The following is a 57,671-nucleotide window of genomic DNA, read 5'->3' as shown; positions in this document are numbered from 1 at the left end:
CCTTAGCGTTATGCTGTAGGACGTTCGTTCCAGGCGTCACTGTGCATGATGTTGCCGTCGACAATGCGCCAGGTGATTTTTTCGTACTGCAGACTTACGCTTTCCACATGGTTTATTTTATCGTTAGAAGCGATCTTCACGTTCGGCACGCTGCAGTTAACACCAGTAACCTTTACGTTCTCCATCAACACGGTGTAATAACAGACTTCCTGTCCGGCATCATTAATATGATAGAACTTGATTTCAGCGCTTTTAAGCGCCTGACCGGTAGATGCTGCTTTATAGAGATAGGGCGTGGAACTATCAACCTCCTTTTCAATCCGCATGGATGAGTGTTGTCGCGTGCCGGTGATCTTGCCGTTAGCGCTGTCTACCGGTAGGTTAAGGCCATGACTCAGCCCTATGATCTCAATGCTACCTTCACGGTCCTGAACATCAACGGAACCTTTAATATCTGCTCCACCATCGTCTTTTAACCACATGTAGGGAGGAATTGGCATTCTTTATTTCCTTGTTTTATTGAGTAACAGTGTTGTTAAGCGATAAATAATAGTGGCGAGGGTCAGTGCAATTAAAATATCGATATTGGTATATGTGTCATATATTGTTTCAGCATTCACGTCTCCATAAATAAAATTACATATAGATGAGGCCACGTCATGATCAAGATAGCGTTCAGCGGGACCCAATATGCGGCCTACTATAATGCTGATGCATAGAAACCAGACTGTTTTGAATAGCCTGATGCCCCATTTACGGACAAGTGTTGGTGTAGCCACTTTCAATCACCTCAACCCAGCCGCGTGCCTTCAGTGAACGCATACAGGGAACCTGAATAAGTTCCGTACTCATCAGAGCATTGCGAATCAATGCGTAATCAGAATCATGGGCAATCGTGATACATCCCTCAGATAGCGTACCCGGATGCAGCCGAAACAAACCCCGATAGACGTTATCAATCCAGGTGCCATCATCGATTCCCCAGTCATCCTTGTATAAAGCAAACCACTCATCGCGGCCAAATTCCGCCCCGGATCTAACCTTGTTCCACCGATCCTGAACCTTCGCTTTTAACCCTGAAAAGAAACCTCCAGTCCCTCTGTCAACAATCCAGTATTTCCCTGGGGGAATTGGGCTTGAGCCTTTAACAGCACCACATAATCCATTGTTTCTGTAAATTCCCTGCCCGGAATGCGCCATAAACACGCCAACGCCGTGCAGGTTAAAAGGCGCATAGTCAGCACCGTTAAGCAGCATTGTTCCTTTTAAGGCCATATTTTCTCCTTAGTCTTTTAATAAGAGAAAGGCAGCCTACGCCTGATGTGGGTACAGATATTCAACTCACATCATATTTCTGCGCTGCTAATTTTTTTAAGAAAATGACCTGACAATTTTTAATCACTCTTGCGGCTGAAGCGTTAGTAAGCGCTGAATAAATAATAAATAAGGCTCAGGCAACAAAACGCCATGCCTACTTCTCTGGCACACGCTCCGCAATTCCCGCTATAATCCCCAAAATTTCCAACCGGTTTAGAAACAATCATGACAAAACTCACCTTACAAGAGCAGATGCTGAAAGCGGGCCTGGTCAGCAGCAAGAAAGCGGCGAAAGTGCAGCGTACGGCAAAGAAATCACGCGTTCAGGCGCGTGAGGCTCGGGAAGCGGTAGAAGAAAACAAGAAGGCGCAGATCGAGCGTGACAAGCTGCTGAGCGAGCAGCAGAAGCAGGCCGTGCTGGCGAAAGAGTTTAAGGCGCAGGTGAAGCAGCTGATTGAGATGAACCGCATCACCGTGGCGAAAGGTAACATCACCTTTAACTTCACCGACGGTAATCTGATCAAAAAAATCGAAGTCGACAAGCAAACCCAGGCTCAGCTTATCAATGGCCGTCTGGCGATTGCCCGTCTGGTGATTAACGCCAGCGGCGACTGCGAATACGCGATTATCCCGGCTGTAGTGGCCGACAAAATTGCCCAGCGCGATGCCGACAGCATCGTATTGAACAGCGCGCTCAGCCAGGAAGAGCAGGACGAAGACGATCCGTACGCAGACTTCAAAATTCCTGACGATCTGATGTGGTAAACCGCGTTCAGAACGGGGCGGCGTGACGGGCGTTAACCGGCTCGCCGCTCGCGGGATGAATAAAATTCAACTCGCTGGCATGCAGCATCAGGCGGGGCGTTCCCTCAGCCCCCGGCGCTTCAAGACCACCATACAGATCGCAGCCCAGAATCGGGTGCCCCAGCTGCCGGCAGTGAATGCGCAGCTGGTGGGTTCGTCCGGTCTCCGGAGTCAGTTCCACCCGCGTTAACGGCAGTCCCGTCACCTGATAAAACCGTTCCACCACCCGATAGCGGGAGCGGGCGGGTTTCCCGTTGATGGCGCAGATCGACATCAGCGGGAACAGCGCCGGGTCTTTGGCAATCGGCGCATCGATTACACCTTCGTCATTTTCCACATGTCCGCAAAGCAGGGCGCTGTAGACTTTCTCCACGCTGCGCTGGCTGAACTGCTGGCACAGCGCCGCGTTGATGGCCTTATTGCGCGCAACCACCATCAGCCCGGACGTACCGAAGTCCAGGCGGTGTACCAGCGTGCAGCCGGGGAACGTCTGGACCAAACGATAGTGGACGGAATCAAGGTTTTGCGGATTTTTGCCCGAGAGGCTCAGCAGGCCGGAAGGCTTATCGATCAGCAGCAGATGTTCATCCTGCCAGAGGATCTCAATGTCGTCGTGACACGGTGGGGCAATAAAAGAATCAATAATCGCAGACATCAGGCCGCCCGGCTGGAGAGTGGGAGCGGATGATAACGAAATGCGGGGGAAAAGAAAAACCCTCCCACCGGGCGGTGAGAGGGTGAAGTCTTACGCTGCAACCAGGCTGTCGATTGCGGCTTTCGCGTCGGTCTGCGCTTTAGTTGCCACTTCAGGACCGTAAGCGATACCTTCCGCGAACACGAAGTTCACGTCAGTGATGCCGATGAAGCCCAGGAACAGGCTCAGGTACGGCGCAACCAGGTCGGTTGGGGTGTCTTTATGGATACCGCCACGGCTGGTCAGGACGATCGCACGTTTACCTTTCACCAGACCTTCCGGGCCGTTCTCGGTGTAACGGAAGGTTACGCCAGCGCGCGCCACCAGGTCGAAGTAGTTCTTCAGCTGGGTTGGGATGTTGAAGTTGTACATTGGGGCGTTGATGACGATTACGTCATGCGCCTGCAGCTCGGCAATCAGCTCGTCGGACAGGGCCAGGGCTTCCTGCTGACGTGGGCTCAGCGGTGCGTCGCTTGGGCGCAGCGCGCCAACCAGTTCGCCATCCAGCACGGGAATTGGGTTTGCAGCCAGGTCACGCACGGTGATTTCGTCAGCAGAATGCTGTTCACGCCACTGTTCAACGAAGTAATCAGACAGCTGACCAGACTGAGAGTACCCTGCCAGAATGCTGGATTTCAAAACTAATACTTTGCTCATGGGTGATTCCTGTTGTTGCATTTGATTGAAGGGGGTTGCCCCGTTGCTTGTTGACACTCTATTCACAATCCTGCCACAGAGATAGCGCAATATATCGAAGCCTATGTTCGAATTTTTTGAATAAGGCGCGAAAGACGTCAATGTGGTACTCTATAGCAATCATTAAAAAGAGAGTTTATCAGGGCGTGTACTGCCCTTTAACGCTATGACAGAACAACAAAAATTAACCTTCCCGATGCTCCTGCAACAGCTTGATTCCCTGACGCTGCGCGACAAACAGCGCTTCGCCCGCCGTCTGCACGGCGTCAAGAAGGTTAAAAATCCTGATGCACAACAGGCCATTTACCAGGAGATGGCGAAAGAGATTGAACAGGCGGCAGGGAAAGTTGTGCTGCGCGAAGCCGCACGTCCGGCGATTACCTACCCGGAAAACCTCCCCGTTAGCCAGAAAAAACAGGACATCCTTGAGGCCGTCCGCGACCACCAGGTGGTGATTGTCGCGGGGGAAACCGGCTCGGGGAAAACCACCCAGCTGCCGAAAATCTGCATGGAGCTTGGGCGCGGCCTGAAAGGGCTGATTGGCCACACCCAGCCGCGCCGTCTGGCGGCGCGCACCGTGGCGAACCGTATTGCCGAAGAGCTGCAGACGGAGCCGGGCGGCTGCATCGGTTACAAGGTGCGATTCAGCGACCACGTTAGCGATAACACCATGGTCAAGCTGATGACCGACGGTATTCTGCTGGCGGAAATCCAGCAGGATCGCCTGCTGATGCAGTACGACACCATCATCATTGACGAAGCGCACGAGCGCAGCCTGAACATCGACTTCCTGCTCGGCTACCTGAAAGAGCTGCTGCCGCGTCGCCCGGATCTGAAAGTTATCATCACCTCCGCGACCATCGACCCGGAGCGCTTCTCAAAGCACTTCAACAATGCGCCGATTATCGAGGTGTCAGGCCGCACGTATCCCGTGGAAGTGCGCTATCGCCCGATTGTTGAGGAAGCGGATGATACCGAGCGCGACCAGCTGCAGGCCATTTTTGATGCCGTTGACGAGCTGGGCAACGAAAGCGCGGGCGACATTCTGATCTTTATGAGCGGCGAGCGCGAAATCCGCGATACCGCCGATGCGCTCAGCAAGCGCGACCTGCGCCACACGGAGATCCTCCCGCTTTACGCGCGCCTGTCGAACAGCGAGCAGAACCGCGTATTCCAGCCGCACGGCGGACGCCGCATCGTTCTGGCGACCAACGTGGCGGAAACCTCGCTGACCGTGCCGGGCATTAAATACGTTATCGACCCGGGCACGGCGCGCATCAGCCGCTACAGCTACCGCACCAAGGTTCAGCGTCTGCCGATTGAGCCGGTCTCCCAGGCGTCCGCTAACCAGCGTAAGGGCCGCTGCGGCCGAGTGTCGGAAGGGATCTGTATTCGCCTCTATTCCGAAGATGATTTCCTGTCGCGCCCGGAATTTACCGACCCGGAAATTCTGCGTACCAACCTGGCGTCCGTTATCCTGCAGATGACCGCCCTGGGGCTGGGCGACATCGCGGCGTTTCCGTTCGTCGAAGCGCCGGATAAACGCAACATCCAGGACGGCGTGCGTCTGCTGGAAGAGCTCGGGGCGATCACCACCGACGAGCAGGCGACGGTCTACAAGCTGACGCCGCTGGGCCGCCAGCTCAGCCAGCTGCCGGTCGACCCGCGTCTGGCACGCATGGTGCTGGAAGCGCAAAAGCACGGCTGCGTGCGCGAGGCGATGATCATTACCTCGGCGCTCTCCATTCAGGATCCGCGCGAGCGTCCGATGGACAAACAGCAGGCGTCAGACGAAAAGCACCGCCGCTTCCACGACAAAGAGTCCGATTTCCTCGCCTTTGTGAACCTGTGGAACTACCTCGGCGAGCAGCAGAAGGCGCTCTCCTCGAATCAGTTCCGCCGCCAGTGCCGCGTGGATTTCCTCAACTACCTGCGCGTGCGCGAGTGGCAGGATATCTACACCCAGCTTCGCCAGGTGGTGAAAGAGCTGGGCATTCCGGTCAACAGCGAACCGGCGGAGTACCGCGAAATCCATATCGCGCTGCTGACCGGCCTGCTGTCCCACATCGGCATGAAGGACGCGGAGAAGCAGGAATATACCGGCGCACGTAATGCGCGTTTCTCTATCTTCCCCGGTTCCGGCCTGTTCAAGAAGCCGCCAAAGTGGACCATGGTTGCCGAGCTGGTGGAAACCAGCCGCCTGTGGGGACGCATTGCCGCGCGTATCGATCCGGAATGGGTGGAGCCGGTGGCGCAGCATCTGCTTAAGCGCTCGTACAGTGAACCGCACTGGGAGCGCGCGCAGGGCGCGGTGATGGCGACCGAAAAAGTGACCGTTTACGGCCTGCCGGTCGTCGCCGCGCGTAAGGTCAACTACAGTCAGATCGATCCGGCCCTGTGCCGCGAGCTGTTTATCCGCCACGCGCTGGTGGAGGGCGACTGGCAGACGCGCCACGCCTTCTTCCGTGAAAACCTGAAGCTGCGCGCAGAAGTTGAGGAGCTGGAGCATAAATCGCGCCGCCGCGACATTCTGGTGGACGATGAAGCGCTGTTCGAGTTTTACGACCAGCGCATCAGCCACGACGTCATCTCCGCTCGCCATTTTGACAGCTGGTGGAAGAAGGCCAGCAAAGAGACGCCGGATCTGCTCAACTTTGAAAAGAGCATGCTGATTAAAGAGGGCGCGGAGTCGGTCAGCAAGCTCGACTACCCGAACTTCTGGCATCAGGGCAACCTCAAGCTGCGTCTGACCTATCAGTTTGAGCCGGGGGCAGACGCGGACGGCGTGACCGTCCACATTCCGCTGCCGCTGTTAAACCAGGTTGACGAGAGCGGGTTCGAGTGGCAAATCCCCGGCCTGCGCCGCGAGCTGGTGATTGCGCTGATCAAATCCCTGCCGAAACCGGTGCGCCGCAACTTCGTGCCTGCGCCAAATTACGCGGAAGCGTTTTTAGGCCGCGTCACGCCGCTGGAGCTGCCGCTGCTGGACGCGCTGGAGCGTGAGTTCCGCCGCATGACCGGCACCACCATCGACCGCGATGACTGGAACTGGGATCAGGTGCCCGATCACCTGAAAATCAGCTTCCGCGTGGTGGACGATAAAAACAAAAAGCTGCTGGAAGGGCGTTCCCTGAGCGAGCTGAAAGAGGCGCTGAAAGGCAAAGTCCAGGAGACGCTGTCTGCGGTGGCCGACGACGGCATCGAGCAGAGCGGGCTGCATATCTGGAGCTTTGGTCAGCTTCCGGAAAGCTACGAGCAGAAGCGCGGTAACTATAAGGTCAAAGCCTGGCCTGCGCTGGTGGACGAGCGCGACAGCGTGGCGATCAAGCTGTTTGATAACCCGCAGGAACAGCAGCAGATGATGTGGCGCGGGCTGCGTCGCCTGCTGCTGCTGAACATCCCGTCGCCGATCAAGTATTTGCACGAGAGGCTGCCTAACAAGGCCAAGCTGGGGCTCTACTTTAACCCGTACGGCAAGGTGCTGGATCTGATTGACGACTGCATCTCCTGCGGCGTGGACAAACTCATCCACGAGGCTGGCGGTCCGGTCTGGACGGAAGAAGGCTTTGCCCAGCTTCACGAAAAGGTGCGCGCGGAACTGAACGACACCGTGGTGGAGATTGCCAAACAAGTCGAGCAGATCCTCACCGCCGTGTTCAACATCAACAAGCGCCTGAAGGGGCGCGTGGATATGACCATGGCGCTGGGGCTGTCTGACGTGAAGGCGCAGATGGCGGGACTGGTTTACCGCGGCTTTGTTACCGGCAACGGCTTTAACCGTCTTGGCGATACGCTGCGCTATCTGCAGGCGATTGAAAAACGCCTGGAGAAAATGGCTATCGACCCGCACCGCGACCGTGCGCAGATGCTGAAAGTGGAGAGCGTGCAGCAGGCGTGGCAGCAGTGGCTAAACAAGCTGCCGCCGGCGCGCCGCGACGATGAAGACGTGCAGGCGATCCGCTGGATGATCGAGGAGCTGCGCGTCAGCTTCTTTGCCCAGCAGCTCGGTACGCCGTATCCGATTTCGGATAAGCGTATTCTGCAGGCGATGGAGCAGATTTCCGCTTAAAACCCGGCTTTCTCCCTCTCCCTGTGGGAGAGGGTCGGGGTGAAGGCATCAGCCCGCACATTTATTCACCTGTTCACAATCGCCAGCGTAAACCCATCCCATCCCTTAATCCCCACCGTTTGCAGCGCGGTGGCGGTTAAGCGCGGGTTATCCCCCATCATTTCAATAAAACGCCGCACGCCCAGCACGCGCGCGTCGTCGCTTTCCCCGTTGATCACTTCGCCATCGCGTACAACGTTATCGCCGATAATCACCGTACCGGGGCGGGAGTAGTGCAGCGCCCATTCCAGATAGCCGGGATTGTTTGGCTTATCGGCATCAATAAAGATCAGGTCGAACGGCGGAACCTCACCGAAATTTTCCAGCGAGCTCAGGGCCGGGCCTTCAATTAATTCAATACGTTCGTCTAGCCCCGCGAGGTGAATATTCTGGCGGGCAACCCCGGCATGCGTCGGATCGGCTTCAAGCGTGATCAGCTTCCCGTCCGGCGGCAGGGCGCGCGCCATCCAGATTGAGCTGTAGGCACCCAGCGTGCCGATCTCCAGAATGCGTCTTGCCTGCGTCATGCGCACGAACAGCGCCAGCAGCTGCCCCTGATTGGCCGCGACATCGTGTTCGGGCAGCCCGGCGCGCTTGTTGTTTTCCAGTACCTGACTCAGTACGTCATCTTCAGGAATAAGCGAAGAAATCATGTAATTATCTACTGCAGACCACTGTTGTTGCATAGATTGACTCCTTGTGGGGATTGCCGGGTGGCGGCTACGCCTTACCCGGCCTACGGGGTGAAATGTAGGCCCGGCGCTACCGGGCGGGTCTTCAGGCACTGACCCAGCCGCCGCCCAGCGCTCTGTACAAATCAATCTGCGCCAGCAGCAGGTTATTTTTCACCTGCACCACGCTGGTCTGAACCGAGTACAGCGTGCGCTGCGCGTCCAGCACGTCCAGATAGGAGGAGTAGCCGTTTCGATTGCGGTTCTGCGCAATGCGCAGCGTCTCCTGGGCAACGTCCTGCTGGGCAAGCAGCTCCGTCAGCTGTTCCTGATAGCGCGTAATCGCATCAAGGCTGTTATTCACCTCGGCAAACGCGTTACGCACGGTCTTTTCATAGGCGTACAGCGCCTGGTTTCGCTGGGACTGGGAAATGTCCACCTGCGCATTCAGCGCCTGACGGTTCAGGAGCGGGGCAAGGATACTGCCTCCGACGCTCCAGAGCTGAAGCGGGTTGTCCAGCAGGCCGGAAAGGGTGCGATCCTGAACCGATCCGGTGGCGGTCAGGTTGATCGACGGCAGCAGGCTGGCGCGTGACGCGGCAAGCGAGGCGTCAGCCGCCACCAGCTGGCGTTCAGCCTGAACGATATCCGGGCGGCGGTTCAGGAGCGTAGAAGGCAGCTGCGACGGCAGCGTCAGCGGCGTCAGTGCCGCGAAGCTTGCGCTGCGCGCCACGTCGCCGGGGTTGCTTCCCAGCAGCAGGCTCAGGGCATTCTCCTGCTGTGCAATCTGGTGCTGCAGCACGGGCACCTGCGCCCGCGTTGAGCGAAGCTCGGAATCCGACTGCATCAGCTCCAGGCGCGAGCTGTAGCCCGTCTCAAACTGACGTTTCGCGAGGTTAAATGCCTCCTCGCGCGATTTCAGCGTGGATTCGGTCACGCGCAGCTGTTCGTCAAGCGAGAGCAGGGTGACGTAGCCGGATGCAACGGACGAGGCAACGGTCAAATCCGCAGCCGCGGCGGCGGCTTTTTGCGCCGCCAGCGAGGCTTCGGCCGCTCTTGCCGTGCTGCGGTTGACGCCCCAGATATCAACGTCATAGCTCGCCGTCAGGCTCCCTCTGTACAGCGTGCCGTAAACCGGCAGCCCGGTCGCGGCGGATTGTGAACGGGCGCGCGTGCCCGTTACCCCCGCATCAAGCGAGGGAAACAGGCTACCGTCGGCCGCATAGACCCGCGCCTGATACTCGTTTATCCGTTCGCGGGCGATCAGCACGTCGCTGTTATGCTCTAGCGCCTGGTCCACATAGCGGTTGAGATGGTTGTCATGGAAATTTCGCCACCAGAGCTGCTCCGTCGGGCTGGCAGGCCCGGCGTCAGCTCGCCACTGGGTGGGGATATGCAGCGTCGTCTGCGCCGGTTTGACGTCAACGGACTGGCATCCTGCCAGCATGACCGCCGCCACCAGCGCGGCTATCGGGCGAAGGATCATTACTTCGCCTCCCGCGTATCAATGGTCACCTGTACCGACATACCCGGACGCAGCAGCGCGGAATCTTCTGGCTTACCGAGCACCTCAATGCGCACCGGAATACGCTGGGCAATTTTGACAAAGTTGCCGGTGGCGTTGTCCGGCGTGATGGCGCTGAACTCCACGCCGGTTGCCGGGGAGATGCTCTCCACGCGGCCCTGATACGCTTTATTGTTCAGGGCATCAACCGTGAATTTCACCGGCTGACCGACGCGCAGCTCCGCGAGCTGGGTCTCTTTAATATTGGCGATGACCCAGTGCTGAGGCGGCACAAGGGTGGTGAGATGGGTTCCGGCGGTTACGTATGCCCCGAGGCGCACGGCGATCTGGCCGAGCTGGCCGTCGCGCGGTGCCACAATGCGGGTGTTCTGCAGATCAATCTGCGCCAGCTCCAGCGCCGCTTTGGCGTTTTCGACATCCGCCTCCAGCGCACCGCGATTGACAATCACCGTCTGCAGATCCTGACGCGACATCTCAAGGGCGGCTTTCGCCTGATCGATGTCGGCGCTGCCCTGGGCGGCACTGGCCAGCGCCGCGTCGCGCTCGCGAATGGAAAGCGAGCCGTCCGACGTCAGCTCTTTCACCCGCTTTAAATCCGCCTGGCTTTTCAGGCTCTGGGCGCGGGCATTTTTCAGCGCAGCGTCGTTTTTGGCGATCGTCGCTTCGGCGCTTTTACGCTGCTGCAGGTTGTTGTTCAGGGCGGCAATTTTCATCGCCAGCTGCGCCTCGGCCTGATGCACGCGCTGACGATAGATACGGTCATCAATCTGCATCAGCAGGTCGCCTTTTTTGACCTGCACAAAGTCCTGAACCTTCACCTCGGTGATATAGCCGTTCACCTGCGGGCTGATAAACGTCGTCTGGCCGCGCACGTAGGCGTTGTCGGTAAACTGCGCGTGGCGGGTGAACGGCGGCAGCTGCCACGCATAAAGGATCACCAGCACGCCGACGATACCGATGGCGGCGGCGGTGAAAACGGAAACAATGCGCACATTTTTGCGGGTGTTGGCCTGCTCTTTAGCGGCATCCTGCTGACTCATAAACTCTCCAGAAATATTTCAATTATTTGTTGCCGGTGGCGTTCTTAAGCGCCATACGGGCAGTGATGCGCAGGCGCAGCAAGCGCCATAAAATCCAGACCAGCGTGGCGGCAGCGATGCTCGCCGTCAGCAGATAAGTATCGTTGTAGGCCAGAATATTCGCCTCCAGCGCGGTCACCGTTTGCAGCTGCGTTATCGCCTGGGTGCTCAGCAGCGCGCTGTCGCCAATCAGGCTTTTATACATCTGGGTATAAAGCTGGATTCGCTCGTTGACCAGCGGGTTTAGCGTGGTGAGCTGGTCCGCCAGCAGGCTGGAGTGGTACTTCTCGCGCCAGGTCTGGAAGGTGCCGAGGATCGCGGAGCCCAGCAGGCCGCCGAGATTCTGACTCATGCCAAACATTACCGAGAAGCTGACCAGGTTGCGCGGGTCGGCGATCACCCCGCCAATGGCGGCCAGCATGGCGGGCGCCAGGAAGAAGGCGCTGCCGAAGCCGAGCAGGAACTGGCTGAGCATCAGCTGATCCGGTCGGGTCAGGTTGTTGGACTGGCTGTCCAGCAGCGAGGCAACAATCATCAGCGCCAGGGAGGTAATAATCGGCCACGCCAGTTTGGTCGGCTTAATCGTGAGACAGCTGGTGACAATCCCGCATACGATACCTGCGAAAATGGACCACGCCAGGTGGGTCATCTGCTCATTCTGTAACCCCACGTACTGCAGCCAGCCGATGACGCCGGTGTTTTGCTCTGCCAGCACGATACGGATTAGCAGCATGATGAGTCCCAGACGGACGATACTGCCGCTCGACAGCCAGCGGGTGTTCAGGAGCGGGTTGGCGCGGTTATGTTCAAAGACGATGGCAGCCACAATCAGCACCAGCGATAGCGCCAGCGACCAGCCGATCCACGGCGCTTCGAACCACCAGTCAAGGCGGCCCAGCGAGAGCACGGCGCAGAGCAGGGCCATCCCGGGGGCCATTAAAAAGAAGGTGATAAAGTCTTTCTTCTCGAAGACCTTGCGCCTGTCGCCCGGCGGCAGTTTTAAGGCTATCACGCAGGCCAGGGAGATGAGAGCCAGCCCCAGCTCGAAGAAATAGAGCCCGCGCCACTCGTCCAGCTGCAGCAGCTCTGTCGAAAACAGGCGGGCCAGCGGGATGGCGAGTGACGATCCGGTGATGCCGATGGTGAGCGCCTTCAGGCGGTGCTTCGCAGGCCAGGCCTGGATTTGATAGTAAATCCCCAGCGAGCTGAGCGCGGCGGCCACCATGCCGTGCGCGGCGCGAACCATCAGCGCCGAGCTGAGGTCGTTTACGAACAGATGGAAGAAGGTGACCAGCACGTACAGCACCAGGAAACCTTCAGTGAAGGCGCGCAGACCGTACTGCTGGCGGAACTTGACCAGCAGCAGGTTGATGGAGATGTTGGTCATCACATAGACCGCGGGCAGCCAGGCGATTTCGGTGGACCAGGCCCCGAAAGTCCCCTGCAAATTTTGCAGGTTGGCGGTCACCACCGCATTCCCCAGCGCACCCGTCAGGCAGACCAGCAGGCCCACGACGCCGTAGGCAATGCGTTTTGGCGTACTGTGTTCGGGCGTGGAGGGTGAACCCAGCAGGGCGGGTTTCTCATGTGGCTGCCACTCGCGAGGAGCATAAGGGTCGCGTTCGGGCAGGCGCATAACGTCGTTTACCTTAGAAATGATTGAATAATTAGCGGGCTAGCGATTCTACGTCTGCCGCAAATGATAATTCAAGTGAATATGATTTACGCATGTTAATCAAATGGTGAAGGGAAATTTAAGGAAAAAGAGCGGCCCGAAAGTCGGGCCGACAGCAATCAGAGATGTTCCGGTTGCGCCTGCAGAGGGGAGGCTCGCTTAACGCGGCTGGCGCAGAAAATCGCGATTAAGGAGATGGCTACCGTGACGGCAAGATACCAGGCCACCGGAACCCAGTCGCCGTCATATTTTGCCAGCAGTCCGGTGGCAATCAGCGGCGCGGTACCGCCTGCCAGCGCGGCACCCAGCTGATAGCCGAGCGTAATGCCGGTGTAGCGCACGTTTGCACTAAAAATTTCAGAGCACAGCGTGCCGAGTACCGCCGTTACCGGTGCCCACAACACGCCAAAGGCGATCACCGTCGCGAGCACAATGCCCCAGGTGGTACCGGTGTTGAGCAGCATAAACCACGGTACGATAAACAAACCCAGGATGAAGACGCTCACGGCATACATGCGTTGACGGCCAATTTTATCCGAAAGTAACCCCATTAACGGGATCATAACCGTGGCCACCAGGGCTCCCAGCGTCACGGCTTCCAGCGCCTGAGATTTTTGATACGTCAGCGTAGTGGTGGCATAGCTCACCACGAAGGTAGAGAAGATGTAGAACGGCGCGGTTTCGACAACCTTCAGACCGGCGGCAATCAACACTTCGCGCCAGTGATATTTCAGGGTATCGCGCAGAGGCGCTTTCGCCACCTGGCCCGATTGTTTTACCTTCTTGAAATCAGGCGTCTCGTCGATGTCCTTACGGATCCACAGGCCGAGCAACACCAGAACCGAACTCAGCAGGAACGGGATGCGCCAGCCCCATGAGAGGAAATCCTCCTCGCTGAACAGCGTCATCAGCGAGACGATAAAGGTCGCCATCAGCATGCCGATGGTCACGCCCGCCTGCGGAATGCTGCCGAAAAAGCCTTTACGTTTTTCGGGCGCGTATTCGTAGGCCAGCAGCAGCGCGCCGCCCCATTCACCGCCGATGCCCATCCCCTGAATGATGCGCATCAGGATCAGCAGAGCGGGAGCCCACAGGCCGATCGTCTCATACGTGGGCAGCAGGCCAATCATAACGGTTGCACCTCCCATCAAAGAGAGGGTCAGCACGAGGGTTTTTTTACGTCCGATGCGGTCGCCAATGTGGGCGAAAAGTACCCCGCCAATGGGGCGAATAAAAAAGGTTAATGAGAAAGAGAGATACGAGAGAATGAGCCCGATCACCGGATCGACCATCGGGAAAAAGATCTTATTGAAGACCAGCGCGGCCGCCGTACCGTAGAGAAAATAGTCAAACCATTCAATGGCGCTCCCGGTAAGGCTGGCGATTAACACCTTTTTATTTTTTCGTAATACCGTCGTCGTACTTTCATGTTCTGTCATGACCTGAAACCCCGCCAGTTTGATGATGTGAGAGGTGTCACCTGGCGCGCTTCAGGTGCAACCTGCGATGATGAAAAAGGTTGTGAAATTGTTAAGCAACTTAGGGTTGGATGTTGTGTTTGGCAAGCGCAGGGGGGATAAAACTGGTCAGATCACGGTGAAATAAGCAGCGCCGGGTGCTTTTTCATGACCCCTGCACAATACAATGTTTTGTAAGGCAGGAAATCAAAAGCATAATAGGCAGGTGCAACCCGATGATTTTTGGATGTTTCTGGTTATTTCAGAAAAATGATAAATTCGGCGCTTCAACAACGTGAGGAGTTCACCATGGTTCAGCCCCATTTTCCCGTTCTGGCGGATGCCACGCTGGCGGCTATTAATACTGTCGGTGAATGGCTGGCGCAGGACGACCTGAGCGCGACCCGTCCGATCCCGGAAGTCGATGCGGTGATTCTGGCAGGAAACGCGGTGATCCCAACCATTGACGCGGCCTGCCGGATTGCCTCTCAGAAAGACGTGCCGCTTCTGATTAGCGGCGGCATCGGGCATTCAACCATCTTTTTATATGACGCCATCTGCAGTCATCCGCGTTATCACACCGTACCGGCTGCAGGGCGGGCCGAAGCGAGCATTCTTGCCGACATTGCGCGGGCGTTCTGGCAGATCCCCGAGGCGCATCTGTGGGTTGAGGATCAATCCACCAACTGCGGTGAAAACGCGCGCTTTAGCTGGGACATGCTGAAACAGCACCATCGAACGACGGGGCGGGTGCTGGTGGTGCAGGATCCGACGATGCAGCGCCGCACGATGGCGACGTTTGCCCGGGTTTGTCGGGATGAGCCCGTTTCACCGCAGTGGGTCAGCCATCCAGGGTTTACGCCGACGCTGCAAAACGGTACAGAGGGCGTGGAATTCAGTGAGGGCGACACCGGACTGTGGCCCGTTGACCGTTATCTTTCACTGGTTATGGGGGAACTGCCGCGCCTGTATGATGACGCCAGCGGCTATGGCCCGGCCGGGCGGGATTATATTGCTCACGTTCAATTCCCCGAGGCCGTCATGGCCGCATGGAAACAGCTGCAGCAGGACCCGGTCCTGAAGGTGACGCGAAAAATCATCTGAGCACGGAACAATTCCCTCGCCCCATTGGGGAGAGGGTTGGTGTGAGGGGAAAATCACAGCGCCGCAAACTTATCCAGCGTCCGCACCAGCTGGGTCACAAACCCATACTCGTTGTCATACCAGGCAACGGCTTTCACCAGCTGTAGTTCTCCCGCTTCTGATACCTCCGTCTGCGTGGCGTCAAACACCGAACCATAGTGCGAGCCAATCACATCGGACGACACAATCTCTTCGTCGGTATACCCGAACGATTTATTGCCCTGCGTCGCCTTTTTCAGCGCGGCGTTGATCTCCTCAACGGTTACTTTCTTGCCCAGAATCGCCACCAGCTCGGTTACCGAACCCGTTTTTACCGGCACGCGCTGCGCGTGGCCCTTCAGTTTGCCGCTGAGCGCAGGGATCACCAGACCGATGGCTTTGGCGGCGCCGGTGGTATGCGGAATAATATTCTCTGCCGCCGCCCGCGAGGCGCGTAGGTCTTTCCCGCGCGGGCCATCTACCAGCGCCTGGGTACCGGTATAGGCGTGAATGGTGGTCATGGTGCCCACTTTGATTTCAAACGCATCGTTCAGGGCTTTCGCCAGCGGAGCCAGGCAGTTGGTGGTGCAGGATGCCACGGAAATAATGGTGTCACTGGCGTCAATGGTGTCGTCATTCACGCTGTAGACGATCGTTTTCATGTCACCCGCAGGCGCAGAGATCAGCACTTTCTTCGCGCCAGCGTCCAAGTGCGCCCGTGATTTTTCTTCAGACGTATAAAAGCCGGTGCACTCCACGACGATATCCACGCCTGCGGTTTTCCACGGAATGTGCTTCGCCTCTTTTTCGGCGTAGACCGCTATGGTTTTACCGTCAACAATCAGCGCATCCTCGGTGAAATCCACGCTCCACGGGAAGCCACCGTAGTTAGAATCATGCCTGAGAAGGTAGGCCAGCACTTTGGGTGAGGTGAGGTCGTTGATGGCGACGACGGTATTACTGTCCTGGGTTTCAAGAAGGCGACGCAGAACAAGACGTCCAATGCGTCCAAATCCGTTAATGCCAATTTTACTCATGGTGTTCTCCTGTAAACGTGTCGATGCGACAGTTTGAACTCATCCAGGCTTAGACCATCACTGGCAGGGCGGCAATTGAAGATGCTTCATGCGGGGGGAAGTATTTGAAAAACCATACAGAAAAGTTAATGAATTTTTAAGGAAAGGAGATTATGTTGGCGCGATAACTGTTTTTCATCGGGAAATGACATGCGCACTAAATATACAAGCCTGCAAATCGGCATCCACTGGCTGGTGTTTCTGTTAATCATCGTCGCCTACTGCGCCATGGAGTTCAGGGGTTTCTTCCCGCGTACCGCGCGTCCGGCAATCAATATGATCCACGTCTCATGCGGGATCGGTATTCTGGTGCTGATGGTGACGCGTCTGCTGGTTCGCCTGAAGTTCCGCGCGCCGCCGATTCAGCCGAAGCCAAAAGCGATGGTGACGGGGATGTCTCATCTGGGGCATCTGGTGGTGTATCTGCTGTTTATTGCGCTGCCGCTGATTGGCATTGTGATGATGTATAACCGGGGCAGCGACTGGTTTGCCTTTGGCCTGGCGATGCCGCATGCGGCGGAGTCCAATTTTGACCTGGTTGATACGCTGAAGGAGTGGCACGAGACGCTGGCAAACCTGGGCTATTTTGTGATTGGCCTGCACGCGGCGGCGGCGCTGATGCATCACTATTTCTGGAAAGATAATACTCTTCTGCGCATGATGCCGAAAAAGCGTTCGTAGTCATTAACGCTTGCCGGGTGGCGGTTACGCCTTACCCGGCCTACGATGCAATTCCAGAATCGTAGGCCGGGATCGCTACGCGTCACCCGGCTTGTTTTTTAACCCAGCAAAGCACGCTCTTCAGCACTTAATGCCAGCGCCTGCGTTGACCCCGTCTCAGACGACTTAACCGCCGCTTCCAGCACGGCCATGACTGCCAGTGCCTCAACGGGGTGGACAGGATTGGTCATTTTCCCAAGCAGTGCGTCACGCACGTTGATGTAATACTGGCGCTGATCGCCTTTCGGGGTAGGGATCGTCTGCGGCGCGCCGTCAGCGCCAAAGAAAACCATGCTGTCGCTGTCTTCGCCCCAGGCTTCACTCCCGGGAATCACCCCGGAGAGCAGCTGCGCTTCCTGCTGATCGATTCTGGCCTTCACCACGCTGCCCTTGTCCCCGTGGACGGCAAAGCGTGCCGTACCTCCAGCCACCAGCATGCTGGCGTGCAGGATCACCTTATGCTCCGGGTAGTTTAAGACCACGTGCGCCCAGTCGTTGATTTCTGCACCGTCGCGCAGCGTCGCGATATTCCCCTGAACCGACTGCGGCAGGCCAAAGAGCTGCAGCGTCTGGTCGATAAGATGAGGCCCCAGGTCAAACCACAGGCCGCTCCCGGGGACATTCTGCTCGCGCCAGCGCACGCGCACTTCCGGGCGGAAGCGGTCGATGTGCGATTCCAGGTGCTTAACCTTGCCGAGCGTGCCTTGCTCAATGATCTGCTTAATGCCGAGGAAATCGCTGTCCCAGCGACGGTTGTGGAAGACAGAAAGCAGTAGCTGCTTTTCATCCGCCAGCGCAATCAGGTCGCGGGCTTCCTGCATGTCGAGGGTAAAAGGCTTATCCACGACCACGTGTTTACCCGCGTTCAGGGCCAGCGTCGCCAGCGGGGCGTGCGTGGCGTTGGGGGAGGCAATCACAACCAGATCGATATCAGGATGCCCAATGGCCTCTTCCGGTGTCGCCACCACCTGTACGTCCGGCAGGTCGCGTTTGACCTTCTCTTCATCACGAGAAGAGACCACCGCCAGCTTAAGCCCGTCCACAGACTGGATTAACGGGGCATGGAAGGTTTTACCCACAAATCCATACCCGATCAGCGCAATGTTGATTGTTCGAACTGTACTCATGAACTTCTCCACGTTAATTCGCGCACACCGTGACCTGCAATGCGCCGGGGTCCCCAAGCTCAGGCCAGGGACGATCTAAAAAGAGTTGTTGAATGTTAGATAACCCTGAAACCAGATACGGTTCGCAGCGGTTGACTTTCAGGTGATCGGCAACAATCCAGCGCGCATGGCTTGCTTCAAGCATCGCGCGTTTGACCTCGGCATCCGCTTCTTTACCCGCGCTCAAACCGAGTTCAGCATGAATGGCGCACGCCCCGAGGATGGCGATATCTGCCCGATAGCGGGACAGCAAGGACAACGTGGCGCTTCCGGCAAACAGGCGCTGCTGGTGGTCCCATTTCCCGCCGAGGAGGATCAGCTCAACGTCTTCCCGATCGCTAAAGTGCTGGGCAATATCCAGAGACGTGGTAATGACGGTGAGCGGCCCGCGAAGAAAGGAAGCGACAGCCATCACCGTGCTTCCCGCATCCAGAAACAGGGTAGAACCCGCAGGAACCTGCTGTGCGACCTGTTTTCCCAGGCGCCGTTTGGTTTCCGGCAGCAGCGTATTGCGGCCCTGGCGATTCATGGCGGAAAGGTTCAGCGCGATGGCCCCGCCGTGGTTCTTCTGCGCCAGCCCCTGATTTTCCAGGTCGGTCAGATCCCGTCGGATGGTGTCGGCTGAAACCTGCAGCTTTTCTGCCAGCTCGGTGATGCTGGCCTGGCCTTGCTCGCTCAGGATATCCAGAACGTGGCGTTGTCGTGCGGTTTTGTGCATCGGTGTGCATTCCTGCAAAATGTCGCAATAATTCGCATAATACAGCATTTTAGCGCAGAGAAAAGGGCAACGTCATTTTGATGTCGTGGAGAGGCGTGATGATTCAGATGCGTGATTATTAAAATTTTATTAAGGAGGTATAAGTAAGCCGTTTTGAATGTTAACCATAATGTTATTGTTATGTTTTATTTAATGATTTGGGTTATGTAACCACTGCATAACCATTATGCGGGCTTTAATTCTCAATAATTGTCTTAATATGGTTTTAAATCGCTTTAATTAGTTTATTAATAGCGTTAAGTTTTGTCATGGGCGGTTCGGCTACTTAAATTGACACTTCTTTGAAAATCTTTGTGTCTGACCCGACCGGAAATTAACGCAAAAATGTGCAGGTAACGAATTAAGAATTTTCCTTAAATAACAGTCGGTTTATATGTTTCATCTGAAAGGTCATTTTCAGAGTTTTGTCCAGAAACCCCATCTTTTTTCTTAATTGTAACACCGCATTAACATTGTGGGTGTAGTGGCCTATAACTCATTTTGTTATGCTGCTAACCACTTTAAGAAATAAGTAAATTCTTAATTTAAATAAGACGCAGGCAGATCTCATCTCCAGAGGAAATGGGTATGGGGAGTTTTACCTAAAATTCGGCAAGGATGCTAAATAAGATATTTGTCTAATTATCTATACCTCTTTTTGGGTAATTGCTTCAGTGTCACTCAGAGTCAGGGAGATAAAAATGACGATATTGCGAAAGCCTATGTTACGCCAATTTACAGCAGCACTGGCATTCATTTCATTAGCCATAAATACGGCTTACGCCAATAGTAGCCAGGTGGGCATTGCCCCGGTTGCCACGACAACCTTAAAAGAAAGTATTCTTTTTGCTATCGATCGCGATCCGTCAATTAGTCAGCAGGCTGCGCAATTAGGTATTGGCCAGGCACAAATAGATGAAGCACGCAGCGGCTGGATGCCGCAAATATCGTTGAACGGGAGCACAGGGCACAGCCAGACCACCGATTCCAGCGGGTCGCTGAAGAATTCAGCCGCCTGGGGGCTGAGCCTGACGCAGCTGCTGTACGATTTTGGCAAGACCAATAACAGCATCAGCCAGTCCTCGTCCCGGCGCGACAGCTACCGCTATCAGCTGATGGGCACGCTCTCTGACGTGGCGGAAAAAACCGCGCTGAGCTATGTCGAGGTCAAACGCTATTCCGATCTGCTGCAGGCGGCAAAGGAGAACGTTCAGGCGCTTAAAAATGTTGAGCAGCTGGCAAAGCTGCGCGCCGACGCGGGCGTGAGTTCCACCTCTGATGAGCTCCAGACCCGCACGCGTATTGCCGGCATGCAGGCGACGGTCGCGCAGTATCAAGCCGCCTTAAACAGCGCCCGCGCAAGGCTCGCGGTATTAACCGGCATGCAGGCAGATAACTTTTCGCCTGTACCTGCAAACCTCGCGGTCGAGCCTGATTCGCTCAACCGCATTGATTATTCGCTGATACCGGCGGTCATGGCTGCGCAAAACATGGAGCGCTCTGCCCAGTATGGCGTGGAAACCGCTAAGTCCCAGCACTGGCCAACCTTAAGCCTGAAGGGGGGGCGTACCCGTTACGAGTCGGACAACCGTTCGTACTGGGACGACCAAATCCAGCTCAATATAGACGCACCGCTTTATCAGGGGGGCGCGGTCTCAGCACGCGTGCGCCAGGCTGAAGGAGCACGGGCAATGGCCTCCTCTCAGGTCGATCAGGCGCGTTTCGATGTCCTGCAAAAAGCCTCCGTAGCGCAGGCGGACTGGACCGGCGCACGGGGAAGAATGGAGGCGGGGAAGCAGCAGCTGGAAAATGCCCTGCGAGCCCGCGATGTCTATAAAAATGAATACACCCTGAGCAAGCGGAGCATTAACGATCTGCTCAGCGTTGAGCAGGATGTCTGGCAGGCCACCTCGGCGAAAATAATCGCTGAGTATGACGGCTGGAGTTCGGCAATTAATTATGCTTCCGCGGTTGATAATTTAATGCCGCTTATTGGGATAGAGAAAAACGCAGCCGCAAAATTACCCGATTTGAGTTAATAAAAGACGCGCAGCGTTGCGCAAAGTAAGACTGAAAATAATGGGTGTTTTTTCCCAGGGATAGCTACATCCGTCTGGTGGACATATCCACAGGAATCCGTACACCTGCAAGGAGAGAAATATGAGTAACATAAAGGTTGTTGATGTCATCATTCGCAAAACGGCGGAGAAAACGAAATTAACCGGCGAAGGGAATTTGTCGGTCTCTATTTCATCCCCGAGCGTCATTGAAATCCAGGGTTCTGCTCAGGATGTGGTGCGTTATGTCCGCCAGGGTAAAGACCTCCTCATTTATATGAAAGATGGCAGCGTGATTCGCTGCAATAACTATTTTGTTGAAGATCCTGAAACGCATAATCAGTCAGAGCTGGTATTCAACGATCGTCAGGAACTGACGCATATTTCTTTTGCCGATACCGGGGAAGCATCGGGCGTGGCGGTGACCGAATTAACCGCCCAGGCCACACCAATTAGCAGCATTCAACCTTTCCTGGAGCAGGAAAGCGTCTTAAGCGACGCCCCGTGGGGCTGGATTGCCGGGGCTGCGTTAGGCGGCGGCGCCATCGGGGCACTGCTGGCAAACGGCGGTGATGGCGAAACTAAAACAAAAGTTATTGATAATACAAAGGAAGTAGAAAGCGCCACGCCAACCTTTTTGCTGACGGACAATGCGGGTGACAGGCAGGGCGTGCTGACAGCAAACGCGATCACGGACGACAACGCGCCAACCTTTAGCGGTACCGGTCAGCCGGGCGCGACGATCCAGATCAAAGACAGCAGCGGCAGCACCATCGCCAGCGCCATGGTGAGTAAAGAGGGCACCTGGACGGTAAAATTACCGACCCAGACGGACGGGGAACACACCTGGTCTGTGGTGCAGATCGACGGCAGTAAGACCAGCGATGCGGGCAACATCACCGTAACGGTCTCGACCGCCGAGGCCGCCATTACGCTTGCCACCACCGCAGGCGATAACGTGCTTAACGCCAGCGAACAATCCGCGGGCTTTACGCTCTCCGGTGCCAGCAAGAATCTGGCGCAGGGCACCGAACTTACCGTGACGCTGAACGGCAAAACCTACGCGGCTGAAGTAGGGGCAGACGGCGCGTGGAGCGTGAACGTGCCTGCAGCAGACGCGCAGGCGCTGGGCGACGGCACCTGGACGGTTAACGTCAGCGGCAAAGACGCGGCGGGTAACACCGTGAGCGGCAGCCAGACGATCGGCGTGGATACCGCCGCGCCAACCCTCTCTGTCGATACCCTCGCACAGGACAACATCATTAATGCGGCTGAACACAACCAGCCGCTGACCCTGACCGGTAAAACGAATGCGGAAGCCGGTCAGATCGTCACGGTCACGCTGAACGGCAAAAACTATAACGCCACGGTGGGCAGCGACGGCACCTGGTCCGTTACGCTGGCGGCGAACGACGTGCAGGCGCTCAGCGAGGGCAATCACAGCCTGACGGTGAACGTTAGCGACAAAGCGGGCAACGGCTCGTCCGTGACGGCAGATTTCACGGTTGATACCGCCGCGCCGGTCGTGACCATCCATACCGTGGCGGGCGACGATATCCTCAATATCAGCGAGCAGGGCCAGGCGCACATTATTTCCGGCCAGGCGAGCGGTGCAGCCGCGGGCGATGTGGTCACCGTGACCCTCGGCGGCCAGACCTTCACCGGCGTGGTGCTGGCGGACGGCAGCTGGGGCGTTGGCGTTCCGGCGTCCGTGCTGGGCGCGCTGGGTGAAGGCAACCACACGATTTCAGTTTCCGTGACCGACGCGGCAGGCAACACCGGCAATGCCACGCACGGCATTACGCTGAGTGGACACCCGCCAGAATTTACGATTGACGCCATCAGCCAGGATAATGTTCTGAATGCCCAGGAGGCGATGCAGCCGCTGAGCCTGACCGGCACCAGCAACCTGCCTGACGGTAGCGCCATCACCGTGACGCTGAACAACGTCAGCTATCAGGTCACCGTTGAAAACGGCATCTGGGCGGTTCAGGTGCCGGTTTCCGACGTCCTGAATCTGGCGAACACCCTTTACACCGTCAGCGTCAGCGGTACTGACAGCGTGGGTAACAGCGGCTCTGCCGAGGCAAATCTGCTGGTGGATACCGTCCTTCCACAGGTCATCATCAATACGTTTGCGGGCGACAACCTGGTCAATAACGCCGAAGCGGGTGTGGATCAAACGCTCAGCGGTCGCGTCACCGGCGCGGCGGCGGGCGATACCGTTTCTGTCACCGTGGGCGGCAAGAGCTACACCGCCACGGTGGGGAACGATTTGACCTGGAGCGTGAAAATCCCGTCAGCGGATCTTCAGGCGTTCGGCGACGGGGATTTAACCTTCACCGCGTCGGTGACCAATTCGCACGGCAATACCGGCACCGGCGAGCGTGATATCAATATCAACGCCGAGCTGCCGGGGCTGCGCGTGAACACCATTTCCGGCGATGACGTGATCAACGCCATTGAACAGCAGCAGGATCTGACCGTTACCGGCTCCAGCACCCATCTGGCTGCCGGCACGCAGATTACCGTCACCATCAACAACGTTGAGTACGTTACCGCGGTTAACGCCAGCGGCCACTGGCAGATCGGCATTCCGGCGGCGGACCTGCAGTCCTGGACGGCGGGCGGCATGACGGTTAGCGTCAGTGCGGTCGATGCCTGGGGCAATCCCGTTGCGGCTGAACACCCGATCGAACTCGATCTGAACGCCGTGGCGGTCACCATTGATACCGTCTCCGGCGACGACCTGCTGAATGCGGCAGAAAAAGGCGCCGATTTAACCCTTTCCGGCCAGACGCAGGGCGTTGAGGCAGGACAGACCGTGGTGGTGAAATTCGCCGACCAGACCTTTACCGCACAGGTGCAGCAGGACGGCTCCTGGAGCCTGACCGTGCCCGCCAGCGCCATGGAAACCCTGATCGACGGGCGCGCGCAGGTGAGCGTCAGCGTTACTAACGTCAGCGGAAACAGCGCGGACGCCGCGCGCGTGGTCACGGTAGATACGCTGCCGCCAGCGATTACGCTCGATAACCTGACCGCCGACAACATCATCAACGCGGCCGAGGCGCAGCAGGATTTAGCCTTAAGCGGCACCAGCAGTGCTGAAGCAGGCCAGACGGTCACCGTGACGCTGAACGGCAAAACGTATCAGACCACGGTCCAGACGGACGGTACCTGGCAGCTGATCGTACCGGCGGCTGACGTCGGTGCCCTCAATGATGGCATCGTGACCGTGACGGCCACCGTGAGCGACGTGGCGGGCAACGCCAGCAGCGCCGATCGCGTGGGTCTGGTGGATGCGACCGTACCGCAGGTGACCATCAACGACTTTGTCACCGGCACCAACACCGTTAACCAGCTCGCCCATTCGCAGGCGCAGATCCTGAGCGGCTCCGTCACCGGTGCGGCGGCGGGCGACCTTGTGACCATCACCATTAACAGCGTCGATTACACCACCGTGGTGGATGCGGCGGGCAACTGGAGCCTTGGCCTGCCTGCGTCCGTCGTGCAGGGGCTGACTGACGGGACCTGGACAATCGACGTCTCCGTGACCGACAGGTCCGGCAACACCGGAAGCAGTTCGCTGGACGTGGTGGTGAATACCGTGACGCCCGTCATCGGTATCAACACGCTGGCGGCGGACGACGTGATCAACGCGACCGAGAAAGGCGAAGATCTGCAGATTTCCGGCACCAGCAACCAGCCGGAAGGCACAACCATTACGGTCACCCTGAACGGCATTCACTATACGGCCACCGCTGACGCGAGCGGAAACTGGAGCCTGACCGTTCCGGCGGCAAACGTCTCTTCTCTGGGCGAAGCGAACTACACCGTGACGGCGAGCGTCACCGATGGCGTAGGCAACAGCGCTTCAGCCTCGCACGATGTGCTGGTGGACAGCTCGCTGCCGGTAGTAACGATCGACACGCTGGCGGGCGACAATATCGTTAACGCGGCGGAAGTGGCGGCAGGGCAAACCCTGACCGGTAAGGTAACGAACGCGGCGTCAGGTGACACTGTCACGATTATCCTCGGCGGCCAGACATACACGGCTACCGTGCAGGACGATCTCACCTGGAGCCTGCCGTTAACCCAGAGCCAGTTCACCGTGCTCGGCAATGGCGATCTCACCGTATCGGCCAGCGTCACCAACGCGCACGGCAATACCGGCTCCTCTTCGCTCGACTTCACCATCGACGCCCAGCTTCCGGGACTGCGTATTGATACGGTCGCAGGTGACGACGTGATCAACGTGATTGAACACGCACAGAACCTGATTGTATCCGGCACCAGCACCGATCTGGCGGCGGGCAGCGCCGTTACCGTGACCATTAACGGCAAAGTGTATTCCGCAACGGTGCTGGCCGACGGCACCTGGCAGGCAGCGGTACCGGCGGCGGACGTGTCCCAGTGGGCGGATGGCTCGCTGGATATCAAGGCAAGCGCCCAGGATGCCTCCGGCAACCCGGTAACCATCGGGACCGTCGTGGACGTCGATCTCGCTCCGGTCGCCATCACCATCAGCAGCGTGACCGACGACAACGTGCTTAACGCGGCGGAAAAAGGCCAGGATCTGGTACTTTCCGGCACCACTTCCAACGTGGAAGCGGGCCAGACCGTCACCATCACCTTTGCAGGGAAAACGTACACCACGACGGTGGATGGCAACGGCGACTGGACCTGGACCGTTCCGGCTGCGGATTTGAGCGGCCTGAAAGAAGGCGACGCCAGCGTGCAGGTCAGCGTGACCAACGTGAACGGCAACGCGGCGTCTTCGGCGCAGGAATTCAGCGTCGATACCACCGCGCCGACGGTGACCATCAACACCATCAGCAATGACAATATGCTGAACGCGGCTGAGGCAGCGCAGGATCTGACCCTGAGCGGGACGTCCACTGCCGAAGCAGGCCAGACGGTAACCGTGACCTTCAACGGCAACCAGTACACGGCGCAGGTGCAGGCGGACGGCAGCTGGACGCTGGACGTGCCGGCGGCGGATATGGCTGGCATCACCGACGGCAGTGCGGCGGTAACGGCGACCGTGTCCGATAAGGCGGGCAACCCGGCCAGCGCGGGCTCCTCAGTGCTGGTCGACACCACCGTACCGCAGATTTCGTTCAACATCGTTGCGGGCGACGACGTCGTGAATATTGCCGAGCACGGCCAGGCGCTGATCGTCTCCGGTAAGGTGGCGGGCGCGCAGGCGGGCGACGTGATTACCGTGACCCTGAACGGTAAAGACTACTCCGCCATGCTGGACGCGTCCGGCAGCTGGAGCGTGGGCGTTCCGGCGGCGGACGTAGGCGCGCTGGCAAACGGCGAGCAGACGATCTCCGCGACCCTCACCGACAAAGCCGGTAACAGCACCACCGCGACGCACGAGTTTGACGTCTCCCTGACCGCGCCGGTGATTGCCATTAATACCCTGGCGGTTGATGACGTGATCAACGCGACCGAGAAAGGCCAGGATCTGCAGGTGTCCGGCACCAGTAACCAGCCGGACGGCACGACCATTACGGTGACCCTGAACGGCATCAGCTATACGGCCACCACCGACGCGAGCGGGAACTGGAGCCTGACCGTTCCGGCGGCAAACGTCTCGGCGCTGGGCGAAGCGAGCTACGCCGTGACGGCGAGCGTGACCGACAGCACGGGCAACAGCGCGAGCACCGGCCACAGCGTGCTGGTCGACAGCGCGCTGCCGCAGGTCACCATCAACCCAGTCGCGACTGACGATGTCATTAACGCGGCGGAAGTGGCTGCCGGGCAGACCCTGAGCGGCAAAGTGAGCGGTGCGGCGAGCGGTGACACTGTCACTGTTTCTATCGGCGGCAATACCTATACGGCGACGGTTCAGGACGACCTGAGCTGGTCGGTCAACGTGCCGTCTACGGTCTTAACCGCCATCGGTAACGGCGATCTGACGGTGTCAGCCAGCGTCACTAACGGCCACGGCAACACCGGAACGGGCGAGCGCGACATCACCATTGATGCCAACCTGCCGGGCCTGCGCGTCGATACCGTGGCGGGTGACGATGTCATCAACAGCATTGAGCACGCACAAAACCTGATTATCACCGGCTCCAGCGACGGACTGGCGAGCGGCTCAGCGCTGACGGTCACCGTCAACGGCAAAACCTACGCGGCCACCGTACTGGCGGACGGGACCTGGACGGCGGCCATTCCGGCGGCAGACGTCAGCGCGCTGAATGCGGGTACGATCGCCGTTACCGTGGAAGGCCAGAGCGCGGCGGGTAATCCGGTTTCCATCAGCCATGACGTGAAGGTGGATCTGTCGGCAGTCGCCATCAGCATTAACCCGATTGCCTCTGACGACGTGATTAACGCGGCGGAGAAAGGCGCGGACCTGGTGCTGTCCGGCTCCACCACCAACGTAGAAGAAAACCAGACCGTTACCATTAGCTTCGGCGGTAAGTCGTACACCGCGACGGTCGATTCCGACGGCAACTGGACGGCGACCGTACCGTCTGCCGATTTGGGCAGCCTGAAAGACGGCGATGCCAGCGTGCAGGTGAGCGTCACCAACGTGAACGGCAACAGCGCCTCGGCGGGCCGCGAGTACAGCGTGGACGCGACCGCGCCGACGGTGTCTATTGAAATCATCAGCGACAACAACATCATCAATGCGGCCGAAGCGCAGCAGGATCTGGTGATTAACGGCGTGACCAACGCCGAAGCGGGCCAGACCGTCACCGTGACGCTGAACGGCGTGGACTACACCACCACCGTGCAGGCCAACGGCAGCTGGAGCGTGACCGTGCCGTCCGCGGATCTGAGCGGTATTACCGACGGGAACTACACCGTCAGCGCCGCCGTGTCGGATAAAGCGGGCAACCCGGCCTCCGCGGATCGCGACGTGCTGGTGGATACCACCGTTCCACAGTTGACCATTCACACCGTGTCCGACGACGACGTAATCAACAGCGCCGAGCATGCGCAGGCCCTGATTGTCACCGGTTCCGTGACGGGCGCGGCGGCGGGCGACGTGGTCACGGTCACCCTCAACGGCAAATCGTACACCGCCACCCTGGACGCCTCCGGCAACTGGAGCGTGGGCGTGCCTGCGGCGGACGTCACCGCGCTGGCCGCCGGGGATTACACCATTACCGCGGCGCTGACCGATAAAGCGGGCAACAGCAACAGCGCCACGCACGGCGTGGCGGTGAACCTGACCGCGCCGGGGCTGACCATTGACACCGTTTCCGGTGACGATGTGATCAACAACACCGAGAAAACCCAGGATATGACCCTCTCCGGTACGGCTTCCGGCCTGGCGGCAGGCGCGGTGGTGACCGTGATGCTGAACGGCAAAGCGTACAGCGCGCAGGTGGACGATAGCGGAAAATGGACCACCACCGTTCCGGCGAGCGAAGTCGGTCAGCTGGGCGAGGCGCTTTATACCATCACTGCCTCAGCAACGGACAGCGTCGGCAACAGCACCAGCGCGTCGCATACCGTGAACGTGGAGTCCGTTCTGCCGGGCGTGATCGTTAACACCATTGCGGGCGACGACGTCATTAACGCGGCGGAGCTGGCAGCCGGCCAGACCATCAGCGGTAAGGTAGTGAATGCCGAAGCGGGCAATACCGTGACCGTGACCATTGGCGGTAACAGCTACACCGCAACGGTGCAGAGCGATCTCACCTGGTCCGTTAACGTGCCGTCGGACGTGCTGACCGCGCTGGGTAACGGCGATTTGACGGTGTCGGCCAGCGTGACCAACGGCGTCGGCAACAGCGGATCCGCTGAGCGCGATATCGCTATCGACGCTAACCTGCCGGGCCTGCGCGTGGATACCGTGGCGGGCGACGACGTGATCAACAGCATCGAACACGGACAGAACCTGATTATCACCGGCACCAGCGACGGGCTGGCGGCTGGCGCGGCATTGACCGTGACCGTCAACGGCAAAACCTATCCGGCGACCGTGCTGGCGGACGGTACCTGGAGCGCGGCGATCCCGGCGGCAGACGTGAGTGCTCTCACAGCAGGCACGGTTACCGTGACCGTTGCAGGCCAGAGCAGCGCCGGTAATCCGGTCTCCATCAGCCATGATGTGACGGTAGATCTGGCGACCGTTGCCATCAGCATCGATGCGATTGCCGCCGACGACGTGATTAACGCCGCCGAGAAGGGCGCGGATCTGGTGCTCTCCGGGGCGACCTCGAACGTTGAGGAAAACCAGACCGTCACCATCACCTTCGGCGGCAAGAGCTACACCGCGACCGTAGGCGCCGACGGCAAATGGACGACCACGGTGCCAGCCGCCGATCTGGCGGGTCTGAAAGATGGCGACGCCAGCGTGCAGGTGAGCGTCACCAACGTGAACGGCAACAGCGCCTCGGCGGGCCGCGAGTACAGCGTGGATGCGACCGCGCCGTCCGTGACCATCAACACCCTGGCGACGGACGACATCCTCAATGCCGCCGAAGCGAAGAGCGATCTGGCCGTGTCCGGCACCAGTACCGCCGAAGCGGGCCAGACGGTCACCGTATCGCTGAACGGCAAAGACTACACCACAACCGTCAGCGCGGACGGCAGCTGGACGTTGAACGTCCCGGCGGCCGATGTTGCGGCCCTGACGGACGGCAGCGTGACCGTCACCGCCAGCGTCAGCGACAAGGCGGGCAACCCGGCGTCGGTCGATCATACTCTGACGGTGGACGTGACCGTGCCTGCGGTGACCATCAATACCGTGGCGGGCGACGATGTCATTAACATCGCAGAACACGGCCAGGCGCAAATCATCAGCGGCACCGCCACCGGTGCTGCCGCAGGCGATAAGGTGACCGTCACGATTGGCGGCCAGACCTACACCACCGTGCTGGACGCGGCGGGGAACTGGAGCGTGGGCGTCCCGGCGAGCGTGATTTCCGGCCTCAGCGACGGCACCGTGACCGTCACGGCGTCGGTCACCGACGCGGCGGGCAATACCGGTACCGGTACGCATAACGTGACCGTCGATACCGGTCTGCCATCGGTCAGCTTCAATGCCATCAGCGACGATAACGTGCTGAACGCGGTAGAGAAGGGTCAGGATCTGAGCGTCAGCGGCACCAGCGCCAACCTGGCGGAAGGCACCGTGGTCACCGTGACCCTCAACGGCAAAAACTACACGGCGACGACCGCCGCAGACGGCACCTGGAGCCTGACCGTTCCGGCAGCGGATCTGGCCGGTCTGGGTCAGGCCAACTACACCCTGAACGCGACCGCCACAAACGGGGTGGGCAACAGCGTAAGCAACTCTGCAAACCTGCTGGTGGACACCGCGCTGCCAACGGTCATCATCAACACCGTGGCGGGCGACAACGTCATCAACGCGGCGGAAGTGGCGGCAGGCCAGACGCTGAGCGGTACCGTGGCGAATGCCGAAGCGGGCAACACCGTGACCGTGACCATTGGCGGCAACAGCTATACCGCGACGGTGCAGAACGATCTGACCTGGTCCGTCAGCGTGCCGTCTGACGTGCTGACCGCGCTGGGCAACGGCAGCCTGAGCGTGACGGCGACCGTCACCAACGGCCACGGCAATACCGGCACCGGCGAGCGCGAGATCGCTATCGACGCTAACCTGCCGGGCCTGCGCGTGGATACCGTGGCGGGCGACAACGTGGTCAACAGCATCGAGCATGCGCAGAACCTCATTGTTACCGGCTCCAGCGACGGGCTGACACCGGGCACGGCGCTGACCGTCACCGTCAACGGTAAAGACTATGCGGCCACGGTGCTGGCGGACGGCACCTGGAGCGCGGCGATCCCGTCGACCGACGTGAGCGCGTGGCCGGAAGGCACCGTCAAAATCAGCGTTACCGGCGACAGTTCAGCGGGTAACCCGGTGACCATCAGCCACGATGTGACGGTAGATCTGGCGACCGTTGCCATCAGCATCAACTCCATCGCCACCGACGACGTGATTAACGCGGCGGAGAAGGGCGCGGATCTGGTGCTGTCCGGTGCGACCACCAACGTGGAAGCCGGGCAAACCGTGACCATCAGCCTGAACGGCAAAATCTATAGCGCGACAGTAGACGACAGCGGCAACTGGACCTGGACCGTGCCGTCTGCGGATCTGGCACACCTCAAGGATGGCGATGCCAGCGTGCAGGTGAGCGTCACCAACGTGAACGGCAACAGCGCCTCGGCGGGCCGCGAGTACAGCGTGGATGCCACCGCGCCGACCGTGACCATCAGCACCCTGGCGACGGACGACATTCTCAATGCCGCCGAAGCGAAGAGCGATCTGACCGTGTCCGGCACCACCACCGCCGAAGCGGGCCAGACGGTAACCGTGACGCTGAACGGCAAAGACTACACCACAACCGCAGGCGCGGACGGCAGCTGGACGCTGAGCGTTCCGGCGGCGGATCTGGCGGCGCTTGGCGACGGCAGCGTCACCGTGACGGCGAGCGTCAGCGACAAGGCGGGCAACCCGGCGTCGGTCGATCATACTCTGACGGTGGACGTGACCGTGCCTGCGGTGACCATCAATACCGTAGCGGGCGACGACGTGATTAACATCACTGAGCACGCTCAGGCGCAAATCGTCAGCGGCACCGCCACCGGCGCGGCAGCGGGCGATAAGGTGACCGTCACCATCGGCGGCCAGACGTACACCACCGTGCTGGACGCGGCGGGTAACTGGAGCGTGGGCGTCCCGGCCAGCGTGATTTCCGGCCTCAGCGACGGCACCGTAACCGTCACGGCGTCGGTCACCGACGCGGCGGGCAATACCGGTACCGGCACGCATAACGTGACCGTCGATACCGGCCTGCCGTCCGTGGCCTTCAACGCCATCAGAGGCGACAACGTGCTGAACGCGGTAGAGAAGGGTCAGGACCTGAGCGTCAGCGGCACCAGCGCCAACCTGGCGGAAGGCACCGTGGTGACCGTGACTCTGAACGGTAAAAACTACGCGGCCACGACGGCGGCGGATGGTACCTGGAGCCTGACGGTCCCGGCGGCGGATCTCGCGAGCCTGGGCGAAGCAAACTACACCCTGAGCGCGGCTGCGACCAACGGCGTGGGCAACAGCGTGAGCAACACCGCGAACCTGCTGGTGGACACCGCGCTGCCGGGCGTCACCATCAACACCATCGCGGGCGATAACGTCATCAACGCGGCGGAAGTGGCCGCGGGCCAGACCATCAGCGGCAAGGTAACGAACGCGGAAGCGGGCAATACCGTCACCGTGACCATTGGCGGCAACACGTACACCGCGACGGTACAGAGCGATCTGACCTGGTCCGTGAGCGTGCCGGAGTCCGTCCTGACGGCGCTGGGCAACGGTGACCTGACGGTGTCAGCAACCGTCACCAACGGCCATGGCAACACGGGCGCAGGCGATCGCGAAATCGCTATCGACGCCAGCCTGCCGGGCCTGCGCGTCGATACCGTGGCGGGCGATGATGTCATCAACAGCATCGAACATACTCAAAACCTGATCGTCTCCGGCACCAGCGACGGGCTGGCTGTAGGCACAACGCTCACCGTGACCGTCAATGGCAAAACCTATGCGGCCTCCGTGCTGGCGGACGGTTCCTGGAGCGCGGCGATCCCGGCGGCAGACGTCGGGGCCTTCGCAGCTGGTACGGTCACCGTGACCGTTGCTGGCCAGAGCGCGGCGGGCAACCCGGTGACTATCAGCCATGACGTGACCGTAGATCTGTCTGCCGTCGCCGTCAGCATCGATGCGATTGCCACCGACGACGTGATTAACGCGGCGGAGAAAGGCGCGGATCTGGTGCTGTCCGGCAGCACCTCGAACGTGGAGGAAAACCAGACCGTCACCATCACCTTCGGCGGCAAGACTTACGCCGCGAAGGTGGATGCCGACGGCAACTGGACGGCCACCGTGCCGTCTGCGGATCTCGCGGGCCTGAAGGACGGCGATGCCAGCGTGCAGGTGAGCGTCACCAACGCGCACGGCAACAGCGCCTCGGCGGGCCGTGAATATAGCGTGGACGCGACTGCGCCAACCGTGACCATTGATACGGTCGCAGGCGATAACGTGATTAACAGCAGCGAAGCGGCTGCGGGCGTGGCCATTTCCGGCACTACCACGGCGGAAGTCGGGCAGACGGTCAACGTGACGCTGGGCGGTAAGAGCTATACCGCCCAGGTGCAGCAGGGCGGGATCTGGAGCGTGAACGTGCCGGGTACCGACCTGTCCGCGCTGGCGGATAACGGCTACACCGTGCAGGTCAGCGTGAGCGACGCCGCGGGTAACCCGGGCAGCGCGGGCAAAGCGATTACGCTTGATACCACGCCGCCGACCGTCAGCTTTAACGTTGTCGCGGGCGATGACGTGATTAACAGCGTGGAGCACGGCCAGGCGCAGATCGTCAGCGGGTCGGCAACCGGCGCGAACGTCGGGGATAAAGTGGTTATCACCATCGGTTCGCACCAGTACACCACTACCGTTGACGCCAGCGGTAACTGGAGCGTGGGCGTTCCGGCCAGCGTGATTTCCGCCCTGACCGACGGCACCGTGACCCTCAGCGCGACCATTACCGACAGCGCGGGTAACAGCAGTACCCAGACTCATGACGTTGTGGTCAATACCGCCTCCGTGGCGCTGACGGTGAACACCGTTAGCGGTGACGACGTGATCAACGCGGCTGAAGCCGGTTCGTCACTGGTGATTAGCGGCTCCAGCGCCCAGTTCGCCAGCGGAACTCAGGTCACCGTGACCCTGAACGGCAAGACCTATACGGCCACCATCCAGAGCGACGGCAGCTGGACGACCACCGTTCCCGCCGCAGACGTGGGTGCCCTGGCCGATGGCGCGAGCTATCAGGTGTCCGTGTCGGCGCAGGACAGCGCGGGCAACAGCGCGTCGGCAACGCACGGCATCAGCGTCGATACCACTGCGCCGGTGGTGAGCATTGGGACGCTGTCGGTTGACGACATGCTGAACGCGGCGGAAGCGCAGCAGCCGCTGACCGTGCACGGATCTTCCAGCGCGGAGGCGGGTCAGACCGTTACCGTGACGCTGGGAGGAAAAACCTACACAGCGCTTGTCGGCAGCGACGGCACCTGGACACTCGACGTGCCTGCAGCAGATCTGGCCGCCCTGAGCCAGGGCGCGCTGACGGTCACCGCCTCGGTCAACGACAAAGCCGGCAACGGCGGCCAGACCACGCACACCTTAACGGTGGATACCGTCGCGCCAACCGTGACCATCAGCACCGTGGCCGATGACGATATCGTCAACAACGCGGAGCAGCTGGCGGGCCAGACCATCCGCGGCACCACCACGGCGGAACAGGGCCAGACGGTGACCGTCTCCTTCAACGGGCATAGCTATCAGGCGACCGTCGGGGCGGACGGATCGTGGTCGGTCTTCGTGCCGGGCCGTGATTTCCTCGGCCTGAGCGACGGGGAGTACACCATCACCGCTTCGGTGAGCGACAGGGCGGGCAACCCGGGCAGCGCAACGCACGACGTGACGCTGAACGGCGATGTCCCAACCATCACCATTAACACCTTTGCGCAGGACGATATCGTCAACGCCGCCGAGCACGGCACGCCGCTGGTCATCAGCGGCACCACCGACGCGCCGGCGGGCCAGACGGTGACCATCACGCTGAACGGTAAAACCTATGCGGCTACCGTCCAGAATGACGGCACCTGGAGCTACACGGTAGGAAGCGCTGACGTGAACGCGCTGGCAGACGGCGGCTCGTACGTGATTAACGCCCAGGTCAGCAACGCCATCGGCAACAGCGCCAGCGATAACCATACCGTCACGGTCGATCTGACCGCGCCGTCGATGGGGATCGCTATTGATTCGCTGCAAAACGATACCGGCCTGAGCGCAACGGATTTCATCACCAACGACAGCCAGGTCGTCGTCAACGGCTCGCTGACCGCGCAGCTCGGCAATAACGAGAAGGCGCAGATCAGCCTGGACGGCGGCGTTACCTGGATTGACCTGACCGTGACCGGCACCGCCTGGCGCTACGCCGATGGCCGCACCCTTTCGGACGGTACGTATCAGTACCAGGTCCGCGTGATTGATAATGCGGGCAACGTGGGGGCAACGGACAGCCAGGACGTGGTGATTGACCTGACGAAGCCTGCGGCAACCACCATTACCGTGGATTCCATTACTCAGGATACCGGTCTGTCCGGCAGCGACTTTATCACCAGCGACAACCAGATCAGCTTGAAAGGGACGCTCGGCGCGGCGCTGGGCAGCGGCGACCACGCGCAGATCAGCCTTGACGGCGGCGTCACCTGGACCGACGTCAGCGTCAGCGGCCTGAGCTGGACGTATGTCGATGGCCGCACGCTGGCCGACGGGGATTACAACTACCAGCTGCGCGTGATTGACGATGCGGGCAACATCAGCGCCACCGCCTCTCAGGTGGTGACCATTGATACCGTTGCGCCGGACGCCAGCAAAACGATCGCTATCGACAGCATCAGCGACGATACCGGCCTGAGCAGCAGCGACTTTGTCACGAAAGATACGTCCCTGACGCTGCACGGCTCGCTCGGCGCGACGCTGGCCGACGGCGAATATGCCCAGATCAGCATCGACGGCGGCGTCACCTGGCAGAACGTGATCGTCACCGGCAACAGCTGGTACTACGTGGATGGCCGCACGCTGGGTAACCAGACCTATGACTACTACGTTCGCGTTGTGGATGCCGCCGGTAACGTGGGCGCCAGCGCCCATCAGCAGGTGACTGTTGATACGGTCGCCCCGGATGCGGCGATTACGGTGACCGTGGATAACATCACCGTGGATACCGGCTTCGACAATAACGACTTCCTGACCAGTTCGACCTCGTACACGCTGCACGGAACGCTTGGCGCAGAGTTAGGGGCGGGTGAGTACGTGCAGGTGAGCGTGGACGGCGGCACCACCTGGGTGTACGCCACCGTCAGCGGGACGCAGTGGAGCTACAGCGATACGCGTACCCTGACCGACGGCAGCCATAGCTACCAGGTGCGGGTCGTTGACCTGGCGGGTAACGTCGGGGCAACCGCCTCGCAGGCGGTGACGGTGGATACGCAGGCGCCGCAGTACGGCATCACCATCGACAGCATCAGCGAAGACACCGGCCAGTCCGGGAGTGATTTCATCACCATGGACACCACGCTGACCATCAACGGTTCGCTGGGCAGCGCGCTGGCAAACGACGAACGCGTGCAGATAAGCCTGGACGGCGGGAATACCTGGTCAGATGCCACGGTCACCAACCAGCGCTGGAGCTACACCGATACCCGCGATCTGGCTGACGGGGACTACACCTACCAGGTGCGGATTATCGACCTGGCGGGCAACGTGGGCTCCACGGCCTCACAGGTCGTCACGGTAGACACCACGCCGCCGACCACGGTGGGCACGGTAGTGAGCTACACCGATGGCGAAGGCGAGCGTCAGGGCACCTTTGGCAGCTCGGTGGCAACGGACGATAACTCGCCGCTGATCAACGGGACGCTTAACCGCGCACCGGACGACGGTGAGATCGTGCAGCTTTACCGTGACGGGGTTCTGCTCGGCCAGGTGACCATGAACGGCAGCGCAAGCTGGTCCTTCCAGGACAACGGCCTGAGCGACGGGAATCACACCTACATCGTGCGCGTCACCGACAGAGCCGGAAACTACACGGAATCCGACGGCTTTGTGCTGAACGTCGATACCAGCATTCCGACCACCACGGCGGCGATTACCGCGCAGACAACGTCGGATACCACGCCGATCGTCACCGGTACCGTCTCCGCTGACCTGGTGAACGGTGAATACCTGGTGGTGACGGTGAACGGCAAAACTTACACCTCGCAGACCGGCGGCGCGGTGGTGGTCGACCCGGATCACAACACCTGGTATCTGCAGATCCCGGACGGCGATGCGCTGGGCGTGGCGAGCTACAGCGTCACGGCGCAGGTGAAGAGCAGCGCGGGTAACGGCAACACCACGGGTACGGCGACCGGCAGCCTGGTGATTGATACCACCTCGGTGAATACCGACTGGGCAACCACTGCGGGGAACAGCAACAACTCGACCATGACGGTGGGGACGAACAGCAGCGGCCTGTGGAATATCATCGCTAACGGACAGTCTTACTCCAGCAGCGATAGCTCAACCTATGCCGGCAATACGCTGACCAACACCCGCGGCTACTACGTGGTGAGCCAGACCGCCGCCGACTTTGACCGTAACGGCACGCAGGATATTTTCGCGACGGAAAATACCTACGCCGGGTCAACGCAGGTGATGTGGACCTACGATGGCAGTACCTATAACGCCAGCCAGCTGGCGATGGGGACCACCATCTGGTACGGCGGCGTGATTGCGTACGATAAAACCGGCGATGGCTATCTGGATCTGGCGTACGGCGATGCCGGCATGGACTCACTGACCTACCTGGTGAACAACAACGGCGTTCTGTCGCCGGACGGCACCGGTGGCGAAGGCGGTTTCTACGGTCAGTTTGATTCCGGGCGCGAAATCTCCGGCGTTGACCTGAACAACGACGGTACGGTGGATATTGTTCAGCACACTAACCGCAGCGGCGCGTACTCGTTAACCGTGATCAACAACAACGGTAACGGCACGCTCTCTATCGGCCAGAACCTGACCAACGTGTTTGTAGGGAACGCCTCGAATACCACCACGGCGGCGTCCATGACGTGGGCGGACTTTAACGGCGATGGCTACATGGATCTGTACCTGGGCAGCAGCTACAACAACAACGGCGGGGTGATTTACTACAACGACGGTACCGGGAAGCTCTCAACTACCAAGAGCGCGGTGGAAGCCTCTAACGCCACGGCGGGGTATCTGTCGGTGGCGGTTGACTGGAACGGTGACGGGCAGATGGACATCGTCAAGCTCAGCAGCTACGGCGGCTCGCAAACGGCGACGCTGTTCACCAACAACGGTTACGGCTCGACCTGGACCGCAAGCCAGCTGGCTTCAGGACTGGCGAACGTCACCGGCGTGGCGGCAGTGGACTACAACTGGGACGGCGCGCAGGATCTGCTGGTCTCCCAGCAGAACGGCAAGGTGGTGCTGGTGCAAAACAGCAAGACCATTGCTGACGGCACCGCGATGCATCTGCACATTGTCGACAGCGAGGGCATCAACGCCTACTACGGCAACACGGTCAATCTGTACAACTCCGCGGGCGTGCTGGTGGCTTCGCAGATCATCAACGCCCAGTCCGGTATCGGTTCGAACGATACCTCTGCGCTGGTGAGCTTCTACGGGCTGGATCCGAATGAAACTTATTCGGCCGAGATCCTGAAGATCACCAACGGCGTGTCGGATAACGTCACCTGGAGCGGTCTGGAGGCGGGCAACGGCAAAGAGGGCTATGTCCTGACGGCCGAAGCGGCCACCGGCGGCCACAGCGGAACCATCACCGGGACCGGGTATAACGACACCTTTATCGCAGAGGATGGCACTTATACCTACAACGGCTCCGGCGGCTGGAATACCCATTCCGACTATGACACCTGGAGCAACACCGGTGGGATGGACGTGGTGGATTACCGCAATGCGACCTCCGGCGTTACCGTTGATTTGCGCCTCTCTACCGCGCAGGACACCGGGTTCGGCACGTCACGACTGCTCAACATTGAGGGCATCAACGGCTCGAACTTCGACGACGTCATTACCGGCAACAGCGGTGATAACCAGTTCGAAGGTCGCGGCGGGAACGACACCTTCAACATCGGCAGCGGCGGTCACGATACGTTGCTCTACAAGCTGATCAACGCTTCGGATGCAACGGGCGGTAACGGTCACGACGTGGTGAACGGCTTTACGGTCGGCACCTGGGAAGGGACCGCGGACACGGATCGCATTGACCTGCGCGATCTGCTCTCCGGCAGCGGCTATACCGGCACGGGCTCGGCGAGCTATGTGAACGGCGTGGCGACGCTGGACAGCAGCGCGGGCAATATCAGCGATTACATCCGCGTGGTGCAGAACGGCAGCAATACCGAGATCCAGGTTGACCTGGACGGTACGGGCGGCCAGTTCTCGCCGACCACACTGGTGACCCTGAACGGCGTGCAGACGGATCTGGCGACGCTGCTGGCGAACCATCAGCTGTTAATTGCGTAAAACAACGCCGCGGGGAGCGATCCCCGCGGCCTTTTGGCGTTTCTTTACACGAATAGTCATAACCCTATATTTCACAAGATTATTTTGCGGGCTCGTTTAGAAAGCGTTCGTTTTTTAATCATCCCGTAAAGGTATCATTTCAGTGCGAAATTACCGCTCTGGACAGGACGTAGCCTTATGAAGACACATCCACAGTACGAACCCTGGCTGCAGGGCATGCTCATCATCGCGAAGCACTACCGGCTGGATTTTTCCGCGGAGCATGTTCGGGTCACGATTAACCACGAAAGCCAGTCTCCGCGCCAGCTGGTGCTGGAGGAGATGGCGCGCCAGCTTGGGCTGGGGATGCGTGTGGTGGCGGCTGAAGCGGTATTCCTCGATCCGTGGCGCCTGCCGCTTCTGGCGGAATTCACCGGCGGACAAATCGCGGTCATCAACCGCATGGACAGCGAAGGCAACGTCAGCCTGCAGTTTAGCGGCGACGCGGGGCTGGAGACGACGCTGACGCGTGATGAGCTCGGGACGCGGTTAAAGGGCCTGATGGTGCTGCGCCCGCTAGAATCCACGCCGGATGCCCGCGTGGACGACTACATCAAACCGTATGAAAAAAACTGGTTCTGGCAGCTGGCGCTGAAGGACTGGCGACGCTACAGCGACATTATGCTGGTGGCGCTGGTCGCCAACGTGCTGGCGCTTTCCGGCATGGTCTTCTCCATGCAGGTCTACGACAGGGTAGTACCGTCGCAGTCGGAAGCCACGCTGTGGGTGCTGTTTGGCGGCGTGATGATTGCCATCGTGTTCGAATTCATCATGCGCATGCTGCGCGTGCATATTTCCGACGTGGTGGGGAAACGCGCCGACCTGCGTATATCTGAACGCGTTTTTGCCCACGCGCTGCGGATTAAAAACGGCGCGCGCTCGAAATCAACCGGATCCTTTATCGCGCAGATCCGCGAGCTGGAGTCGGTGCGCGAGCTCATCACCTCGACCACCATTGCGGCTATCTCCGATCTGCCGTTCTTCCTGCTGTTCGTCTTTATTCTGTGGATGATTGGCGGCCCGCTGGTGCTGGTGGTCCTGCTCGCTGTGCCGCTGCTGCTCATCCCCGGCCTGCTGGTGCAGCGCCCGCTGGGTAAACTCTCCAGCGAAGGGATGCGTGAATCCGCCATCCGTAACGCCACGCTGGTGGAAGCGGTGCAGGGCATTGAGGACATCAAGCTGATGCGCGCCGAGCAGCGTTTCCAGAACCAGTGGAATAACACCAACGACGTTGCCGCCAGCGTCGGCATGAAGCAGCGCTGGCTGACGGGCCTGCTGCTCACCTGGACGCAGGAGGTGCAGTCCATTGTTTATGCGGTAGTGCTGCTGGTGGGGTGCTATCTGGTCATCAGCGGCGATATGACCACCGGTGCGCTGGTGGGGACCTCGATTCTGGCATCGCGGACTATCGCGCCGCTGTCGCAGATCTCTGGCGTGCTCTCGCGCTGGCAGTCGGCAAAAGTGGCCCGCAAGGGGCTGGACGACCTGATGCAGCGGCCGATTGACGATCCGCAGCACGGCAAGAAGGTGCACAAAGCCCACCTGCGCGGCGACTATGCCCTTGAGGACGTCGGGTTTTATTACGACGAGGAAGAGAAACTCACCGTGCTCAACATCAGCAAGCTGCAGATCCGCGCCGGAGAGCGCGTAGCGGTGCTCGGGCGGAACGGCTCCGGGAAAAGCACGCTGTTACAGCTTCTGGCGGGCATGCAGGAGCCGCAGCAGGGCAGCATTCTGCTGGACGATATTGCCCTCAATCACCTCGACCCGGCCGACGTGCGTCGCGACATGCAGCTGCTGAGCCAGCAGGCCCGGCTGTTCTTTGGCTCCGTGCGGGACAACATCCTGATGGGGAACCCGCTGGCGACCGATGACGAAATTCATCAGGCGCTGGTTAACAGCGGCGCGCTGGAGTTTGTGCGTAAACAGAAAATGGGGCTGAACTATATCATCAACGAGGGCGGGGCTGGCCTCTCCGGCGGACAGCGTCAGGCGCTGCTGCTGGCGCGCGCCCTGATTACCTCGCCGAATATTCTGCTGCTGGACGAGCCAACGGCCTGGCTGGACGAAATGAGCGAGAAGCAGTTTATACAGCATCTTCATAAATGGCTGGGTAAACGCCGGACGCTGGTGGTGGCGACCCATCGCCTGCCGATTCTGGACCTGGTCGACCGCATCATTGTGCTGGAAAACGGCAGGGTGGTGATGGACGGCCCGCGCGATGCGATCCTGCATCAGCACGGTATGGCGCCGCAAAAGACAGCCCAGCGCACCTTGACCATGAAGCCAGCAGCGGTTGCAGAGGAGGGCGCGGCATGAATGATTTCTCTCGTTTCAATAGCCGGCTGAAGGAGCCACGCCTGCCGAGATCGTCACTGGTGGCATGGTCGCTTTTCGCCCTGCTGGCGGTGTTTATCGCCTGGGCAAGCCTGTTCCATCTTGATGAAGTGACGACCGGCAGCGGCAAGGTAATACCGTCTTCGCATGAGCAGGTCATTCAGTCCCTGGAAGGCGGCATTATCCACAGCCTGATGGTGCGCGAAGGCGACATTGTTGAACGCGGCCAGCAGCTCGCGCAGCTTGACCGGACAAAAACCGAGTCGAGCGTGCTGGAGAGCGAGTCTCGCCTGAATGCGGCGCTGGCAACGGCGGCGCGACTCAAGGCCGAGGTGAACGACACGGAACTTGCGTTCCCGGAAGAGCTGGATGACGACGTTGAGCTGGTTAAACAGGAAACGGCGCTCTACCAGTCCCGTCGTGAAAGCCTCGAAAAGGGACTGGCCGGCTTACGTCAGGGCGCCGAGCTGGTGCAGCGCGAGCTGTCGTTAACCCGTCCGCTGGTGACCCAGGGGGCGGCCAGCAAGGTGGAGGTGCTGCGTCTTGAGCGTCAAAAAAACGAGCTTGAGAACAAAATCACCGAAATGAAAAACCAGTATTACGTTCGCGCCCGCGAAGAGCTGGCGAAAGCCAATGCCGAGATTGAAGCCCAGCGTTCGGTGATGAAGGGGCGGGAAGACTCTCTGACCCGGCTGACCTTCAATGCCCCGGTTCGCGGGATCGTGAAGGATATTGACGTCACGACCGTGGGCGGCGTTATCCCGCCGAACGGCAAGCTGATGAGCCTGGTCCCGCTTGACGACCAGATGGTGGTTGAAGCGAAAATTTCGCCGCGCGATGTGGCCTTTATCCATCCCGGCCAGAAAGCGCTGGTGAAAGTGACGGCCTATGACTACTCCATTTACGGCGGGCTGGAAGGCGAGGTGACCATGATTTCCCCGGACACCCTGCAGGATGAGGTGAAAAGGGATGTTTACTACTATCGCGTCTATATTCGTACCGACAGTAACCATCTGACCAATAAGCAAGGTCAGGAATTTCCGGTCTTTCCGGGCATGATTGCCACCGTTGATATTAAAACCGGCAGCAAAACCATTCTGGATTATCTGTTAAAACCGCTGAACAAGGCAAAAGAGGCGCTGCGGGAACGATAGTTGAGTGGCGTTCGGAATTCCGAACGCCGGGTGGATTATACGGTTGACGTCACGCTGTGAGCGTGGCGTCGCTCTTTAGGGACAACGTTGATGTAATGCGTAACATACGCAAAATATAAACCGGCATAATTTTCGACGAGTTCGATAAACGCCGGGTATACCGATAGCCGACCATCACCCCGATCTTTCAGATAGCCCGCCTCTTGAGCCGATTTGATAATCCGGTTGACGTGGATGCGCGAAACGAAAAATTCTTTTGCGAGCATGCTGGCTGAATATTCAATGACGGCACCATGGGCAGATTTGTTTTTCATAGCCTGCAGGTAAAGATAAAGCATAATCATACGACCGCCATCTTTATCAATAAATAATCCCACTTCCGGCAATACCTTTCTGAACGTTAATCCCCGAAAAAGATATTCTGCCGCGCGGCGGAAGAAGTTATTTCTCAAAATATCATTATCCAGCAGGTTTACGTTAATATTGAATGTCGGATAAAGAATACTGACGGGCAAAAAAGCGCCGGACATATATCGCTTAAGTTCATTCAGGCCTTTTTCGGTTGGCGCGATTCTCGTTTTACGTCGGTCTTCCGTACAGCGCCAGGTCTTGATGCGCCCGGTGGTTCTCAGTATCGTAATGATCGCAATGACGCTGTTGGGGCTGGCTATCTTATAGCGAGAGCATAACTCTTTAATCTCTGAAACTGACTCGGCCTGATTTCCAAAAATAAAACAACACATGGAGAGAATAATGTTGAATCGTGATTCCTGCAGCATGGTCTTGTAGAACAAAGGTTGTTTTTTGTAGATGGTGTCATTAATTGCGTAGTGCTCTAATATTGCCTCACCGAATCGCGGATTGTTCTTTATAACATCCCTTCGATGTAGCAAGGCCCTGGATGAGATGTGATTATCCATAGCGTTTTTCTCGTATTTGAATGAACCGATAGATGAAGTATCCAGTCTTCTTTTTCGGAATTTTCATTATACCCTGAGATTAAAACATTTGCCGTGGTTATTTGAAAAGAAAAGTATATTTAAACGCCGGTGATTAACGCAAAGATGTTCCGGTGAGTTCGGTTGATAACAGTTTATTAACCAGACAGGGTACGATAAAATTATACTACGCAACAGGTACAGTAAATTTTACGCATTCTCAAATGGAAATGGCGCTTTGGAGCCCAGGAGCAGGTTATGACCCACAAAATTTCTCTCAGAAATGGGGCTTGCGATGAACATAAGTTTGTCATCTCAGCCTGCGGTTTCACATTCCAGGGATATTGTTCGATCCTTCATAAATACGGAATCCACGCCTCCAGGATTCACTTTAACGGAGATGAGGCATCTCAACAGGATATTGAAAATATCCTTAAAAATCAGAATGCGCATATCGTGGTGTTTCTCGGGAAAGGCGTTGTCAACCTTCTGGAAAGCCTGAAGCGACTGGCATCGATACTCAATGCACTCCCCGTCATTCGGCACGTCACGCTGTATGGTGATATTCCCGATGGCTGGCTGTATCGCACGCTGGGCAGTCTTTTAAATAACCGCTATCAATTATCATTGATTCGCTTAGCGCATGTTTCAGATGTCATGACCTGTTTTCATACCCACCATAACGGGTTTAAGGACTACTCACGGTTATTACGCGAGCGCAGTTCGGATATTTCATCGAATGACAACATTAAGTGGCTTACAAGAAGAGAGATTGATGTATTGCTAAATTTCTACCGCGGAATGTCCGTAAAAGAAATGTGCGACAGAATGGATCTCTCGAATAAAACGGTTTATACCCACCGTAAGGAAGGTGTGCTGAAATTAAGGTTAATTAAGCGATGGCTACACGATCCGCACAATTTCAAAGCGGAACGAAGTATTAAACAGCGGAATCAAAAAACGGAACTTACGGATAAAGAAGCAGAAATTTTCAATGCATTGCATAAAAAAGAGATATTTCCTGCCTATCAGATTATTACCGATCGCGATAAAAAAGGGGTAGGTTTTGAGATACTCATTCGCTGGAATAAAAACGGTAAAATTGTCAAGCCAGCCAGCTTTCTCACGGATATCTCAAATCATGAGATATGGTTAAAAATTACGGCGCTGGTCATCCATGCCGCCGTTTCAGGTATTAATAAGTATAACGGGAAATATTATTTTTCTGTGAATATCCCGCCTCGTCTGGCTTCCGGAAATGCCTTGCCTGATATGGCACGCAAGGCCATCGATATGCTGCTTAAACCGCAGTGGGCCGAAAAGCTGGTCTTTGAATTTGCAGAGGATATTGACGTGACGAAGGACAAAAGGATCCCTGAAACCATGCGGCATTTACGCAATACGGGGTGTCGTTTGTTTCTGGATGACTGCTTCTCTAACCACCAAACCATGTTCCCGGTGCGGCAGGTGCATTTTGATGGCCTCAAGCTGGATCGCGACATCGTTGAGCATTTTGTGGCAAACGACAATGACTATAACTTGATTAAAGCGATACAGATTTATAGCGACATGACAGGAACGGATTGTATTGCAGAGGGGGTTGACAGTGAGGAAAAGTTTGAGAAATTAGTCGCTCTGGGCGTCAAAAACTTTCAGGGGTATTATTTATCGCGCGCCGTGAAAGAGGAAGAGTTAGATCGCATGGTCAGGATGTTTAGCTAGTAAAATAAAGCCCCGAAGGGCCTTTTGTTATTTTCTACCCAGCAGCAGGCCGAGAACAATACCGACAGCACCCGCGGCGATGAGGCCGGTAAGGGGATTATTTCTGACCGCTTCTGTGACGTCGGAAACGGCATCGCTGGCCTGAGCGGCATACTTTTTCGCAGCACCTTTTACCTGATGTTTTGGTGAGTCGACGAATTCACCAAACTGCTGCTGCGCTGAACCTGCGAGTTCATCAAATTTATTTTTTGCCTTGTCTTCAGCAAACTGGGTGTTTTTATCAGTACCGATATCAGACATTTTTGCCTCCTTTTGTTGATAGTTAAAGGATAGCCGCTCTTTGTGGATGTGGGAGACGCAAGGCTAAATTCGGCACCTGACAGGGCGGTTTTAGGATATATCTCTATACCGGGAACCCGTTATTTCTCATTGTCATCCTGACCGTAATACAGTTTCCCTATGCGGATCAGCGGGCGCCCCTGAGACTTACGGTGCAGGTTACTGTCCCTGAGCGAATAAACGCACCCGCAATATTCCTGCTGGTAAAACTGTTCCCGCTTGCTAATCTCAATCATGCGTGAGGATCCGCCCTGTTTGCGCCAGTTATAGTCCCAGTAAACCATACCCGGATAGCGCGCGGCCGCACGCTGGCCGCAGTCGTTGATCTGCTGCATATTCTTCCAGCGGGAGATCCCCAGCGAGCTGCTGATGACGCTGAATCCATTTTCTGCCGCATAGAGCGCGGTACGCTCGAAACGCATATCGAAACACATGGTGCAGCGGACACCGCGCTCGGGTTCCCATTCCATGCCTTTCGCGCGCTCAAACCAGTTATCGGTGTCGTAATCGGCATCAACAAACGGCACGCCGTTCTTTTCCGCAAACCGAATATTCTCCTCCTTGCGAATCAGATATTCCTTTTGCGGATGGATATTGGGGTTATAGAAAAAAATCGTGTATTCAATGCCCGACGCCTGGATAGCCTCCATCACTTCCCCCGAGCAGGGGGCACAGCAGGAGTGCAGCAGCAGCTTGTGGGCACCGTCTGGCAGGGTAAGTTGTGGGCGAATAAAAGGGGCTGTCGTCATGGCGTTCTGCGATATGTTTATGAAATTTATGGAAGGGTAGCATAAATTCAGAAACTGCGGAGAAGCTCATTAAGACAGCGGATCTCAGGATATTTGCGTTACCGTTTCCTCTACGCACGTTTGAAGCGAAAATTCATTCGTATAAGCGCAGCGGCCAGCGGGACGGTAGGCCGGGCAAGCGCAGTGCCACCCGGCAGAAAAGACGGTTAGTAATGGATCGTCAATTTAACGGCAGGTAGATATCCGTTTGCAGCGCGTGTTCCGGCACCTCGTGAATAAAGTTGAGGTAGTGGAAAAATACCGGGGCATCGCGCAGCGTTTCGCCGCTGGCCGGTAGCCAGTCGCGAAACATCGCCCACACCGTGGCGGAAATGGTATCCAGCGAACCGGTGTGACGCCCTACGGCGTAGCGTCCGCCGTCGATTTCACCATTGGAAACCCCAAATTCATTCTCTGGTATCGGTTCCGAGATACTGCCGCAGATATCGAAACGAAAGGCGTCTGCTGGCGTGGTTGCCGGGTCATCCCAGGCAATGCCAAACGTGCTGCTTTCGTGTACTGGCGATAAGCCCGTGGTTTTACGCCAGGCAATAAATTTCGACGCGCTGTCATTAACCCGATCCGGGCTGCCACGGTGGTGCAGCATTGCCACTCGGGTCTGCGGGAAATCGACAATCTTAACTTCCATCGTTTTTTGCTCCTGAAAGGTCATTTTTGGTACGCGCTGATGCCAGTTCAGCCAGTCCGGCTGTTGCCGAAACTGACGTGGGCTTTTTCCAAACGCATTTCTGAAGGCGCGACTGAACGATTCAGGGCTCTGGAACCCGGCATCGAGCGCAATATCAATCACCTTATCCTGAGGATTAAACGCCAGCCGCCAGGAAGCATGACGCAGGCGTAGCCACTGGATATAGCGATACAGAGGCTGACCGCTAAATGCCAGAAACTGCCGGTGAAAATGATAAGGCGAACAGCAGGCTAACGCGCTGAGCTTCTCCAGCGTAAGCGGCTCATCGAGATGGTGGGCAATATAGTCGCACACCATCGTGAAGCGCTCGCGGTAGGCCGTTTTTATTGCATCGTTCATTGCATCCTCCTGATGACCCACTTTGCCTCACCGAATGGACATAATCCTGACCGATCTTGCTAATTATGGAGAAGTTATACTGGCCGCATATCGTTGTGCCGCAGCAATCGCCCTGTCGTCAAAAATATACTGTTCGAAATGATGGCTCGCATCGGTGACGCGATATATTTTCCATTTACCGTCTTCATTGCGCAGATACACGTTTAACCGCTGTTTTTGCCCATTACCTGCACCCAGCTCGACGTTAACAACTTTTCCGGACACCGAGTTTATCGCGTTGCTTACGCTTAGGTCAGGGATCCACTCCGCCGCATAGTCTTGCGTATAGGTAAAATAATCAGAACCGATAATTTCTTGTTCATAGAGAGAGGAAATTTTCTGCAGTCGGGAGAGCGTGTCTTGCGCAATATAGTCACGCATTTTTGGTGAATCGAGATTATCTTCTTTGCTGTCTGTAACGAAAGCAGTGAGGTAAAACGCGTAAAAGTCATGAGTACGTTTTTCCGGCTCATCCATTTGCGTTGAACATCCCGTCAGTAACAGGCACATCAAGAGAACGTAACGCATCAGCTTTTCCTGTAAATTTTGTAAGCAGGGCGTGAGGAGCGATATCCCGGGCCACCCCACATATCTCTTTGTCTGAAGTCAGAGTACCAGGCAGTGCCGTCATAAATTGCCATGTGACCCGCAGGATTACCTCCTGCATAAGGCTGAATAACAACCACATCGCCTTCCTGTAATGTTTCACCTTGCCCTAAAACTCGAAAACCTGCCCGTTCAAGGTTACTGCCATAGTCTTTTGCGGTAGGTGCATTGCCAATATCCACGCCACCTGCACGTATTGCCTTACGCGTATATTCTCCACAGCGTTTTTGCGATGAAGTTCCTGCATTTTGGCGTGCATGCAGGGCTGCTGCGTGTTTGTTCCATGCCATGTGTTAACTCCTGTTGTATATGAAATCGTCACTAAACAACGGAAGCTACAATCCGGTTAGGCAAATGATGTCATTAAAAAATTATATATTTCAGAGCATTATCTCTTTTTGAAGTTTTATTCGCTTGGTTGATGATATGCGATAGATGTGCTGATGTTGCAACGGAAACAGAAGGTTTACATCGACATAAAAGTTAAATACCATACCCCCCTATAGTATCAGGAGGGCGTATGCCGCATTCACCCGAAGATAAAAAACGTATTCTTACCCGCGTCCGTCGCATCCGGGGCCAGGTTGATGCCCTCGAACGCGCGCTGGAATCGGGCGATCCCTGTCTGGCTATCCTGCAGCAAATTGCCGCCGTGCGCGGGGCTGCCAATGGCCTGATGGGCGAAATGGTTGAAATTCACCTCAAAGATGAGCTGGTAGCGGGGGACACCACGCCTGATCAGCGAGCCGTACGCATGGCGGAAGTCGGCCATTTATTGCGCTCTTATCTAAAATAAATCCACATACCTGACAAAAAAGGGAAGGCATATGAAATCTCGCGCTGCAGTTGCATTTGGTCCCGGCCAGCCGCTTAAAATCGTTGAAATCGACGTGGCACCGCCGAAGAAAGGCGAAGTGCTGATCAAAATCACCCATACCGGCGTGTGCCATACCGATGCGTTTACGCTTTCGGGCGACGATCCGGAAGGCGTCTTCCCGGCGGTGCTGGGTCATGAAGGCGGCGGGATTGTGGTGGAAGTGGGGGAGGGAGTTACCAGCCTGAAGCCTGGCGATCACGTGATCCCGCTGTACACCGCGGAGTGCGGCGAGTGTAAGTTCTGTAAATCCGGTAAAACCAACCTCTGCCAGGCTGTGCGCGCCACGCAGGGGAAAGGGCTGATGCCGGACGGCACCACACGTTTCTCGTATAACGGCGAGCCGGTTTATCACTACATGGGCACCAGCACCTTCAGCGAATACACCGTTTGCGCGGAGATCTCGCTGGCGAAGGTAAACCCACAGGCGCCGCTGGACAAAGTCTGCCTGCTGGGCTGCGGCGTGACCACCGGTATTGGCGCAGTGCACAACACGGCAAAAGTCAAAGAGGGCGATACCGTGGCGGTGTTCGGTCTCGGCGGCATTGGCCTGGCGGTAATTCAGGGCGCGGTGCAGGCGAAGGCCGGGCGTATCATCGCGGTCGACACCAACCCGGAGAAGTTCAGGCTGGCGGGTGAGATGGGCGCGACCGATTTCGTGAACCCGAAAGATCACGAGAAGCCGATTCAGGACGTCATCGTTGAGATGACCGACGGCGGCGTGGACTTCAGCTTCGAGTGTATCGGCAACGTCAACGTGATGCGTTCCGCACTGGAGTGCTGCCACAAGGGCTGGGGCGAGAGCATTATCATTGGCGTGGCCGGTGCGGGTCAGGAGATTAAAACCCGTCCATTCCAGCTGGTGACCGGGCGCGTGTGGCGCGGTTCCGCGTTCGGCGGCGTGAAGGGCCGTACCCAGCTTCCGGGTATGGTTGAAGATGCGATGGTCGGCAAGATCCAGCTCGACCCGTTCATCACCCACCGTTTACCGCTGGAGCAGATCAACGAGGCCTTCGATCTGATGCACGAAGGAAAATCCATCCGTACCGTTATCCATTTCGGCGACAAGTAACTCTTCTGCCAGCGGTTTTTCGCCGCTGGCACTTCTTTAATAATCTTCTCTAAAGTGTGACCAGTGCGGCGTTTTTAGCCGTAATCTAAATCCCTGCCGTGCCGATGACTATTTAACAGGCGTGTTTTTACGCATCTTACCTACAAGAGAGTCGACGGTCATGGACAACACTACTTCGATGCTGGCGCAGCGCAAGCTGAGCTTCTTGCATCACATCAGGCTGGTTCCGCTGTTTTCCTCCATTCTCGGTGGCATTATTCTTCTGTTTGCCTTGAGCTCGGGTCTTGCGGGCTATTTCCTGCTGCAGGCCGATCGCGATCAGCAGGATGTCACAGCCGAAATTCAGGTGCGTATGGGGCTGTCGAACAGCTCAAACCATCTGCGAACCGCGCGTATCAACCTGATCCACGCCGGTGCGGCAAGCCGTATCGCGGAGATGGATGCGATGAAGCAGAACATCAGCGAGGCGGAAACGCGCATTAAGCAGTCTCAGGATAGCTTTACCGCCTACATGAATCGCGCCGTGCGCACCGCCGAGGGCGCAGCGCTGGACGCGGATCTCAAGGCGCGTTACGACGCCTATATCGCAGGCATGCAGCCGATGTTGAAATTCGCCAAAAACGGCATGTTCGAAGCGATCATCAACCATGAAAACGAAACCGCGCGCCCGCTGGATGACGCCTATAACGCCGTGCTGCTGAAGGCGATTAAGATCCGTACCGACCGTGCTAACGCGCTGACGGCGCAGGCGCATAGCCGCACGCAGCTGGGCCTGATGTTTATGGTGGGCGCGTTTGCGCTGGCGCTGGTGCTGACGGCGATGACCTTTGTCGTGCTGCGCCGCACGGTAATCAATCCGCTGCAGCGTGCAGCGAAACGTATCGAGAATATCGCCAGGGGCGACCTGACGATGCCGGACGACGTGGCGGGGCGCAGCGAAATTGGTCGCCTGACGCGCGATCTGCAAACCATGCAGCACTCCCTTGAAACCACCGTGGGCACCGTACGTCAGGGGGCAGAGGAAATCTACCGTGGCACCAGCGAAATTTCTGCCGGTAACACCGATCTCTCTTCCCGCACCGAGCAGCAGGCTGCCGCCATCGAGCAAACCGCCGCGAGCATGGAACAGTTGACCGCGACGGTGAAGCAGAACGCCGATAACGCCCATCATGCCAGCAAGCTGGCGGAAGACGCCTCCGGTAAAGCCAGCCGAGGGGGCCAGATGGTCTCCGGCGTGGTGAAAACTATGGGCAATATCTCCAGCAGCTCGAAGAAGATCTCTGAAATCACCGCCGTGATTAACAGCATCGCCTTCCAGACCAATATCCTGGCGCTCAACGCGGCGGTAGAAGCGGCCCGTGCGGGTGAACAGGGGCGCGGATTTGCCGTGGTGGCAAGTGAAGTACGCACCCTGGCAAGCCGCAGTGCGAATGCCGCAAAAGAGATCGAAAGCCTGATCAACGAATCGGTATCGCTGATCGACCAAGGCTCCGGCGAGGTTGTTGCCGCCGGTAACACCATGAATGAGATCGTCGACGCGGTGAAACGCGTTACCGACATCATGCTGGAGATCGCGGCGGCGTCCGATGAGCAGAGCCGCGGTATTGTGCAGGTGAGTCAGGCGATTTCTGAGATGGATAAAGTGACCCAGCAGAACGCCTCGCTGGTGGAAGAAGCCTCCGCGGCGGCGGCGTCTCTGGAAGAACAGGGCGCGCGTCTGACCGAGGCGGTTGGCGCGTTTCGGTTGAGCGGCGCAAAGCAGGGCCGCGTGGTGACGGCTGCGCCGGTGGCGCAGAACGCACCGCTGCGCCCGGCGGCGACGGTTTCCGGGGATAACTGGGAGACGTTCTGAGTTGCCAGCAGTGTCGGGTGGCGCTTCGCTTACCCGACCTACAAAATCTGACCTACAAAAAAGGGACCTTTCGGTCCCTTTTTCACATCTTATTTCTTATCGGGTAACGCGTACGCGATAACATAATCACCGCGATCCGGCGACTGGCGGGCGCCACCGGCGTTAATGATGATGTACTGCTTACCGGTTTTCGGCGACACGTAGGTCATCGGGCCGGACTGGCTGCCAACCGGCAGGCGGTCTTTCCAGATTTCTTTCCCGGTGGCGGTATCAAACGCGCGCAGGTAGAAATCCTGGGTACCGGCAAAGAACAGCAGACCGGACTGGGTAGAGAGCGACGCGCCCAGGGTCGGCATACCGATTGGGATTGGCATGTGCATGCGAATGCCCAGCGGACCGGTATCTTCTACCGTGCCGACAGGGACCTGCCACACCAGCTTGCCGGTTTTCAGGTCGACTGCTGACATGGTGCCAAACGGCGGCTTCTGGCACGGAATGCCCAGCGGTGACAGGAAACGTTCACGCATCGCGCCGAACGGCGTGCCGTCCATTGGAACAATCCCCATCTCGATGCCGCTGGCGTTTTTCGCCACGTTCGCGCGCGGCACCATATAGTTTGCCAGACCCAGGCGCATATCGTTGACGAACATCAGGCTGTTGTTCGGGTCAACGGAGACGCTGCCCCAGTTCATCCCGCCGAGAGAGCCAGGGAACTGCAGGGAACGGTCGAGACCCGGCGGGGTGAAGACGCCCTGATGACGCATCTCTTTAAACTGAATGCGGCACAGCAGCAGGTCAACAGGCGTCGCCCCCCACATGTCGGACTCGGTAAGCGTCTGGTTGCCAATCATCGGCATGCCTACGGAGTACGGCTGGGTTGGGGAGTAGCGTTCACCTTCAACGTTACCCGCCGGAACGGGGCGTTCCTCTACCTTCGCCACCGGCTTGCCGGTTTCGCGGTTAAGCATGAAGATCATGCCCTGCTTGCTGGTCTGCACCAGCACAGGCGTGGTGCCGCCTTTACCGTCTGGCAGATCGTACAGCAGCGGCTGGGAAGGCAGGTCGAAGTCCCACAGGTCGTGGTGGGTGGTCTGGAAATGCCAGCGCACCTGACCGGTGGCCGCGTCGACGGCGACGATGGAGGAGCTGTACTTATCGTCCAGCGCGGTACGCTCACCCGCCCAGAAGTCTGGCGTGGCGTTGCCGGTAGGCAGGTAGATCAGGTTCAGTTTGGCGTCGTAAGACATCGCAGACCAGACGTTCGGCGTACCGCGGGTGTAGGTCTGGCCTTCCGGCGGCAGGCCGGTCAGGTTCGGGTTACCCGGATCCCACGCCCACGCCAGCTTACCGGTGTGAACGTCGTAGGCACGCACCACGCCCGGCGGTTCGCCAGTAGAGTAGTTATCCGCGACGCGACCGCCGACGACGACAACGTTCCCGGCAACCAGCGGCGTAGAGGTTTGCTGATAATATCCGGGCTTAATCTCACCCATGCCGACGCTCAGATCCACCGTACCATGGTCGCCAAAGTCGTCGCAGACCTTGCCGTTATCCGCGTTGATGGCAATCAGGCGGGCATCGGTAGTGGGCAGGAACAGGCGGCGAGGGCATGCCGCTGGCGAGGTCCCGGTCTGTGACGACGTCACGTTTGCATGATCTTCAAAATAGCCCAGACCGCGGCAGCGCTGCCAGTTAGGCGCGGTGGCTTTGGAATCATAACGCCATTTTTCTTTACCGGAATCCACGTCCAGCGCCAGCACTTTACTGTACGGCGTACAGACGTACAGCGTGTCGCCAATCTGCAAAGGCGTGTTCTGATCTTCCGCGCCCGAGCCGTTGCTCTGCGGAATATCGCCGGTGTGCGCAACCCAAGCGACTTTCAGGTCGCTGACGTTTTGCTTGTTAATCTGGTCCAGCGCGGCGAAACGGTCGCCGTGCGTGGTGTTGCCCCAGTGTTCCCAGTTTTTTTGCTGCTCACCGGGAGCGACGGGTTTCACCGGAACGGGTTCGTTCGCTGCCACGAGGGTTTGCGGCTTAAACATCCAGCCCAGGCTGACCAGCATGGCCACCGCCAGCAGCGCCGCGACGCCAAAAGCGGGCGATTTGTTCGGTGCAGTGTGGTTTGCCGTGCGCAGGAAAGGCCAGACGATGGCGCACAGGAACGCCAGTACGGCAAAGGTAAACAGGCGGGAGAAGAGCGGCCAGAAATCCCAGCCCGCATCGCTTACCGCCCAGAACAGCGAGGCAATAAACGCGATGCCGTAAAGCACGATCCCGCTGGTGCGGTTAAGGAAAATCAGGATCGCGGCAATCACCATTACCACGCCCATGATAAGGAAGTAACTACTTCCGCCCACGGTGGCGAGCTTAAAGCCCAACCCGCCGACGGCCAGACCGATGAGCATCATCAGTCCGGCAAGAAGCCACTGCAGAATACGAGGTATCCCGCGCGGCGCGCTGCCAAATGCCATTTCTCTCTCCTTTGCTCCCCCCGCCGTGTCGGGTATGTACCAGTTGGGTAATAAATGCGGTGGGAATGATGATTGATACAGGTGAATTCGTTTATATCAAATAATTTGCGAACCATTTGGTGAATTCACCGCTATGATAAAACTGTTAAATTGTTTTACGCAATTGTTAATGATTTATTCCGCATTATTTGATTAACGCACAGGACAGACCCCTCGCCCCTGAGGGGAGAGGGTTAGGGAGAGGGGCGAAAAGGTTTTAAACCGGCATCGATTTGCGGATGGCGCTCAGAAGCGTTTGTGCGCCCGTGGAAAGCGGGGTATCTACCCGGGTCAAAATACCAATAGGCTCCCCGGCGCCGGGGGCCGTTACCGGGAGAGCGGTCAGCGTGCCCTGGCGCAAATCATCTTTTACCGCCCCGGAGGGGACGAACCAGACGTAGTCATAATCGAGCGTGAGCTGGCGTGAAAGCGAGGCTGACAGCGTTTCGATGCACCCTGAGGGCAGCGTACATCCCTGCATTTGCAGCAAGGTTTCAGCGGTCTGGCGCGGGACGGTCCCTTTCGGGCAAACCACCACCGGCCACTCCATCACGCGGCTTAACGTAACCGTGTCCTGCAGCAGGGGGTGATCGGGACGAACCACCAGCTTCAGGGACTCCAGGAACAATAGTTCATAATTGAGGCCGCCCATCAGCTCAGGGTCGGACATGCGGCCGATACCGATATCCAGCTCGCCCGATTTCAGCCCCGCGAGCAGCATGGTGTTATTCATGGTGGCAACCTGAATCGTGGTATGCCGTTGCTGCTTGTGGAACTGGCCAATCACCGGCGGAAGAATGCCGAGCGCCGCGGTGGGCAAGGCACCCACGCGCACCACCTCGCTGGATTGCTCTTCTTTTCGGTGCAGGGACTGGCCTGCGGTATTGAGCGCATCCAGCACCTTAACGGCGTGCGTGAGGAACTGTTCGCCCACGATGGTAAGCTGCGCCCCCAGCCGACCGCGGTCAAAAAGACGGGCGCCGGTCAGCTGTTCCAGCTCGTTGAGGGTTTTCGAGAGCGCAGGCTGGCTCAGGTTGAGAGTTTCAGCCGCACGCCCCAGCGTTCCCTGTTGAGCGACGGCCACAAATGTATGCAAATGGCGCAAGCGTATGCGCTGACTGAACAGACCATTTTTTTCCATAGGCGATGTTAAAAACAGAGCGATGCGGGTGACAAGTTAAGTTGTTTAATTTTGATAACCTGATAGCAAAATATTTTTAACATTTGATCTGTTTGAGTTACAACATGTTTTTCGGCAGGGGAATAAGAGCGAACGTCCTTGTTCATTTATTGCTCATTACTGAGGGGGAAGGGCTAAGCGGTTAGATCACACCGTCTCCGCCGTCAGAACACCACACCTGGCCGGACGTAAATGAACATTCATCCGAGGCCAGCGTGACGTACAGCGGGGCAATCTCGACGGGCTGACCCGGACGTCCCAGCGGCGTATCTCCGCCAAACTCTTTAACTTTTTCCATCGGCTGGCCGCCGCTGGACTGCAGCACCGTCCAGTAGGGACCAGGCGCGACCGCGTTGACGCGAATGCCTTTCGGACCCAGCTGCTTGGCTAAGGATTTGGTAAATACCGCCAGACAGGCCTTAGTCTGGGCGTAGTCCAGCAGCACCGGGCTGGGCTTCACGGCCTGAACGGAGGAGGTATTAATGATAACGGATGAGGCTTTCAGGTGGCGCAGAGCCGCCTTCGTAATCCAGAAAGGCGCGTACACGTTGGTTTTAAACGTCGCGTCAAAATCTTCGGTGGTCAGCTCTTCAAGCGATTCACGGAACTGCTGGCGTCCGGCGTTGTTGATCAGAATATCCAGCCCGCCCAGCTTCGAGACGGCTTCTTCGACCAGATTCTGGCAGAAGGTTTCGTCCCGGACGTCCCCCGGCAGCGCGACGGCGTTCCGCCCTTCGGCTTTGATCAGGTCGATGACCTCAGCGGCGTCTTTTTCCTCTTCAGGCAGGTAGTTAATGGCCACGTCAGCGCCTTCACGGGCATAGGCGATTGCCACAGCGCGACCAATACCCGAGTCACCGCCGGTGATCAGGGCTTTTTTGCCCGCCAGGCGGCCGTGCCCTTTATAGCTGGTTTCCCCGTGGTCGGGTACAGGCTGCATTTCGGATGCCAGTCCCGGTGGCGTTTGTGGCTGTTCCGGGAACGGGGGCTGCGGGTAAGCGTTCGTACGTTGTTTGGTATCACTCATAGCTGACTCCTTAAGCCAAGGGGTGAGATTTGATGGATAACTGCAGCGTTAACGCTTCGCTGAATTATTTCTGCAAACGATCGACACGGACGACGGCAGGGGATGATTTTTTATCAAGCGAACCGTTGATACTGATCATCTGGTCGGGTTTTACCGTTCTGCCGTCAAAGACTGCCTGGGGAATAATAACGTCGATTTTTCCGGTTTTATCCTGAAATACAAACTTATCGCCGCTACCGTCAATAAGATTACCGCGTAATGAAATTGTCGCACCGTCGTGCATTTGTTTGGCCTGATCGATGGTCATAATACGCGCGTCGTCGGTTCCGCGATATCCGCTATCCAGCGCATGCGGTGGCGGCGGGGCTTCGCCCTTTTGTAACCCGCCGTTATTATCAGCCCATGCGGCTGGAATCAGAAATATCAATAAAGCGGAAATAAGTGATAATTTCATCCGATATCCTTCATTTTGCGTGTCTTGACTTATTAAGTATTGTTGCTATTCCTTTATGTGGCAAATGTGATAAGTCCTAAAAAGATTCGCGTGAGAAATCAAACTTATCGGATAATAAGCGAAACGGTGACGATGACCATGAAGCGTGAAAATGAAAAGTTGCCCGGGATAGATGAGAGTTATCGCTTGCTGACGTTTGAATACGCGTTTCGTCAGGTAGGTTTTATTGTTCTGCTGGCTATAATCATCGCGGCGATTGCCGGTTTGTTTTCAAGCGGCTGGGTCAGCGATACGGTCAAAACCAATTCCGCTAAATCACTGGCCATAAGCTATGAACGGTTTGGCCGACGGGAGACGGAGACGCGAATGGAGCTGGCGTTCCCGGTGCAAACAGAGGGAAAGTATGTTCTCAGCATGACCAGCGAGAGCAGCGATGTTTACGAGCCCGGCAGCGTCTGGCCGCAGCCTGACAGCATGTTCAGCCGTGGCAAGACCCTCTATTTTGTCTATAACAACCTGAAAAAATCAGACCGCTTCGCGGTGTTACTCTTCACCACGCCTTCGAGAGCCGGTAAATGGAACACGACCGTTCGTGTAAACAACGAGCCGGAGATAACCCTCTGGCAATTTATTTACCCCTAGGAGGCTGATATGGATAT

At 57.8% G+C, this 57,671-nt stretch carries 35 protein-coding genes and 2 pseudogenes (1 of these 37 running past the window's edge); 15 read left to right on the top strand and 22 right to left on the bottom strand.

Annotation, left to right across the window (positions count from 1 at the left end; translation table 11 throughout):
• Window positions 1-8: 8 nt before the first annotated feature.
• Window positions 9-500: an Hcp family type VI secretion system effector gene (locus RVY89_RS08050; protein ID WP_249576103.1), complete on the bottom strand. Its 492-nt coding sequence runs from the start codon at window positions 498-500 to the stop codon at window positions 9-11.
• Between the two features lie 253 nt (window positions 501-753).
• On the bottom strand, window positions 754-1,275 hold the full coding sequence (locus RVY89_RS08045) for a DUF2778 domain-containing protein (protein ID WP_484827457.1): 522 nt from the start codon (window positions 1,273-1,275) through the stop codon (window positions 754-756).
• 267 nt (window positions 1,276-1,542) lie between these two features.
• On the opposite strand from RVY89_RS08045, the gene RVY89_RS08040 reads away from it, so the two are divergent.
• Window positions 1,543-2,082, top strand: a complete 540-nt coding sequence (locus RVY89_RS08040; RefSeq protein ID WP_021242569.1) for a DUF2058 domain-containing protein — start codon at window positions 1,543-1,545, stop codon at window positions 2,080-2,082.
• A gap of 7 nt (window positions 2,083-2,089) precedes the next feature.
• On the opposite strand, the gene RVY89_RS08035 is transcribed toward RVY89_RS08040, so the two are convergent.
• Window positions 2,090-2,776 (bottom strand): RluA family pseudouridine synthase, encoded by a 687-nt coding sequence (locus tag RVY89_RS08035; RefSeq protein ID WP_484827456.1) that lies wholly within the window; start codon window positions 2,774-2,776, stop codon window positions 2,090-2,092.
• 90 nt (window positions 2,777-2,866) lie between these two features.
• Window positions 2,867-3,472, bottom strand: a complete 606-nt coding sequence (azoR, locus tag RVY89_RS08030) for an FMN-dependent NADH-azoreductase (protein WP_008502313.1) — start codon at window positions 3,470-3,472, stop codon at window positions 2,867-2,869.
• A gap of 205 nt (window positions 3,473-3,677) precedes the next feature.
• On the opposite strand from azoR, the gene hrpA reads away from it, so the two are divergent.
• Window positions 3,678-7,580 carry an ATP-dependent RNA helicase HrpA gene (gene hrpA / locus RVY89_RS08025; RefSeq protein ID WP_484827455.1) on the top strand — a complete coding sequence of 1,301 codons (3,903 nt, stop codon included), beginning with the start codon at window positions 3,678-3,680 and terminating at the stop codon, window positions 7,578-7,580.
• Window positions 7,581-7,645: 65 nt separating this feature from the next.
• Here hrpA and RVY89_RS08020 read toward each other — a convergent pair whose 3' ends face one another.
• From RVY89_RS08020 to RVY89_RS08000, 5 genes are all read right to left on the bottom strand, one after another.
• Window positions 7,646-8,305 carry an O-methyltransferase gene (locus RVY89_RS08020; protein ID WP_484827454.1) on the bottom strand — a complete coding sequence of 220 codons (660 nt, stop codon included), beginning with the start codon at window positions 8,303-8,305 and terminating at the stop codon, window positions 7,646-7,648.
• Window positions 8,306-8,396: 91 nt separating this feature from the next.
• Complete coding sequence (locus RVY89_RS08015) at window positions 8,397-9,776, bottom strand: efflux transporter outer membrane subunit (RefSeq protein WP_484827453.1); 1,380 nt, start codon at window positions 9,774-9,776, stop codon at window positions 8,397-8,399.
• On the bottom strand, window positions 9,776-10,855 hold the full coding sequence (locus tag RVY89_RS08010) for an HlyD family secretion protein (protein ID WP_483536203.1): 1,080 nt from the start codon (window positions 10,853-10,855) through the stop codon (window positions 9,776-9,778). The genes RVY89_RS08015 and RVY89_RS08010 overlap by 1 nt, the downstream gene beginning before the upstream one ends.
• A gap of 22 nt (window positions 10,856-10,877) precedes the next feature.
• The gene (locus tag RVY89_RS08005; RefSeq protein ID WP_484827452.1) at window positions 10,878-12,530 is read right to left on the bottom strand and encodes an MFS transporter; all 1,653 of its coding nucleotides are present in this window, start codon (window positions 12,528-12,530) and stop codon (window positions 10,878-10,880) included.
• A gap of 158 nt (window positions 12,531-12,688) precedes the next feature.
• Complete coding sequence (locus RVY89_RS08000; RefSeq protein ID WP_484827451.1) at window positions 12,689-14,008, bottom strand: MFS transporter; 1,320 nt, start codon at window positions 14,006-14,008, stop codon at window positions 12,689-12,691.
• A 327-nt stretch (window positions 14,009-14,335) separates the two neighbouring features.
• Here RVY89_RS08000 and RVY89_RS07995 point away from each other — a divergent pair, with 327 nt between their 5' ends.
• Window positions 14,336-15,130, top strand: a complete 795-nt coding sequence (locus tag RVY89_RS07995) for a YdcF family protein (RefSeq protein WP_484827450.1) — start codon at window positions 14,336-14,338, stop codon at window positions 15,128-15,130.
• Between the two features lie 53 nt (window positions 15,131-15,183).
• On the opposite strand, the gene gap is transcribed toward RVY89_RS07995, so the two are convergent.
• Window positions 15,184-16,185 (bottom strand): type I glyceraldehyde-3-phosphate dehydrogenase, encoded by a 1,002-nt coding sequence (gene gap / locus RVY89_RS07990; protein ID WP_063408900.1) that lies wholly within the window; start codon window positions 16,183-16,185, stop codon window positions 15,184-15,186.
• A 189-nt stretch (window positions 16,186-16,374) separates the two neighbouring features.
• Here gap and cybB point away from each other — a divergent pair, with 189 nt between their 5' ends.
• A complete protein-coding gene (gene cybB, locus RVY89_RS07985) occupies window positions 16,375-16,905 on the top strand; it encodes a cytochrome b561 (RefSeq protein WP_484827449.1) in 531 nt (176 codons plus the stop codon).
• A 98-nt stretch (window positions 16,906-17,003) separates the two neighbouring features.
• Here cybB and RVY89_RS07980 read toward each other — a convergent pair whose 3' ends face one another.
• Window positions 17,004-18,071 carry an oxidoreductase gene (locus RVY89_RS07980; protein ID WP_484827448.1) on the bottom strand — a complete coding sequence of 356 codons (1,068 nt, stop codon included), beginning with the start codon at window positions 18,069-18,071 and terminating at the stop codon, window positions 17,004-17,006.
• Between the two features lie 13 nt (window positions 18,072-18,084).
• Window positions 18,085-18,828, bottom strand: a complete 744-nt coding sequence (locus RVY89_RS07975; RefSeq protein ID WP_371898035.1) for a DeoR/GlpR family DNA-binding transcription regulator — start codon at window positions 18,826-18,828, stop codon at window positions 18,085-18,087.
• Window positions 18,829-19,568: 740 nt separating this feature from the next.
• On the opposite strand from RVY89_RS07975, the gene RVY89_RS07970 reads away from it, so the two are divergent.
• The 5 genes and pseudogenes from RVY89_RS07970 to RVY89_RS07950 all read left to right on the top strand — a co-directional run bounded on the left by RVY89_RS07970 (window position 19,569) and on the right by RVY89_RS07950 (window position 42,563).
• The gene (locus tag RVY89_RS07970) at window positions 19,569-20,906 is read left to right on the top strand and encodes a TolC family outer membrane protein (RefSeq protein ID WP_484827447.1); all 1,338 of its coding nucleotides are present in this window, start codon (window positions 19,569-19,571) and stop codon (window positions 20,904-20,906) included.
• Between the two features lie 121 nt (window positions 20,907-21,027).
• Window positions 21,028-21,372: pseudogene (locus tag RVY89_RS07965) on the top strand (BapA/Bap/LapF family prefix-like domain-containing protein); the annotation flags it as partial.
• Between the two features lie 138 nt (window positions 21,373-21,510).
• Window positions 21,511-39,033: pseudogene (locus tag RVY89_RS07960) on the top strand (Ig-like domain-containing protein); the annotation flags it as partial.
• Between the two features lie 177 nt (window positions 39,034-39,210).
• Entirely contained in the window at window positions 39,211-41,391 is a 2,181-nt protein-coding gene (locus RVY89_RS07955) for a type I secretion system permease/ATPase (protein ID WP_484827446.1), read from the top strand.
• Window positions 41,388-42,563: an HlyD family type I secretion periplasmic adaptor subunit gene (locus RVY89_RS07950; protein WP_484827445.1), complete on the top strand. Its 1,176-nt coding sequence runs from the start codon at window positions 41,388-41,390 to the stop codon at window positions 42,561-42,563. The genes RVY89_RS07955 and RVY89_RS07950 overlap by 4 nt, the downstream gene beginning before the upstream one ends.
• A 35-nt stretch (window positions 42,564-42,598) precedes the next feature.
• Here RVY89_RS07950 and RVY89_RS07945 read toward each other — a convergent pair whose 3' ends face one another.
• Entirely contained in the window at window positions 42,599-43,483 is an 885-nt protein-coding gene (locus RVY89_RS07945; RefSeq protein WP_484827444.1) for a MarR family transcriptional regulator, read from the bottom strand.
• A gap of 276 nt (window positions 43,484-43,759) precedes the next feature.
• On the opposite strand from RVY89_RS07945, the gene RVY89_RS07940 reads away from it, so the two are divergent.
• The gene (locus RVY89_RS07940; protein ID WP_484827443.1) at window positions 43,760-45,223 is read left to right on the top strand and encodes an EAL domain-containing protein; all 1,464 of its coding nucleotides are present in this window, start codon (window positions 43,760-43,762) and stop codon (window positions 45,221-45,223) included.
• A gap of 27 nt (window positions 45,224-45,250) precedes the next feature.
• Here the strand turns inward: RVY89_RS07940 and RVY89_RS07935 are convergent, their stop codons facing one another.
• The 5 genes from RVY89_RS07935 to RVY89_RS07915 all read right to left on the bottom strand — a co-directional run bounded on the left by RVY89_RS07935 (window position 45,251) and on the right by RVY89_RS07915 (window position 48,333).
• A complete protein-coding gene (locus tag RVY89_RS07935) occupies window positions 45,251-45,523 on the bottom strand; it encodes an ElaB/YgaM/YqjD family protein (RefSeq protein ID WP_045910495.1) in 273 nt (90 codons plus the stop codon).
• A 119-nt stretch (window positions 45,524-45,642) separates the two neighbouring features.
• Entirely contained in the window at window positions 45,643-46,311 is a 669-nt protein-coding gene (locus tag RVY89_RS07930; protein WP_484827442.1) for an epoxyqueuosine reductase QueH, read from the bottom strand.
• A 220-nt stretch (window positions 46,312-46,531) separates the two neighbouring features.
• Window positions 46,532-47,398, bottom strand: coding sequence for an AraC family transcriptional regulator (locus RVY89_RS07925; protein WP_484827441.1), 867 nt, complete (start codon window positions 47,396-47,398; stop codon window positions 46,532-46,534).
• 63 nt (window positions 47,399-47,461) lie between these two features.
• Window positions 47,462-47,965 (bottom strand): YqhG/Tai3 family protein, encoded by a 504-nt coding sequence (locus RVY89_RS07920; RefSeq protein ID WP_484827440.1) that lies wholly within the window; start codon window positions 47,963-47,965, stop codon window positions 47,462-47,464.
• The gene (locus RVY89_RS07915) at window positions 47,965-48,333 is read right to left on the bottom strand and encodes a hypothetical protein (protein ID WP_484827439.1); all 369 of its coding nucleotides are present in this window, start codon (window positions 48,331-48,333) and stop codon (window positions 47,965-47,967) included. The genes RVY89_RS07920 and RVY89_RS07915 overlap by 1 nt, the downstream gene beginning before the upstream one ends.
• Before the next feature lie 230 nt (window positions 48,334-48,563).
• Here RVY89_RS07915 and RVY89_RS07910 point away from each other — a divergent pair, with 230 nt between their 5' ends.
• The 3 genes from RVY89_RS07910 to RVY89_RS07900 all read left to right on the top strand — a co-directional run bounded on the left by RVY89_RS07910 (window position 48,564) and on the right by RVY89_RS07900 (window position 51,841).
• On the top strand, window positions 48,564-48,839 hold the full coding sequence (locus RVY89_RS07910; RefSeq protein ID WP_008502288.1) for a metal/formaldehyde-sensitive transcriptional repressor: 276 nt from the start codon (window positions 48,564-48,566) through the stop codon (window positions 48,837-48,839).
• Between the two features lie 31 nt (window positions 48,840-48,870).
• A complete protein-coding gene (locus RVY89_RS07905; protein WP_021242543.1) occupies window positions 48,871-49,989 on the top strand; it encodes an S-(hydroxymethyl)glutathione dehydrogenase/class III alcohol dehydrogenase in 1,119 nt (372 codons plus the stop codon).
• A 160-nt stretch (window positions 49,990-50,149) separates the two neighbouring features.
• Window positions 50,150-51,841 carry a methyl-accepting chemotaxis protein gene (locus tag RVY89_RS07900; RefSeq protein WP_484827438.1) on the top strand — a complete coding sequence of 564 codons (1,692 nt, stop codon included), beginning with the start codon at window positions 50,150-50,152 and terminating at the stop codon, window positions 51,839-51,841.
• A gap of 89 nt (window positions 51,842-51,930) precedes the next feature.
• Here RVY89_RS07900 and RVY89_RS07895 read toward each other — a convergent pair whose 3' ends face one another.
• The 4 genes from RVY89_RS07895 to RVY89_RS07880 form a co-directional block, all read right to left on the bottom strand.
• On the bottom strand, window positions 51,931-54,312 hold the full coding sequence (locus tag RVY89_RS07895; RefSeq protein WP_484827437.1) for a glucose/quinate/shikimate family membrane-bound PQQ-dependent dehydrogenase: 2,382 nt from the start codon (window positions 54,310-54,312) through the stop codon (window positions 51,931-51,933).
• Window positions 54,313-54,568: 256 nt separating this feature from the next.
• Complete coding sequence (locus RVY89_RS07890; protein ID WP_371898046.1) at window positions 54,569-55,492, bottom strand: LysR substrate-binding domain-containing protein; 924 nt, start codon at window positions 55,490-55,492, stop codon at window positions 54,569-54,571.
• Between the two features lie 181 nt (window positions 55,493-55,673).
• On the bottom strand, window positions 55,674-56,558 hold the full coding sequence (locus tag RVY89_RS07885; protein ID WP_045910502.1) for an SDR family oxidoreductase: 885 nt from the start codon (window positions 56,556-56,558) through the stop codon (window positions 55,674-55,676).
• A gap of 64 nt (window positions 56,559-56,622) precedes the next feature.
• The gene (locus RVY89_RS07880) at window positions 56,623-57,012 is read right to left on the bottom strand and encodes a YdeI family stress tolerance OB fold protein (protein WP_484827436.1); all 390 of its coding nucleotides are present in this window, start codon (window positions 57,010-57,012) and stop codon (window positions 56,623-56,625) included.
• 138 nt (window positions 57,013-57,150) lie between these two features.
• Here RVY89_RS07880 and RVY89_RS07875 point away from each other — a divergent pair, with 138 nt between their 5' ends.
• Together RVY89_RS07875 and RVY89_RS07870 are read left to right on the top strand one after the other, a co-directional pair.
• The gene (locus tag RVY89_RS07875) at window positions 57,151-57,654 is read left to right on the top strand and encodes a hypothetical protein (RefSeq protein WP_484827435.1); all 504 of its coding nucleotides are present in this window, start codon (window positions 57,151-57,153) and stop codon (window positions 57,652-57,654) included.
• A gap of 9 nt (window positions 57,655-57,663) precedes the next feature.
• Window positions 57,664-57,671, top strand: partial view of a DUF421 domain-containing protein gene (locus tag RVY89_RS07870; protein ID WP_484827434.1) — the 5' portion only. The gene runs 439 nt beyond the window's last position; 8 of the gene's 447 nt are visible here — the first part of the coding sequence; its start codon is at window positions 57,664-57,666; the stop codon falls past the right edge of the window.

This window comes from Enterobacter sp. 3U4 (assembly GCF_057224565.1).
The sequence above is the reverse complement of the archived record's forward strand: the minus strand, read 5'-3'. Positions and strand labels throughout refer to the sequence as shown.

Excerpts from the sequence above, each read along its gene's own strand:
- RVY89_RS08015 (WP_484827453.1), bottom strand. The coding sequence starts at position 9,776 with ATGATCCTTCGCCCGATAGCCGCGCTGGTGGCGGCGGTCATGCTGGCA.
- RVY89_RS08000 (WP_484827451.1), bottom strand. The coding sequence starts at position 14,008 with ATGACAGAACATGAAAGTACGACGACGGTATTACGAAAAAATAAAAAG.
- RVY89_RS07935 (WP_045910495.1), bottom strand. The coding sequence starts at position 45,523 with ATGTCTGATATCGGTACTGATAAAAACACCCAGTTTGCTGAAGACAAG.
- RVY89_RS08035 (WP_484827456.1), bottom strand. The coding sequence starts at position 2,776 with ATGTCTGCGATTATTGATTCTTTTATTGCCCCACCGTGTCACGACGAC.
- RVY89_RS08045 (WP_484827457.1), bottom strand. The coding sequence starts at position 1,275 with ATGGCCTTAAAAGGAACAATGCTGCTTAACGGTGCTGACTATGCGCCT.
- RVY89_RS07915 (WP_484827439.1), bottom strand. The coding sequence starts at position 48,333 with ATGGCATGGAACAAACACGCAGCAGCCCTGCATGCACGCCAAAATGCA.
- RVY89_RS07895 (WP_484827437.1), bottom strand. The coding sequence starts at position 54,312 with ATGGCATTTGGCAGCGCGCCGCGCGGGATACCTCGTATTCTGCAGTGG.
- RVY89_RS07950 (WP_484827445.1), top strand. The coding sequence starts at position 41,388 with ATGAATGATTTCTCTCGTTTCAATAGCCGGCTGAAGGAGCCACGCCTG.
- RVY89_RS07955 (WP_484827446.1), top strand. The coding sequence starts at position 39,211 with ATGAAGACACATCCACAGTACGAACCCTGGCTGCAGGGCATGCTCATC.
- RVY89_RS07880 (WP_484827436.1), bottom strand. The coding sequence starts at position 57,012 with ATGAAATTATCACTTATTTCCGCTTTATTGATATTTCTGATTCCAGCC.
- RVY89_RS07970 (WP_484827447.1), top strand. The coding sequence starts at position 19,569 with ATGACGATATTGCGAAAGCCTATGTTACGCCAATTTACAGCAGCACTG.
- hrpA (WP_484827455.1), top strand. The coding sequence starts at position 3,678 with ATGACAGAACAACAAAAATTAACCTTCCCGATGCTCCTGCAACAGCTT.
- RVY89_RS07945 (WP_484827444.1), bottom strand. The coding sequence starts at position 43,483 with ATGGATAATCACATCTCATCCAGGGCCTTGCTACATCGAAGGGATGTT.
- RVY89_RS08040 (WP_021242569.1), top strand. The coding sequence starts at position 1,543 with ATGACAAAACTCACCTTACAAGAGCAGATGCTGAAAGCGGGCCTGGTC.
- gap (WP_063408900.1), bottom strand. The coding sequence starts at position 16,185 with ATGAGTAAAATTGGCATTAACGGATTTGGACGCATTGGACGTCTTGTT.
- RVY89_RS07920 (WP_484827440.1), bottom strand. The coding sequence starts at position 47,965 with ATGCGTTACGTTCTCTTGATGTGCCTGTTACTGACGGGATGTTCAACG.
- RVY89_RS07925 (WP_484827441.1), bottom strand. The coding sequence starts at position 47,398 with ATGAACGATGCAATAAAAACGGCCTACCGCGAGCGCTTCACGATGGTG.
- RVY89_RS07905 (WP_021242543.1), top strand. The coding sequence starts at position 48,871 with ATGAAATCTCGCGCTGCAGTTGCATTTGGTCCCGGCCAGCCGCTTAAA.
- RVY89_RS08020 (WP_484827454.1), bottom strand. The coding sequence starts at position 8,305 with ATGCAACAACAGTGGTCTGCAGTAGATAATTACATGATTTCTTCGCTT.
- RVY89_RS08010 (WP_483536203.1), bottom strand. The coding sequence starts at position 10,855 with ATGAGTCAGCAGGATGCCGCTAAAGAGCAGGCCAACACCCGCAAAAAT.
- RVY89_RS07890 (WP_371898046.1), bottom strand. The coding sequence starts at position 55,492 with ATGGAAAAAAATGGTCTGTTCAGTCAGCGCATACGCTTGCGCCATTTG.
- RVY89_RS07930 (WP_484827442.1), bottom strand. The coding sequence starts at position 46,311 with ATGACGACAGCCCCTTTTATTCGCCCACAACTTACCCTGCCAGACGGT.
- RVY89_RS08050 (WP_249576103.1), bottom strand. The coding sequence starts at position 500 with ATGCCAATTCCTCCCTACATGTGGTTAAAAGACGATGGTGGAGCAGAT.
- RVY89_RS07875 (WP_484827435.1), top strand. The coding sequence starts at position 57,151 with ATGAAGCGTGAAAATGAAAAGTTGCCCGGGATAGATGAGAGTTATCGC.
- azoR (WP_008502313.1), bottom strand. The coding sequence starts at position 3,472 with ATGAGCAAAGTATTAGTTTTGAAATCCAGCATTCTGGCAGGGTACTCT.
- RVY89_RS07900 (WP_484827438.1), top strand. The coding sequence starts at position 50,150 with ATGGACAACACTACTTCGATGCTGGCGCAGCGCAAGCTGAGCTTCTTG.
- RVY89_RS07910 (WP_008502288.1), top strand. The coding sequence starts at position 48,564 with ATGCCGCATTCACCCGAAGATAAAAAACGTATTCTTACCCGCGTCCGT.
- RVY89_RS07980 (WP_484827448.1), bottom strand. The coding sequence starts at position 18,071 with ATGAGTACAGTTCGAACAATCAACATTGCGCTGATCGGGTATGGATTT.
- RVY89_RS08005 (WP_484827452.1), bottom strand. The coding sequence starts at position 12,530 with ATGCGCCTGCCCGAACGCGACCCTTATGCTCCTCGCGAGTGGCAGCCA.
- RVY89_RS07975 (WP_371898035.1), bottom strand. The coding sequence starts at position 18,828 with ATGCACAAAACCGCACGACAACGCCACGTTCTGGATATCCTGAGCGAG.
- cybB (WP_484827449.1), top strand. The coding sequence starts at position 16,375 with ATGCGCACTAAATATACAAGCCTGCAAATCGGCATCCACTGGCTGGTG.
- RVY89_RS07940 (WP_484827443.1), top strand. The coding sequence starts at position 43,760 with ATGACCCACAAAATTTCTCTCAGAAATGGGGCTTGCGATGAACATAAG.
- RVY89_RS07885 (WP_045910502.1), bottom strand. The coding sequence starts at position 56,558 with ATGAGTGATACCAAACAACGTACGAACGCTTACCCGCAGCCCCCGTTC.
- RVY89_RS07995 (WP_484827450.1), top strand. The coding sequence starts at position 14,336 with ATGGTTCAGCCCCATTTTCCCGTTCTGGCGGATGCCACGCTGGCGGCT.